Source organism: Cupriavidus sp. D39 (genome assembly GCF_026627925.1).
In the GTDB taxonomy this organism is placed as follows: domain Bacteria; phylum Pseudomonadota; class Gammaproteobacteria; order Burkholderiales; family Burkholderiaceae; genus Cupriavidus; species Cupriavidus ulmosensis.
Genome location: NZ_JAPNLE010000009.1, coordinates 4,401,690 through 4,457,481 on the forward strand (window position 1 = coordinate 4,401,690; position 55,792 = coordinate 4,457,481).

50 protein-coding genes and 5 pseudogenes (2 of these 55 only partly in view) are annotated in these 55,792 nt (G+C 66.3%); 31 read left to right on the plus strand and 24 right to left on the minus strand.

Annotated elements, in window-relative coordinates:
* Together OMK73_RS32560 and OMK73_RS32565 are read right to left on the minus strand one after the other, a co-directional pair.
* A pseudogene (locus tag OMK73_RS32560) lies at positions 1–765 on the minus strand (MdtB/MuxB family multidrug efflux RND transporter permease subunit) (it extends 2,375 nt beyond the left edge of the window).
* Between the two features lie 9 nt (positions 766–774).
* Entirely contained in the window at positions 775–2,238 is a 1,464-nt protein-coding gene (locus OMK73_RS32565) for an MdtA/MuxA family multidrug efflux RND transporter periplasmic adaptor subunit (protein ID WP_267605629.1), read from the minus strand.
* A 331-nt stretch (positions 2,239–2,569) separates the two neighbouring features.
* Between OMK73_RS32565 and OMK73_RS32570 the strand changes: the two are divergent.
* The 3 genes and pseudogenes from OMK73_RS32570 to OMK73_RS32580 all read left to right on the plus strand — a co-directional run bounded on the left by OMK73_RS32570 (position 2,570) and on the right by OMK73_RS32580 (position 5,076).
* Positions 2,570–3,300, plus strand: a pseudogene (locus OMK73_RS32570) (response regulator).
* Positions 3,297–4,574, plus strand: coding sequence for an ATP-binding protein (locus OMK73_RS32575; protein WP_267605630.1), 1,278 nt, complete (start codon positions 3,297–3,299; stop codon positions 4,572–4,574). The pseudogene OMK73_RS32570 and the gene OMK73_RS32575 overlap by 4 nt, the downstream one beginning before the upstream one ends.
* A gap of 208 nt (positions 4,575–4,782) precedes the next feature.
* Complete coding sequence (locus tag OMK73_RS32580) at positions 4,783–5,076, plus strand: GYD domain-containing protein (protein ID WP_267605631.1); 294 nt, start codon at positions 4,783–4,785, stop codon at positions 5,074–5,076.
* A gap of 70 nt (positions 5,077–5,146) precedes the next feature.
* Here OMK73_RS32580 and plsY read toward each other — a convergent pair whose 3' ends face one another.
* The 5 genes and pseudogenes from plsY to OMK73_RS32605 form a co-directional block, all read right to left on the minus strand.
* Positions 5,147–5,764, minus strand: coding sequence for a glycerol-3-phosphate 1-O-acyltransferase PlsY (gene plsY / locus OMK73_RS32585; protein ID WP_267605632.1), 618 nt, complete (start codon positions 5,762–5,764; stop codon positions 5,147–5,149).
* Positions 5,765–6,016: 252 nt separating this feature from the next.
* Positions 6,017–7,267, minus strand: coding sequence for an IS256 family transposase (locus tag OMK73_RS32590; protein WP_267605603.1), 1,251 nt, complete (start codon positions 7,265–7,267; stop codon positions 6,017–6,019).
* Between the two features lie 852 nt (positions 7,268–8,119).
* Positions 8,120–8,610: pseudogene (locus OMK73_RS32595) on the minus strand (aminoacyl-tRNA deacylase).
* 39 nt (positions 8,611–8,649) lie between these two features.
* Positions 8,650–9,675: a site-specific tyrosine recombinase XerD gene (gene xerD, locus OMK73_RS32600; RefSeq protein ID WP_267605633.1), complete on the minus strand. Its 1,026-nt coding sequence runs from the start codon at positions 9,673–9,675 to the stop codon at positions 8,650–8,652.
* On the minus strand, positions 9,672–10,151 hold the full coding sequence (locus tag OMK73_RS32605; protein ID WP_267605634.1) for a methylated-DNA--[protein]-cysteine S-methyltransferase: 480 nt from the start codon (positions 10,149–10,151) through the stop codon (positions 9,672–9,674). Before OMK73_RS32605 ends, xerD begins: the two co-directional genes overlap by 4 nt.
* A gap of 238 nt (positions 10,152–10,389) precedes the next feature.
* Between OMK73_RS32605 and OMK73_RS32610 the strand changes: the two genes are divergently transcribed.
* The 7 genes from OMK73_RS32610 to OMK73_RS32640 all read left to right on the plus strand — a co-directional run bounded on the left by OMK73_RS32610 (position 10,390) and on the right by OMK73_RS32640 (position 19,699).
* Positions 10,390–11,649: an ROK family transcriptional regulator gene (locus OMK73_RS32610; protein WP_267605635.1), complete on the plus strand. Its 1,260-nt coding sequence runs from the start codon at positions 10,390–10,392 to the stop codon at positions 11,647–11,649.
* Complete coding sequence (locus OMK73_RS32615; protein ID WP_267605636.1) at positions 11,636–13,303, plus strand: sugar ABC transporter ATP-binding protein; 1,668 nt, start codon at positions 11,636–11,638, stop codon at positions 13,301–13,303. Before OMK73_RS32610 ends, OMK73_RS32615 begins: the two co-directional genes overlap by 14 nt.
* A 91-nt stretch (positions 13,304–13,394) precedes the next feature.
* On the plus strand, positions 13,395–14,417 hold the full coding sequence (locus tag OMK73_RS32620) for an ABC transporter permease subunit (RefSeq protein WP_267605637.1): 1,023 nt from the start codon (positions 13,395–13,397) through the stop codon (positions 14,415–14,417).
* 78 nt (positions 14,418–14,495) lie between these two features.
* On the plus strand, positions 14,496–15,440 hold the full coding sequence (locus OMK73_RS32625; protein WP_267606598.1) for an ABC transporter substrate-binding protein: 945 nt from the start codon (positions 14,496–14,498) through the stop codon (positions 15,438–15,440).
* Between the two features lie 68 nt (positions 15,441–15,508).
* Positions 15,509–16,999: a glucose-6-phosphate dehydrogenase gene (gene zwf / locus OMK73_RS32630; RefSeq protein WP_267605638.1), complete on the plus strand. Its 1,491-nt coding sequence runs from the start codon at positions 15,509–15,511 to the stop codon at positions 16,997–16,999.
* 67 nt (positions 17,000–17,066) lie between these two features.
* Positions 17,067–18,716, plus strand: a complete 1,650-nt coding sequence (gene pgi, locus OMK73_RS32635) for a glucose-6-phosphate isomerase (protein ID WP_267605639.1) — start codon at positions 17,067–17,069, stop codon at positions 18,714–18,716.
* A gap of 44 nt (positions 18,717–18,760) precedes the next feature.
* A complete protein-coding gene (locus OMK73_RS32640; RefSeq protein ID WP_267605640.1) occupies positions 18,761–19,699 on the plus strand; it encodes a carbohydrate kinase family protein in 939 nt (312 codons plus the stop codon).
* 672 nt (positions 19,700–20,371) lie between these two features.
* Here OMK73_RS32640 and OMK73_RS32645 read toward each other — a convergent pair.
* Together OMK73_RS32645 and OMK73_RS32650 are read right to left on the minus strand one after the other, a co-directional pair.
* A complete protein-coding gene (locus OMK73_RS32645; RefSeq protein WP_267605641.1) occupies positions 20,372–21,340 on the minus strand; it encodes a tripartite tricarboxylate transporter substrate binding protein BugE in 969 nt (322 codons plus the stop codon).
* Between the two features lie 137 nt (positions 21,341–21,477).
* The gene (locus OMK73_RS32650; RefSeq protein WP_267606599.1) at positions 21,478–22,011 is read right to left on the minus strand and encodes a chalcone isomerase family protein; all 534 of its coding nucleotides are present in this window, start codon (positions 22,009–22,011) and stop codon (positions 21,478–21,480) included.
* Positions 22,012–22,228: 217 nt separating this feature from the next.
* On the opposite strand from OMK73_RS32650, the gene OMK73_RS32655 reads away from it, so the two are divergent.
* On the plus strand, positions 22,229–23,122 hold the full coding sequence (locus OMK73_RS32655; protein ID WP_267605642.1) for an AEC family transporter: 894 nt from the start codon (positions 22,229–22,231) through the stop codon (positions 23,120–23,122).
* Here the strand turns inward: OMK73_RS32655 and queG are convergent.
* Positions 23,115–24,341: a tRNA epoxyqueuosine(34) reductase QueG gene (gene queG / locus OMK73_RS32660; RefSeq protein WP_267605643.1), complete on the minus strand. Its 1,227-nt coding sequence runs from the start codon at positions 24,339–24,341 to the stop codon at positions 23,115–23,117. The two genes, OMK73_RS32655 and queG, sit on opposite strands and share 8 nt — an antisense overlap.
* Before the next feature lie 16 nt (positions 24,342–24,357).
* Between queG and tsaE the strand changes: the two genes are divergently transcribed.
* On the plus strand, positions 24,358–24,870 hold the full coding sequence (gene tsaE / locus OMK73_RS32665; RefSeq protein WP_267605644.1) for a tRNA (adenosine(37)-N6)-threonylcarbamoyltransferase complex ATPase subunit type 1 TsaE: 513 nt from the start codon (positions 24,358–24,360) through the stop codon (positions 24,868–24,870).
* Complete coding sequence (locus OMK73_RS32670; protein WP_267605645.1) at positions 24,864–26,363, plus strand: N-acetylmuramoyl-L-alanine amidase; 1,500 nt, start codon at positions 24,864–24,866, stop codon at positions 26,361–26,363. Before tsaE ends, OMK73_RS32670 begins: the two co-directional genes overlap by 7 nt.
* Before the next feature lie 168 nt (positions 26,364–26,531).
* On the opposite strand, the gene OMK73_RS32675 is transcribed toward OMK73_RS32670, so the two are convergent.
* Positions 26,532–27,554: a bile acid:sodium symporter family protein gene (locus OMK73_RS32675; RefSeq protein WP_267605646.1), complete on the minus strand. Its 1,023-nt coding sequence runs from the start codon at positions 27,552–27,554 to the stop codon at positions 26,532–26,534.
* Positions 27,555–27,650: 96 nt separating this feature from the next.
* On the opposite strand from OMK73_RS32675, the gene OMK73_RS32680 reads away from it, so the two are divergent.
* Positions 27,651–28,559, plus strand: coding sequence for a LysR family transcriptional regulator (locus OMK73_RS32680; RefSeq protein WP_267605647.1), 909 nt, complete (start codon positions 27,651–27,653; stop codon positions 28,557–28,559).
* 21 nt (positions 28,560–28,580) lie between these two features.
* Here the strand turns inward: OMK73_RS32680 and OMK73_RS32685 are convergent, their stop codons facing one another.
* Positions 28,581–29,339: a class I SAM-dependent methyltransferase gene (locus tag OMK73_RS32685; protein ID WP_267605648.1), complete on the minus strand. Its 759-nt coding sequence runs from the start codon at positions 29,337–29,339 to the stop codon at positions 28,581–28,583.
* Between the two features lie 190 nt (positions 29,340–29,529).
* On the opposite strand from OMK73_RS32685, the gene OMK73_RS32690 reads away from it, so the two are divergent.
* Positions 29,530–30,339 (plus strand): helix-turn-helix transcriptional regulator, encoded by an 810-nt coding sequence (locus tag OMK73_RS32690; protein ID WP_267605649.1) that lies wholly within the window; start codon positions 29,530–29,532, stop codon positions 30,337–30,339.
* 20 nt (positions 30,340–30,359) lie between these two features.
* On the opposite strand, the gene OMK73_RS38520 is transcribed toward OMK73_RS32690, so the two are convergent.
* Together OMK73_RS38520 and OMK73_RS32695 are read right to left on the minus strand one after the other, a co-directional pair.
* Positions 30,360–30,683 (minus strand): porin, encoded by a 324-nt coding sequence (locus tag OMK73_RS38520; RefSeq protein WP_420715620.1) that lies wholly within the window; start codon positions 30,681–30,683, stop codon positions 30,360–30,362.
* Positions 30,650–31,474 (minus strand): porin, encoded by an 825-nt coding sequence (locus tag OMK73_RS32695; protein ID WP_324291790.1) that lies wholly within the window; start codon positions 31,472–31,474, stop codon positions 30,650–30,652. The genes OMK73_RS38520 and OMK73_RS32695 overlap by 34 nt, the downstream gene beginning before the upstream one ends.
* A gap of 607 nt (positions 31,475–32,081) precedes the next feature.
* Here OMK73_RS32695 and OMK73_RS32700 point away from each other — a divergent pair.
* The 11 genes and pseudogenes from OMK73_RS32700 (at position 32,082) to OMK73_RS32750 (ending at position 40,877) form a co-directional block, all read left to right on the plus strand.
* The gene (locus OMK73_RS32700) at positions 32,082–33,110 is read left to right on the plus strand and encodes an ABC transporter substrate-binding protein (protein WP_267605650.1); all 1,029 of its coding nucleotides are present in this window, start codon (positions 32,082–32,084) and stop codon (positions 33,108–33,110) included.
* A gap of 3 nt (positions 33,111–33,113) precedes the next feature.
* The gene (locus OMK73_RS32705) at positions 33,114–33,287 is read left to right on the plus strand and encodes a hypothetical protein (RefSeq protein WP_267605651.1); all 174 of its coding nucleotides are present in this window, start codon (positions 33,114–33,116) and stop codon (positions 33,285–33,287) included.
* 38 nt (positions 33,288–33,325) lie between these two features.
* Positions 33,326–33,940 (plus strand): ABC transporter ATP-binding protein, encoded by a 615-nt coding sequence (locus OMK73_RS32710; RefSeq protein WP_324291835.1) that lies wholly within the window; start codon positions 33,326–33,328, stop codon positions 33,938–33,940.
* Complete coding sequence (locus tag OMK73_RS32715) at positions 33,940–34,779, plus strand: ABC transporter permease (RefSeq protein ID WP_267605653.1); 840 nt, start codon at positions 33,940–33,942, stop codon at positions 34,777–34,779. Before OMK73_RS32710 ends, OMK73_RS32715 begins: the two co-directional genes overlap by 1 nt.
* A gap of 34 nt (positions 34,780–34,813) precedes the next feature.
* Entirely contained in the window at positions 34,814–36,199 is a 1,386-nt protein-coding gene (locus OMK73_RS32720; RefSeq protein ID WP_267605654.1) for an FAD-dependent oxidoreductase, read from the plus strand.
* An 18-nt stretch (positions 36,200–36,217) separates the two neighbouring features.
* Positions 36,218–37,390 carry a CoA transferase gene (locus OMK73_RS32725; protein ID WP_267605655.1) on the plus strand — a complete coding sequence of 391 codons (1,173 nt, stop codon included), beginning with the start codon at positions 36,218–36,220 and terminating at the stop codon, positions 37,388–37,390.
* Between the two features lie 59 nt (positions 37,391–37,449).
* Positions 37,450–38,159: pseudogene (locus OMK73_RS32730) on the plus strand (enoyl-CoA hydratase-related protein).
* Complete coding sequence (gene fdxA, locus OMK73_RS32735; RefSeq protein WP_267605656.1) at positions 38,159–38,494, plus strand: ferredoxin; 336 nt, start codon at positions 38,159–38,161, stop codon at positions 38,492–38,494. Before OMK73_RS32730 ends, fdxA begins: the two are co-directional and overlap by 1 nt.
* A 23-nt stretch (positions 38,495–38,517) precedes the next feature.
* The gene (locus tag OMK73_RS32740; protein ID WP_267605657.1) at positions 38,518–38,982 is read left to right on the plus strand and encodes a LysR family transcriptional regulator; all 465 of its coding nucleotides are present in this window, start codon (positions 38,518–38,520) and stop codon (positions 38,980–38,982) included.
* The gene (locus tag OMK73_RS32745) at positions 38,967–39,431 is read left to right on the plus strand and encodes a LysR family transcriptional regulator substrate-binding protein (protein WP_267606600.1); all 465 of its coding nucleotides are present in this window, start codon (positions 38,967–38,969) and stop codon (positions 39,429–39,431) included. The genes OMK73_RS32740 and OMK73_RS32745 overlap by 16 nt, the downstream gene beginning before the upstream one ends.
* A 15-nt stretch (positions 39,432–39,446) precedes the next feature.
* Positions 39,447–40,877 carry an aldehyde dehydrogenase family protein gene (locus OMK73_RS32750; protein ID WP_267606601.1) on the plus strand — a complete coding sequence of 477 codons (1,431 nt, stop codon included), beginning with the start codon at positions 39,447–39,449 and terminating at the stop codon, positions 40,875–40,877.
* A gap of 37 nt (positions 40,878–40,914) precedes the next feature.
* Here the strand turns inward: OMK73_RS32750 and OMK73_RS32755 are convergent, their stop codons facing one another.
* The 7 genes from OMK73_RS32755 to OMK73_RS32785 form a co-directional block, all read right to left on the minus strand.
* Positions 40,915–41,673: a 3-hydroxyacyl-CoA dehydrogenase gene (locus OMK73_RS32755; protein ID WP_267605658.1), complete on the minus strand. Its 759-nt coding sequence runs from the start codon at positions 41,671–41,673 to the stop codon at positions 40,915–40,917.
* Positions 41,674–41,829: 156 nt separating this feature from the next.
* Positions 41,830–42,495 (minus strand): adenylate kinase, encoded by a 666-nt coding sequence (gene adk, locus OMK73_RS32760; protein ID WP_267605659.1) that lies wholly within the window; start codon positions 42,493–42,495, stop codon positions 41,830–41,832.
* A gap of 368 nt (positions 42,496–42,863) precedes the next feature.
* Positions 42,864–43,673, minus strand: a complete 810-nt coding sequence (gene kdsB / locus OMK73_RS32765) for a 3-deoxy-manno-octulosonate cytidylyltransferase (protein WP_267605660.1) — start codon at positions 43,671–43,673, stop codon at positions 42,864–42,866.
* A 15-nt stretch (positions 43,674–43,688) separates the two neighbouring features.
* Positions 43,689–43,877: a Trm112 family protein gene (locus OMK73_RS32770; protein WP_006157935.1), complete on the minus strand. Its 189-nt coding sequence runs from the start codon at positions 43,875–43,877 to the stop codon at positions 43,689–43,691.
* Entirely contained in the window at positions 43,858–44,967 is a 1,110-nt protein-coding gene (lpxK, locus tag OMK73_RS32775; protein WP_267605661.1) for a tetraacyldisaccharide 4'-kinase, read from the minus strand. The genes OMK73_RS32770 and lpxK overlap by 20 nt, the downstream gene beginning before the upstream one ends.
* A gap of 208 nt (positions 44,968–45,175) precedes the next feature.
* The gene (locus tag OMK73_RS32780; protein ID WP_267605662.1) at positions 45,176–45,604 is read right to left on the minus strand and encodes an ExbD/TolR family protein; all 429 of its coding nucleotides are present in this window, start codon (positions 45,602–45,604) and stop codon (positions 45,176–45,178) included.
* Positions 45,605–45,610: 6 nt separating this feature from the next.
* Positions 45,611–46,231, minus strand: coding sequence for a MotA/TolQ/ExbB proton channel family protein (locus tag OMK73_RS32785; RefSeq protein WP_006157938.1), 621 nt, complete (start codon positions 46,229–46,231; stop codon positions 45,611–45,613).
* A gap of 1,064 nt (positions 46,232–47,295) precedes the next feature.
* On the opposite strand from OMK73_RS32785, the gene xseA reads away from it, so the two are divergent.
* Together xseA and sodB are read left to right on the plus strand one after the other, a co-directional pair.
* A complete protein-coding gene (xseA, locus tag OMK73_RS32790) occupies positions 47,296–48,681 on the plus strand; it encodes an exodeoxyribonuclease VII large subunit (protein ID WP_267605663.1) in 1,386 nt (461 codons plus the stop codon).
* Between the two features lie 92 nt (positions 48,682–48,773).
* Positions 48,774–49,415 carry a superoxide dismutase [Fe] gene (gene sodB / locus OMK73_RS32795; protein WP_267605664.1) on the plus strand — a complete coding sequence of 214 codons (642 nt, stop codon included), beginning with the start codon at positions 48,774–48,776 and terminating at the stop codon, positions 49,413–49,415.
* Between the two features lie 292 nt (positions 49,416–49,707).
* Here the strand turns inward: sodB and OMK73_RS32800 are convergent, their stop codons facing one another.
* Positions 49,708–50,499 carry a LysR substrate-binding domain-containing protein gene (locus OMK73_RS32800; RefSeq protein WP_267605665.1) on the minus strand — a complete coding sequence of 264 codons (792 nt, stop codon included), beginning with the start codon at positions 50,497–50,499 and terminating at the stop codon, positions 49,708–49,710.
* Positions 50,421–50,636 carry a helix-turn-helix domain-containing protein gene (locus OMK73_RS32805; RefSeq protein ID WP_267605666.1) on the minus strand — a complete coding sequence of 72 codons (216 nt, stop codon included), beginning with the start codon at positions 50,634–50,636 and terminating at the stop codon, positions 50,421–50,423. The genes OMK73_RS32800 and OMK73_RS32805 overlap by 79 nt, the downstream gene beginning before the upstream one ends.
* A gap of 166 nt (positions 50,637–50,802) precedes the next feature.
* Between OMK73_RS32805 and OMK73_RS32810 the strand changes: the two genes are divergently transcribed.
* Genes OMK73_RS32810 through OMK73_RS32820 form a run of 3 tightly spaced genes read left to right on the plus strand, consistent with a single transcriptional unit; the run spans position 50,803 to position 53,867 of the window.
* Positions 50,803–51,774 carry an alpha/beta fold hydrolase gene (locus OMK73_RS32810; RefSeq protein WP_267605667.1) on the plus strand — a complete coding sequence of 324 codons (972 nt, stop codon included), beginning with the start codon at positions 50,803–50,805 and terminating at the stop codon, positions 51,772–51,774.
* 36 nt (positions 51,775–51,810) lie between these two features.
* Positions 51,811–52,794 (plus strand): glutathione S-transferase family protein, encoded by a 984-nt coding sequence (locus tag OMK73_RS32815; protein ID WP_267605668.1) that lies wholly within the window; start codon positions 51,811–51,813, stop codon positions 52,792–52,794.
* A gap of 38 nt (positions 52,795–52,832) precedes the next feature.
* A complete protein-coding gene (locus OMK73_RS32820) occupies positions 52,833–53,867 on the plus strand; it encodes an alpha/beta fold hydrolase (protein WP_267605669.1) in 1,035 nt (344 codons plus the stop codon).
* 128 nt (positions 53,868–53,995) lie between these two features.
* Here OMK73_RS32820 and ligD read toward each other — a convergent pair.
* Positions 53,996–55,792 (minus strand): annotated as a pseudogene (gene ligD / locus OMK73_RS32825) (DNA ligase D); it runs 796 nt beyond the window's last position.

Consider the following 55,792-nt stretch of genomic DNA (forward strand, 5'->3'; position numbering starts at 1 on the left):
GCGGATCGGCGCGCCGTTCTGGTAGCCGACGATGATCTGGCGGTACTCGTCGGCGGACTTGAGCTGGTCGTTGGCGTCGATGGTGGAGGCGCGCGCGGGGCCGTCGAAGCTGCCCTTGGCGCCGTTGACGTTGGCGCTGCCGATCGCCGTGCGCAGGTCGTCGATCGACATGCCGAGCGCGGCCAGCGCGGTCGGGTTGGCCTGGATGCGCACCGCCGGGCGTTGCCCGCCGCTGATGCTCACCAGCCCCACGCCCTGCAGCTGCGAGATCTTCTGCGCCACGCGCGTGTCCACCATATCCTGCAGCTTGGGCAGCGGCATGGTGTCGGACGTCATGGCCAGCGTCATGATCGGCGCGTCGGCCGGGTTGACCTTGCTGTACACCGGCGGCATCGGCAAGTCCGCCGGCAGCAGGTTGCCGCCGGCGTTGATGGCGGCCTGCACCTCTTGCTCGGCCACGTCCAGCGACAGCGTCAGCTCGAACTGCAGCGTGATCACCGAGGCGCCGCCCGAGGACGACGACGACATCTGCTTCAAGCCCGGCATCTGGCCGAACTGGCGCTCCAGTGGCGCCGTGATGGACGAGGTCATCACATCCGGGCTGGCGCCCGGGTACAGCGTGGTGACCTGGATGGTCGGGTAGTCGACCTCCGGCAGCGCCGACAGCGGCAGCAGCCTGAAGGCCACCAGGCCCGACAGCAGGATGGCGACCATCAGCAGCGCGGTGGCGACCGGCCGCTCGATGAACAGGCGTGAGGGATTCATGCTGGGTCCTTACTGTGGCCGCTGGGGCGCCGCGCCCGCCGGGGCACCAGCGCCGCCACCGCCATCCGTTGCTGCCGCGCTCGCGCCGTCGCGGTGACGCCGGCCTTCGCCGAGCACGCCGGAGGCAGCCGAGGCGCCCGGCACGCCGGAGGCGCCGGCCGCGCCGCTGGCGCCACCGTCGCGACGCCGTCCGCGCCCGCGCGGTGCGCTGGCCGGCACCAGCGCGGCAGCGCGCGCTGCCGGGTCCACGGCTTCCACCGTCATGCCTTCCTTGAGCCGGTCGGCGCCGTCGATCACCACGCGCTGGCCGGGCTGCAGGCCCTTGCTCACCACGGTGCGCTCGCCGTCGCTCGGGCCGAGCGCGACAACCTGGACCTTGACCTTGCTGCTGTCGTCCACCACATAGACAAAGGTGCCTTGCTGGCCGCGCTGGATGGCCGCCACGGGTACCACGGTAGCGTTCTCGATCGTGTCCACGCGCGTGCGCAGGTTGACGAACTGGTTCGGGAACAGCAGGCCGTCCTGATTCTGGAAGATCGCCTTGAGCTTGACCGTGCCGGTGGTGGTGTCGATCTGGTTGTCGGTGGTCAGCAGCGTGCCCTCGGCCAGGCGGTTGCGCGCCTGGCGGTCCCAGGCCTGGACCGGGATGGTCTCGCCGGCGTGCAGGCGCTTGAGCACCGACGGCAGGTTGTCTTCAGGAATGGTATAGAGCACCGCGATCGGCTGGATCTGGGTGATCAGCGCGATGCCGTTGGTGTCGCTGGTGCTGACGATATTGCCCGGGTCGACCTGGCGCAGGCCGATGCGACCGGAGGCCGGCGCCAGGATGCGGGTGTAGCCCAGTTGCAGGCGGGCGCTGTCCACGTTGGCCTGGTCGGTCTTGACCACGCCTTCGTACTGGCGCACCAGGGCGTCCTGGGTGTCGACCTGCTGGCTGGAGATGGAGTCCTGGCCGAGCAGGGTGCGGTAGCGCTTCTGGTCCAGGCGGGCATTTTCCAGCAAGGCGCGGTCTCGCGCCAGCGTGCCCACGGCCTGGTCCAGCGTGGCCTGGAACGGGCGGGGGTCGATCTCGGCAAGCACGTCGCCGGCCTTGACCATCTGGCCCTCCTTGAACAGGACCTTGAGCAGAGGCCCCGACACCTGGACCCTCACGGTCACATTGGCCACGGGCGTGACATTGCCCAGGCCGTTGAGGATGACATCCATATTACGCTGGGCCACGGTGCTGACCACCACGGGCGAGCGTTGGCCGCCGGGGCCGCCGGGGCCACCACGGCCGCCATTGGGGCCGCCGGGAGCACCAGCGCCGGGCGCGCCCGGGGCGGCGGCGGCGGGAGTACGATGCTTGTACCAATACCAGCCGCCGCCGGCCAGCAGGAGGATCAGCGCGGTGGCGATCAGTTTGCGGCGGCGCGAGGCAGCCTTGGGCGGTGGTGGCAGCTTAGCCGGTTGATGTTCTTCGGGGTTGGCCATGACCGGATCCTGGGAGCAACGCGTCAGCAATAACGCGCGTGAACGATTTTCGGGGTATGAGGGGCAGAAGTATGCCGCATCGCCGTCGGCACGTGCCGCTGGCAGCACGCGGTGTCAGACGCAGTTTTGCGTCAGCCGGGCGGCGTCGGGCGGGGCCGTCTTCGTCCGGCGACCGCCGGCAACGGCAACATAAGCGAAGCATAATGCGCCTTGTCTGCGCCTATGTTTCAGCGCGGGCAGCCATTCTTACAGATCATTACCAGCAGGCTGGGTGTAATGCCTTGAAACAATTCGCCCGGATTGCCGCGCCCAGCCTAGCTATCATCTGCCTATGCGAGCCAATCAGCCTACCCAGATCCTCGTCGTCGACGACGATCCCGAACTCCGCGACCTGCTGCGCGAATACCTCACCCAGCAGGGCTTTGCCGTGTCGGTGCTGCACGATGGCGAAGGCTTGCAGGCACGCCTGGAGCGCGAGCGCCCCGCCCTGATCGTGCTCGACCTGATGATGCCCAAGGTGGATGGCCTGACCGCGCTGCGCAACCTGCGGGCCAAGAACGACGACATTCCCGTGATCCTGCTGACCGCGCGCAGCGACGAGATCGATCGCATCGTCGGGCTGGAGATCGGCGCTGACGATTATCTCGGCAAGCCGTTCTCGCCGCGCGAGCTGCTGGCCCGGATCAACGCCGTGCTGCGCCGCAAGCTGGCCCGCCCGGCGGCCGCGCCGGAAGACCGCGAGGGCATGGCCTTCGGGGCATTCCGGGTCAACTTCCGCCAGCGCTCGCTGGTGCGGGGCGGCGACCCGGTGGCGATCAGCGATACCGAGTTCGCGCTGCTCAAGCTGCTGTTGATGCACCCGCTTGAGGTGCTGTCGCGCGAGCGCATCGTGGAGCTGATGTACGGCACCGCGAGTGGCATCAGCGACCGCGGCATCGACGTCCAGATCTGGCGCCTGCGCCGCCTGCTCGACGAAGACGCCCAGCGTCCCCGCTACATCCAGACGGTGCGGGGCGCGGTTACACCTTCGTGCCCGACGAAGCCGAAGACATTCCCCAATGAAACTGCGCATCGATACGTTGTTCGGACGCATCGCGCTGCTTATCGCGGCGGTGCTGGTGCTGAGCCATTTCTCCTGGCTCGCCATTTTGCGCATGGATCGCCGCCAGCAACAGGTGGATTACTCCGTCGATCAGATGATGTTCCAGTTCGAGAGCATCCAGCGCGCGCTCGCCGCGCAGCCACCCGTCAAACTGCCAAGCCTGGTGGAGGTGGCCAGCGAGGCCAGCGCGGCCGAGCACACCGTGGCTGCCAAGGGGCGGGCGCGCCGGCTGGTCGAGCAGTTCTCGCAGCGCATGCCGCCGGGTACCCAGGTGCGGCTCGAGGAAGAACAGACTACGCGCATCTGGGTCAAGCTGCCGCACCGGCAGGACTGGATCGCGATGCCGGCGCTGTGGGTGGTCAACCCGCCGCCCGACAACCGCCTGCTGCCTGGCGTGATCCTGGTGGTCGGCGTGGCCATGGCGGTGGCCTTGCTGATTGCCTGGCAGATCCAGCGTCCGGTGCGCGACATGGCCGCGGCGGCCGAGCAGTTGTCGCGCCAGCACACCGTCAAGCCGCTGCGCGAGCGCGGCCCGCACGAGCTGCGGCAGCTGATCGTGCGCTTCAACCGCATGATGGCCGACCTGACCCGCATCGACCAGGAGCGCAATACGATGCTTGCCGGCATCGCCCACGATCTGAAGACGCCGCTGGCGCGGCTGCGGCTGCGCGCCGAGATGCTGGCCGACCCCAAGGCGGCGGCCGGCGTCACGCGCGATGTCGAGTCGATGTCCGCCATCGTCGAGCAGTTCCTGACCTTTGCCCAGAGCGGCGAACCCGCAGCGCGGCCGGTGCCGGTCGATCGCCGCATCGGCGAGCTGGCCGCCTCGCTGGCTGAGCAGGACAAGTCGGTGGAGATCTCGCTGATGGCGGGCGAGGGCTTCCGCATGATCGCCACCCAGCTCGACCGCATCGTTGGCAACCTGGTCGACAACGCCTATGCCTATGGGGCAGCGCCAGTGCTGCTGAGCACCGCGCGCCAGGCCGATGGCTGGCACATGGTGGTCGAAGACCATGGCGAAGGCATTCCGCCGGAGGCCATGGAAAAGGTCACCCTGCCGTTCGTGCGGCTGGACCCGGCGCGCGGCGGCAACGCGCATTCGGGCCTGGGCCTGGCCATCGTCGACCGGCTGGTGCGCCAGGCGGGCGGCCGGCTCGTGCTGGAGAACCGTGCCGAGGGCGGACTGCGGGTGGAAATGATATTTCCGTTCACGGCGCTGGCGCAGGCGGCCTGAAAGACGGCCCGATGCTGCCGGGCAGTCCCAAAAAGCGTATCAATCCTGGAACACTTTCCGGCGGATTGCCTCGTCACGGGGGGCTGCGCATGACGTGATGGCCACGCGAGCCAGACGGCGGCTCACGTGGTACGTAGATTGCTGCAAGTAGTTGCTCTGTGCGCGTAGGCAACGCGTAGTGCCATTCCAGTTGATCAGGAGACGCATTATGGCAACTTTTGTCGCCCTCTTAAACTTCACCGACCAGGGAATCCGTACCGTAAAGGACACAACCAAACGCGCCGCGGCCGTTCGAGAAATGGCTAAGAAAAGCGGCATTGAGATGAAAGATATCTACTGGACGCTCGGGCAATACGATCTCGTCGTGACCTTCACCGCGCCCGACGAGGCCACCATGACTGCATTTGGCCTCTCCCTGGGCATGGCAGGCAACGTCCGTACCCAGACGCTGCGAGCCTTCTCCATGGATGAGATGAATGGCATCCTCAGCAAGATGCCGTAACCGCGCACTGGCACGCCATAAAGAAAGCCCGCATCGCGGGCTTTCTTTATGGCAGGGATGCGTCCTGCGTTCAGGCGCCGGGCACCTTCTTCTTTTCCCCGATGCGGCTTTCCTTGCCCGCCAGCAGCTTGCCGATATTCTGGCGATGGCGAACCACCAGCAGCACGCTGATCACGAAGACCGCGCCGGCGATCACGTCCACGCCCGACATCAGCACATAGAAGAAGGGCGCGAAGATGGCCGACACCAGCGCCGCCAGCGACGAGTAGCGGAAGAAGAAGGCGACGATCAGCCAGGTCGCCAGCGTGCCCGCGCCCAGCAGCGGGTCGATGGCAAACAGGATGCCGGCCGCGGTGGCCACGCCCTTGCCGCCCGCAAAGCGGAAGAACACCGGGAACAGGTGCCCCAGGAACACCGCCACCGCCACCAGCGCGATGCCCGTGTCGTCGACGCCGTAGGCCGGGCCGAAGCGCTGCGCCAGCCAGACCGCCAGCCAGCCCTTCAGTGCATCGCCGATCAGCGTGAGGATGGCGGCTTTCTTGTTGCCGCTGCGCAGCACGTTGGTCGCGCCGGGATTGCCGGATCCATAGGTATGCGGATCGGGCAGGCGCATGGCCTTGCTGACCACGACGGCAAAGGAAATGGAGCCGATCAGGTAAGCGGCTAGGGCAGAAATCAGATTGGCCATGTGGGAACCGGGGATTTGAGGCTGGCGGGATTGTAGCGTGGAAGGGGGTGATTTCTTTGGGGACTTCCCGGAGAGGGGATGGGGGGCGCTGTTTCTTGGAGCCGCGGTGGCGTTTGCGCCCAACAGCCGTACGACGTCGCTTTGCGGGGTTGGTCGCTGTTTATTTCGTGGGGGGTGTCAGGATTTTTGTGTGCAAGGCTAAAAACCTGCCTGCCGGGCAGGCTGCCCGGCAGGCAGGCCTTTGATCCTATCTCAGCGATGGGGTTGTGTGAAGCGATCCTCGTAGAGGATCGCGAACTGGTTCATGGCGGCTTTCCAGTCGTGCGTGGCGCTGCCCCACTTGCCGGTGATGTTGCGCAAGGCTAGCCACAGCAGTTTGGTGGCCGCTTCATCGCTCGGGAAGTGCCCGCGGGTCTTGATAATCTTACGCAGTTGCGCGTTGATGCTATCGATGGCATTCGTGGTGTAGATGATCTTGCGGATGGCCGGCGGGAACGCAAAGAATGGAATCACCCGGTCCCAGGCGCGATGCCAGGAGGCTGCAATCGGTGGGTAGCGCTTGCCCCAGTCGCTTTGCTCGAAGGCCAACAGCGCCGCCTCGGCGGCCTCAACCGTGGCAGCCGTGTAGACAGGCTTGAGCGCGGCCGCCACCACACGGCGGTCCTTCCAGCTCGCGTAGTCCAGGCTGCCGCGTATCAGATGCACGACACAAGTCTGCAGTGTCGTGCTCGGGAACACCGCGTTCAGGGCCTGCTCCATGCCCTTCAAGCCGTCGGTCACCGCGATCAGGATGTCTTGGGTGCCTCGCGTCTTCAGGTCGTTGAACACCTTCATCCAGAACTTTGCCCCTTCGGTGGTCTCGATCCACAGGCCCAGGATGTCACGCGTGCCATCGGGCAGCACGCCCAGCGCCAGATAGACCGCCTTGCTGCGCACGACGCCATCCTCGCGCATCTTGACCCGCAGCGCGTCGAAGAACACGACCGGGTACATGACCTCCAATGGACGGGCCTGCCAGGCGGTGACTTCCTCCATGACCGCATCCGTTACCGAGCTGATGAACGCGGGCGACACCTCAGTGCCATACTGCTCGACCAGGAACGCCTGGATCTCGCGTACCGTCATGCCGCGCGCATACATGGCGATGATCTTGTCGTCAAAGCCAGTAAAACGCCGGTCGTGCTTGGGAATCAGGATGGGCGCGAAGCTGCCGTCGCGGTCGCGCGGGATCGCCAGCCGCAAGGGTCCCGTGTCCGTAAGCACGGTCTTGGCGCTGGAGCCATTGCGCTGGTTGGTTGCATCCTCGGGGCGCTCGGCACCCGCCGGGTAGCCCAGGTGATGGCCCAGCTCCGCGCCCATCGCCCGCTCGATCAGGGCCTTCTTGAACGCCATGGCGGCGTCTTGCACCGCCTCAGCAGTCATCGGACCTTTAACGAACTGATCGATCAGCTCCTTAGGGATGGTCGGAAGGTCCCTGGGTATGGCCTTTGGTTTGCGTGGCATTACATGCTCCTTGTCGACATGTTATGCCCTGCACACAAAATCCCGTACAGGCCCTTCGTGGGCGATGGCAGTTGAACCCAACAGCCATACGACATCCCCCTGCGGGGGCTGCCGGTCACTCTTCTTTGCGTCGGCAAACAAGACTAACGAGAAGAAAGCCGACCCTGCCGGGCGCAGAGCAATCGCGAGTGCGCAGGACGCTGGTTTCGTCGTACGGCCACAGTACTGCTGACATCTGCCGTTACCGGCTCGTAGGGCATCGCAATGGCATGACCCATGGTTTTCGTCGTGGGGCTCCCGGTAGCGGAATCCTTGCCCATTCGCCAATCTGCCGTTACCGGCGCGAAGCACCACGACACATCCCTCGTCAATGGTTTCGTGGTGGGGCGGGCGCGGTGGTCAAGGTCTCGGGCTTATCAATCCAGTGCCACCGCGCCCACGACGGAACCGGTGCGCCTGCAACTTCGTGGCCGGCCACTCCGCGAGCGACAGACGGCTTGAAGCAAGTGATGTCTGCTACCGGGGGCCCCACCGTGAATCCGGGAGGCTGGCAGGTTCGTGGCCGGTCAAGCCAGTACCGGCAGATGCCAGCCGGCACTCTGGGCCGTACGACGAAACCACCGAGATTCGAGAGCCTTATTGCTCTGCTCCCGGCAGGGCGGCTTTCTTCTCGTTAGTCTTCTTTGCCGCGCAAAGAAGAGTGACCGGCAGCCCCCGCAGGGGGATGTCGTATGGCTTTTGGGTTCAACAGCCATCGCCGACGAAATAAACAGCGACCAACCCCGCAGGGCGATATCTACGGCTTTTGGGTCCAAGGGCCAACGCCGCTCAAACACCGCCCCAGAGCCCTTCCTAGTCCCTCAACGCACACTCCACCACCTCCGCCCCCACCAACGTCTTCAATACCTGCGGATCAATACTGACCAGATACCCCCTGCGCCCCCCATTGATGTAAATCCGCTCCAGCGCCAACACACCAGCCTCAACAAAAACCGGCATCCGCTTGCGCGTCCCAAACGGCGACGTCCCCCCACCAGATACCCGCTATGCCGCTGCGCCACCTCCGGCTTGCACGGCTGCACGCTCTTGCGCCCGGTCTGGCGCGCCAGGTTCTTGGTCGACACCGAGCAGTCCCCATGCATCAGCACAATCAGCGGCTGCGCCTTCTCGTCTTCCATGACCAGGGTCTTGATCACCGCGTGCTCCTCCACGCCGAGCTGGCGCGCGGATTCGCCGGTGCCGCCATGCTCGACGTAGTCATAGGCATGCTCGCCAAAGGCAACGCCATGCTGCTTGAGGAACTGGGTGGCGGGGGTTTCTGAAACGTGCTTCGATTTACTCATGGGATGGATCGCATAGACCGCGCAAAAAACTAGCCGCGCCTAGCCGCGCGGATGGTGATGCTGGTGCAGATCGCGCAGGCGCTCGCGCGCCACGTGCGTATAAATCTGCGTGGTGGAAATATCGGCGTGCCCCAGCAGCAACTGCACCACGCGCAGGTCGGCGCCGTGGTTGAGCAGGTGGGTGGCAAAGGCGTGCCGCAAGGTATGCGGGGACAGCGGCGCGTAGATCTCGGCATCGCGCGCGTGGCGCTTGATCAGGTGCCAGAAGGCCTGACGCGTCATGCCCTCGCCGCGCTGGGTGACGAACAGCGCTTCGCAGGCGCGCTCTCCCAGCAGCGCGGGGCGGCCTTCGGCCAGGTAGCGGCGCAGCCAGTCGCCGGCCTCCGTGCCAAACGGCACCAGGCGTTCCTTGTTGCCCTTGCCGCCCACCACGCGGGCCACGCCCTCGTTCAGGCCAATCTCGATGGTCTTCATCTGCGTGAGCTCGGACACGCGCAGGCCGCTGGCATACATCAGCTCCAGCATGGTGCGGTCGCGCAGGCCGAGCGGCGTGGCGGTGTCCGGTGTTTCCAGCAGCGCCTCGACCTGCGCCTCGGTCAGCGTCTTGGGAAAGCGCGGGGGCTGCTTGGCCGGGCGCAACAGCAGGCAGGGATCGGCCGTAATCATGTGTTCACGCAGCGCCCACTGGAAAAAGCGCTTGAACACTGTCAGCCGCCGGTTGGCCGACGAGGCGCGGGTCTCCAGGTGGCGCGAGGCGAAGTAGCCGTTGAGGGCGGTGTCGTCCACCGCCAGCAGCGCGCAGGTGTCCGACGCATGCAGCCAGCGCGACAGCAGCGCCAGGTCGCGCCGGTAGGCGTCGATGGTGTTGCGCGCCAGGCCGTCCTCCAGCCACAGCGCGTCGCAGAACCGGTCGACGAGGGCCAGGTCGGCGACGAGGGCGGGGCTGTCCTCGGCTTCGGCGCCGAGGGTGTCGTTGTCGTTGTCGGCTTCGATGTCGTCGAGATCGTCGTGATCGTCGCGACCGTTGTTATCGTCGCCCTCGTCAATCCGCGCGATGTCGTTCATGCGAGCATCACCCCTTCATGGCGCAGCAACCAGCGTTTGATGTCAAGGTAGAAGCCATCGCCGTCATGGTTGGCAAAGCCGCCGATGCCGCTGGCGTCAACCACGCGATGGCAGGGAATCACCAGCGGGAAGAAATTCGCACCGCACGCCTGCCCGACCGCGCGCGGCGCGCTGGCGATCTGCCGCGCCACCGCGCCATAGGTGGTGACCTTGCCGCGCGGCACGCTCGATATCGCTTGCCAGACCCGGCGCTGGAACGCGCTGCCGACCGGCGCCAGCGGGATGTCGAAGCGCGCATCCGGATCGGCGTAGTAGGCCTCGAGCTGTCGCGCCAGGCGTTGCGTGACCGCGTTGGCGGGTTCGACGAGCCGCATGCTCTCGGGCAGGTAGACGATCTCGCGGACGAATTCGCCGTCGGTGCGCACGCCGATCTTGCCGAAAGGGGCTTGGAGGATGGCGTCGAAGATGGAGTCCATGGCAGGGGTGGGAAGCGCGAGCCTGGATTTTAGAGCATGGCGGCGCCCCTTGGGATGCCCGGTGGCGTGCAGGGCGCTTCCATGGGGCAATGCAACCGCTTGACTGGGGTTTCCCCTTCCTTGAGTTCTGCCTCGCCTTAATATTTAATTCAACATGAATTAATTAATGCAGCAACGGCGCCGCAACACACCGCTCCAGGTGATGCAACCGGCGCCCAGAACAACATCCGGAGACGATATGAACAGTGCCAAGGGCGGCCGCGGCGTGAATTCCGCCAGTTTGCGGCTGTACAACGAGCGCGCGCTCCTGCTGGCGCTGCGGCATGCCGGAGAAGCGTCCAAGGCGGATCTCGCCCGCATCGCGCAGCTCACCAACACCGCGGTGGGCAGCATCGTGCAGACGCTCACCGAGGATGGCCTGATCCATGTGGCTGGCCGCCGCCAGGACGGGCAGCGCGGCCAGCCGGCCAGCCTGATCCGCCTGCAGCCCAAGGGCGCGTTCGGCATCGGGGTCCGGCTGGATCGCGGCAGCATCGAATGCGTGATGGTGGATTTTGGTGGTGAGATCCTCGCCAGCCGCGCCCACCAGATGGTCCTGCCGCATCCGGAACAAGCGCTGGCGCTGGTGCGCGACGACGTGGCCGCGCTGCGCGCGCTGCTCACGCCGGCCGAGCGCAAGCGCCTGCTCGGCATCGGCGTGGCCCAGCCCTACAACCTCGGCGCCTGGCTGCGCGAGCTGGACCTGCAGGATGAGGCATCGCAGGCCACCTTCCGTGCCTGGGATGCGGTGGACTTCGCCGCCGAGCTGTCGGATGCCACGGGGCTGCCGGTATTTGGCGAGAACGACGGCACCGCCGCCGCCGTGGCCGAGCTGTTCTATGGCAGCCACCACGCGCAGAGTTTCCTCTATGTCTTCGTTGGCCCGGCGATTGGCGGCGGCGTGGCGCTCAACGGCGACTGCGTGCGCGGCGTGTCGGGCAATGCCGGCGATATCGGCATGATGCCGGTGCAGCCGAGCCTGCTTGCCTCGGCGCCGCGCACCGGCAAGCGGCGCGACATCCTGCTGGCGCGCGCCTCGCTCAACGCGCTGACGCGCCACCTGCGCCACCACGGCGTGGCCATCGACAGCCATGCCGACCTGGAGGCGCAGGTGCGCGGCCAGCATCCGGCGGTGGCGGAGTGGCTCGACGACTGCATCGACGCGCTGGCGCCCGCGATGCAATCCGCGCTGGCGGTGCTCGACGTGCCGCTGATCATCCTCGATGCCGATATCGACGGCGGCCTGGTGCAGGCGCTGATCGAGCGCCTGCAGGGCGAACTGGACGACGGCGCGCCCGAGGCACGGCGCCCGCCACGCGTGGTGCGCGGCTGCTTTGGCGCCAACGCCGGCGCGGTCGGCGCCGCGTCGCTGCCGATGTTCATGAATTTCTCGCCGCGGGCCGACATGCTCAAAGGCGCATCCGCCATGATTCCGGAGGCCAACCATGCCATCGTCTGATTCGTCTGATTTGTCCGTACCGCTTGTTCCGGCTGTTTCACCCGATACGTCCACCAAGGCGCCGCTGCTGGCGCTGCGCAATATCTGCAAGACCTTCCCCGGCGTGCGCGCGCTGCGCAATGTCGAGCTCACGGCCTACGCCGGCGAGGTCCACGCCCTGATGGGCGAGAACGGCGCGGGCAAGTCGACGCTGATGAAGATCCTGTCCGGCGCCTACACGGCGGACCCCGGCGGCGAATGCGATATCGACGGGCAACGGGTGCAGATCGACGGCCCGCAATCCGCGCGCGACCTCGGCGTCGCGGTGATCTACCAGGAGCTGAGCCTGGCGCCCAACCTGAGCGTGGCCGAGAACATCTACCTGGGCCGCGCCCTGCAGCGCCGCGGGCTAGTGGCGCGTGGCGACATGGCGCGCGCCTGCGCGCCCACGCTGGCCAGGCTCGGCGCGGATTTCTCGCCCGTGGCGAGCGTGGCGAGCCTGTCGATCGCGCAGCGCCAGCTGGTGGAAATCGCGCGGGCCGTGCACTTCGAGGCACGCATCCTGGTGATGGACGAGCCCACCACGCCGCTGTCCACGCACGAGACGGATCGCCTGTTCGCGCTGATCCGCCAGCTGCGGGGCGAAGGCATGGCGATCCTCTATATCAGCCACCGCATGGCCGAGATCGACGAGCTGGCCGATCGCGTGACCGTGCTGCGCGACGGCTGCTTCGTCGGCACGCTGGACCGCGCGCACCTGTCGCAGGCAGCGCTGGTCAAGATGATGGTGGGGCGGGACCTGTCGGGCTTCTATACCAAGACGCACGGCCAGGCGCTGGAGCGCGACGTGATGCTGTCCGTGCGCGATGTGGCCGACGGCCGCCGCGTCAAGGGCTGCAGCTTCGACCTGCGCGCCGGCGAGGTGCTCGGGCTGGCAGGCCTGGTCGGCGCGGGCCGCACGGAGCTGGCGCGGCTGGTGTTTGGCGCAGAAGTGCGCACGCGCGGCGAGGTGCTTATTGCCAACCCGGCGAGCCCCGGCGGGCTGGTCACGCTGCCGGCCGGTGGCCCGCGCCAGGCCATCGATGCCGGCATTGCCTACCTGACCGAGGACCGCAAGCTGCAAGGCCTGTTCCTGGACCAGAGCGTGCACGAGAACATCAACCTGATCGTGGCCGCGCGCGACGCGCTCGGCCTCGGCCGCCTGAACCGGCCCGCCGCGCGCCGCCGCACGACAGAGGCCATCGACACCCTGGGCATCCGCGTGGCGCATGCGCAGGTCAACGTGGGCGCGTTGTCGGGCGGCAACCAGCAGAAGGTGATGCTGTCGCGCTTGCTGGAAATCCAGCCGCGCGTGCTGATCCTGGATGAGCCCACGCGCGGCGTGGACATCGGGGCCAAGTCGGAGATTTACCGGCTGATCAACGCGCTGGCCGAGAGCGGCGTGGCGATCCTGATGATCTCCAGCGAGCTGCCCGAAGTGGTGGGCCTGTGCGACCGCGTGCTGGTCATGCGCGAAGGCGCGCTGGCCGGCGAAGTGCGCCCGGCCAAGAGCGCGGCCGAAACCCAGGAGCGCATCATCGCGCTGGCCACCGGCGCGGCGGCGCAGCCGGCGCCCGCATGGGCCGACGCTCCGCTGCCTGCCGCCGGCAACGCAACCAGCATCACGCTGCATTGAGACCGGGCACAACCTTCGCGCCACCCGCAAGAGACAAGGATATCGACGCCGGCCTGCAACTCCCCGAGAGCCGCCGGCGCAGGAGACAACCATGCATGAATCCATCACCCGTTCCACCGCGCCCGCCCCTACCGCTGGCGCGTCATTGCCGGTCGCCACCCTCGGCCGCCTCACCACCCAGGAGCGACTGCGCGCGCTCGGCATGCTGCCCGTGCTGGTGCTGCTGTGCATCGGCTTCACGGTGCTGACCGAAAACTTCGCCGGCTGGCAGAACCTGTCGATCATCGCGCAGCAAGCCTCCATCAACATGGTGCTGGCCGCGGGCATGACCTTCGTGATCCTGACCGGCGGCATCGATTTGTCGGTGGGCTCCATCCTGTCGATCTCGGCGGTGGTGGCGATGCTGGTGTCGCTGATGCCGCAGCTCGGCATGCTGAGCGTGCCGGCCGCGCTCCTGTGCGGCCTGCTGTTCGGCATCGTCAACGGCGCGTTGGTGGCTTTCATGAAACTGCCGCCGTTCATCGTCACACTGGGCACGCTGACGGCGGTGCGCGGGCTGGCGCGGCTGGTCGGCAACGACAGCACCATCTACAACCCGGATATCGGCTTTGCCTTTATCGGCAACGGCGAAGTGCTGGGCGTGCCCTGGCTGGTGATCATCGCCTTTGCCGTGGTGGCGGTGTCGTGGTTCGTGCTGCGCCGTACCGTGCTGGGTTTGCAGATCTACGCGGTGGGCGGCAATGCCGAGGCGGCGCGGCTGTCCGGCATCAAGGTGTGGGTCGTGCTGCTGTTCGTGTACGCGGTGTCCGGGCTGCTGGCGGGGCTGGGCGGCGTGATGTCTTCCGCGCGCTTGTACGCGGCCAACGGGCTGCAGCTGGGCCAGTCCTACGAACTCGATGCCATTGCCGCGGTCATCCTGGGCGGCACCAGCTTTGTGGGCGGCACCGGCTCCATCGTCGGCACGCTGGTCGGAGCACTGATCATCGCGGTGCTGTCCAACGGGCTGGTGCTGCTGGGCGTGTCCGATATCTGGCAGTACATCATCAAGGGCCTGGTGATCATTGGCGCGGTGGCGCTCGACAGCTATCGCCGCAAGGGCTCGGCGCGCACCTGAAGCGAGCGCGGCCCAATCATCGGCTACTGGAGAGACGACATGTCAAAGCTTTACCTCGCGGCATTGGCGCTGGCGGCAATGAGCGCAACGAGCGTGCTATGCACCGGCGCCGCCGCACAGGGCGCGCCGGAATCCGCATCGGCGCCCGCCGCGCAACGGCCGCTGAAGAAAGTCGGCGTTACGCTCGGCTCGCTCGGCAATCCGTACTTCGTTGCGCTGGCGCGCGGCGCTGAAGCCGCGGCCAGGAAGATCAACCCGGACGCCAAGGTCACGGTGCTGTCCGCCGACTATGACCTCAACAAGCAGTTCTCGCATATCGACAGCTTTATCGTGTCGAAGGTGGACCTGATCCTGATCAACGCGGCCGACGCGCGCGCCATCGAGCCCGCGGTGAAGAAGGCCCGCAAGGCCGGCATCGTGGTGGTGGCGGTGGACGTGGCGGCAGCGGGCGCCGACGCCACGGTGCAGACCGACAACACGCAGGCCGGCGAGCTGGCCTGCGCCTTCCTCGCCGAGCGGCTGGGCGGGCGCGGCAACCTGATCATCCAGAATGGCCCGCCGGTGTCCGCCGTGCTGGATCGCGTGAAGGGCTGCAAGACGGTGTTGGGCAAGCACCCCGGCATCCACGTGCTCTCCGACGACCAGGACGGCAAGGGCTCGCGCGAGGGCGGGCTCAACGTCATGCAGCTTTACCTGACCCGCTTCCCGAAGGTCGACGCGGTCTTCACCATCAACGACCCGCAGGCGGTCGGCGCCGACCTGGCCGCGCGCCAGCTGAACCGGCGCGGCATCCTGATTGCCTCGGTCGACGGCGCGCCCGATATCGAGGCAGCGCTCAAGGCCAACACCCTGGTGCAGGCCTCGGCCAGCCAGGACCCGTGGGCCATTGCGCGCACCGCGGTGGAGATCGGCGTGGGGCTGATGAATGGCAAGGCGCCCGCAAGCCGCACCGTGCTGCTGCCGCCTACACTGGTTACGCGAGCCAATGTGAACGAGTACAAGGGCTGGGCCGCGCCGCGCTAGCCGGGCAGCGGTCCGCGCTCAACTGACAACCGAATCACCCGACAACCGACCAACCGACTGGTGAAACCATGCCAAACAATGCTGTAGGCGCAGTCCCCGAATTCGACTTCGTGCTGTTCGGCGGCACCGGCGACCTCGCCACGCGCAAGCTGCTGCCGGCGCTGTTCGATGCGCACTGCGTGGGCTCGCTGCACCCGCGCGGGCGCATCCTCGCGCTCGGCAGCCAGCCGCTCGGCCAGGACGCCTACCTGGCCATGCTGGAGTCCAAGGTGCGTCCCGCGCTGCCCGCTGCCGCCGCGGCCGAAGCCTGGCAGGCCTTTGTCGCGCGCATCCTCTACCTGCAGGTGGACGCCAACGCGCCGGAGGGCTTCGATTCCCTTGCCGAGCTGGTGCGCGCGCGCGCCGCGCCGGTGGTGGTCTTCTACCTGGCCACCGGCCCGCAGCTGTTCGTGCCGATCTGCGAGCAGCTGGCCCGCACTGGCCTGAACCACGCAGGCGTGCGCATCGTGCTGGAAAAGCCGCTGGGCCACGACCTGGCCTCGTCCGATGCCATCAACTCCGCGGTGGCGCGCCATTTTGCCGAGGACCAGATCTACCGCATCGATCATTACCTGGGCAAGGAGTCGGTGCAGAACCTGATGGCGATGCGCTTTGGCAATGTCCTGTTCGAACCGCTGTGGCGGCGCGAGTGGGTGCGCGATGTGCAGATCACCATCGCCGAGGAAATCGGCGTGGAAAAGCGCGGCGCATTCTACGACGGCATCGGCGCGCTGCGCGACATGGTGCAGAACCACCTGCTGCAGTTGCTGTGCATGGTGGCGATGGAGCCGCCGGCGAGCCTGTCGGAAGACGCGATCCGCGACGAAAAGCTGAAGATCCTCAAGGCGCTCAAGCCCATCGAGCTGAACGAGGTCGCCGAGAAAGTGGTGCGCGGGCAATACTGCCGCGGCGCGGCCGCTGGCGACGCGGTGCCGGGCTACGTGAACGAACCCGCCATCTCGCCCGACAGCCAGACCGAGACCTTCGTCGCCATCAAGGCGGAGATCGCCAACTGGCGCTGGGCCGGCGTGCCGTTCTACCTGCGCACCGGCAAGCGCATGCAGTCGCGCGTGGCCGAGATCGTGATCCAGTTCCGCGACGTGCCGTACTCGCTGTTCCCGCGTCCGCTGGACCATGAGCCCGGCAACCGGCTGGTGATCACGCTGCAGCCGGAGGAAAGCATCCGCCTGCATTTCCTGGTCAAGCATCCCGGCGACACGCAGGCGCTGCAGCCCGCCACGCTGGACCTGCAACGCATGCTGCCGCGCGGGCAGGGCAATCGCAACGAGCGCAAGACCGGCGCTTACGAGCGGCTGCTGCTCGACGTGATCCGCGGGCGGCTCGGGCTGTTCGTGCGGCGCGACGAGCAGGCGCAGGCCTGGCGCTGGGTCGCGCCGATCCAGCAGGCCTGGGCGCAGAGCAATCTCGCACCCAAGCTCTACACCGCGGGCACCTGGGGGCCCGCGGCCTCGAGCGCGCTGCCGTCGCGCGATGGCGCGGTCTGGCACGAAGAGCTGTGAAGCACGTTTGAAGCATACCGGCGCACTGGCGATTGCCTGTACGCCGGCGAGTACAGGAGTTGTATCGATGTCCGCTATGCCCCAAGTGTCCCACCATCTACCCGCCTGGCAGCGGCTGCAAGCGCACGCGCAAACCATCCGCCATGCCCACCTGCGCGATTGGTTCGACGGCCAGCAGGGCGAAGCCCGCGGCGCCGGCTTCGTGGCCGAGGCCGCCGGCCTGACGCTGGACTACGCCAAGAACCGCGTCACCAACACCACCATGGCGCTGTTGTTCGCGCTGGCCGGAGAGGCCGGCGTGACCACACGGCGCGATGCCATGTACCGCGGCGAAGCGGTCAACACCACCGAGCGCCGCGCCGCGCTGCATATGGCGCTGCGCGCGTGGCCGCAGGACGGCTTCCACGCGCAGGGCGTGGCGGTGGGCGGCGACGTGGCCGCGGTGCTCGCGCAGATGGAGCGCTTCGCCGACGCGGTGCGCGGCGGCGCGTGGCGCGGCTGGAATGGCCGCCAGATCACCGACGTGATCAATATCGGCATTGGCGGCTCGGACCTGGGGCCGCGCATGGTCTGCCGCGCGCTCGCGCACCTGGACACCGAAGGGCCGCGCATGCATTTTGTCGCCAACGTGGATGGCAGCGATCTTGCCGCCGTGCTTGCGCGGCTGGACGCCGCCAGCACGCTGGTGGTGGTTTGCTCCAAGACCTTTACCACGCTGGAGACCATGGCCAACGCGCACACCGCGCGCACCTGGTTCCTGCGCCACGGGGTGCCGCAGGCACAGTTGGCCAGCCACTTCGTCGCGGTCTCCACCAACCGGCAGGCGGTAGCCGAGTTCGGCATCGACCCAGCCAACATGTTCCCGTTCTGGGACTGGGTGGGCGGGCGCTTTTCGCTGTGGTCGGCGGTGGGGCTGTCGATTGCGCTGGCCGTTGGCTTTGCGCGTTTTCGCCAGTTGCTCGACGGCGCCCGCGCCATGGACCAGCATTTCGCCGAGGCCGAGCCGCCGCAAAACATGCCGATGATCCTCGGCCTGCTCGATGTCTGGTATCGCAGCTTCCTGGGTACCGGCAGCCGCTGCGTGGCGCCGTACTGCGAGCCGCTCGAGCTGCTGCCTGCCTTCCTGCAGCAGCTCGAGATGGAGAGCAACGGCAAGTCCGTGCAGCTCGATGGCGCCGCCGCCGCGCAAGGCACCGCGCCGGTGGTGTGGGGCACTACCGGCACCAACGGCCAGCATGCCTACTTCCAGATGGTGCATCAGGGCTCGCACTGGATGCCGGTGGATTTCATCGCCGCGCTGGAGCCGGTGCACCCGATGCCGGGCCACCATGGCAAGCTGCTCGCCAACTGCTTTGCGCAAGGCGAGGCGCTGCTGCGCGGGCGCACCGCGCAAGAGGTCCGGGCGCTCGGCGTACAGGACGAAGCGCTGGTGCCGCACATGGTGTTCGAGGGCAACCGTCCCAGCAACACGCTGCTGCTGCAGCGGCTCGATCCGTATCACCTGGGCGCATTGGTCGCGCTCTCGGAGCACCGCACCTTCGTGCAGGGCGTGCTGTGGAACATCAATTCGTTCGACCAGTGGGGCGTGGAGCTTGGCAAGCAGCTCGCCGCGCCGATCGCCAGCGAGCTCGATGGCGGCCCGGCCCGCCCGCACGATGCTTCCACCGCCGGCCTGATCCGGCGCGCGCTCGCCGCGGCATCGGCCTGGCAAGCCTGACGCGCGGCAGCGCGCGCAGACGGAAATACGAGAAAGAGGATGCAATGACAACGACATCATGGCCAGCCTACGTCGTCTTCGGCGAGGCATTGACCGACATGGTTCATCAAGGCGGGCAGGCGTGGCTCGGCCTGCCCGGCGGCTCGTGCTGGAACGTGGCCCGCGTGGGCGCGCGGCTGGGCCTGCCCACCGCCTTCGCCGGCGCGATCAGCTGCGACACGCTGGGCGACCAGCTGGCCGAGGCCAGTGCCGAGGCCGGGCTGGACCTGCGCTTCCTGCAGCGGGTTGAGCGCTCGCCGTTGCTGGCGTTTGTCGGCGCGCAGCACCCGCCGCAGTATTTCTTCGTCGGCGACGACAGCGCCGATCTCTACTTCGAACCCCAGCGCCTGCCGCCGGGGTGGCGCCAGGCCGCGCGCACCGTGCACTTCGGCTCGCTCAGCCTCGCGCGCCAGCCGCTCGCCGCGCGCCTGTGCGAAGAAGCCACGCAGGCCAGGGCCGCAGGCAAGCGCATCGCCTTCGATCCCAACTTCCGCACGCCCATGCGCGCGCCGGAGTACCAGGCCGTCTTTGCGCATATGGCCGGCCTGGCGGACTACATCAAGGTGTCGGACGAGGACTTGCGCGGCCTGTACCCTACGCTGGACGAGCACGCCGCGCTGGCGGCGCTCAGGGCGCAGGCCCCGCAGGCGCGCGTGCTGCTGACGCGCGGCGCGCACGGCATGACGCTGCTGCATGGGTATGACGCGGTAGAGCAGCCTGTGTTTGCCGTCGACGTGGTCGACACCGTCGGCTGCGGCGATGCCGCCATGGGCGGCTGGATGGCGGGCTTGCTGCTGGACCCGGAGGCAACGCTGGCGCAGCAGGCGCGATGGGCTGCCGCTACCGCGGCGGTGGCGGCCACGCGCGCGGGGGCCTATTCGCCGAGTGTGGGGGAGGTGAGGGTGCTGCTGGGCGAGGGGGTGGCTTTGGCCTCTTTGGCCTGATAGCGCCGGATCGGCGTTGGGGTGCTCCCCTTTCCCGCGCGCGGGAGAGCAACCGTGTCAAGTGGGGTCGGGGAGAGGGCGGACGTTGGATGTGGCGTTGGCCTGCTTGACGTCAAAAGGTCAAAAGGTCAAAAGCTCAACGGCTTAAAGTCAAAGGCGGTTTCACCTCCCCTGCGGGGAGGCGACCTACTTTCTTGTCTCGCCAAGAAAGTAGGCAAAGAAGGCGACCCGGATGCGGCGAAGGACCCCTCGTCGGCAAGCCAAAAGAGCAGCCGGGACCCAAACTCACATCGCCTTAGGGCGATGCTCAGACATGGGTCCCTCTTTTCCGCTCTTTTGGCTTGCCGACGAGGCGCCGCATAACGGGAGATGCAAACCTTGACGGCTCGCTTCGCATCGCGCTTGGGTGATTTCCGCCTGGGGGCGGAAATCACGGCTAGACCGAGTGATGTTTGACTCTACAGCTGGTTTGCTCCCCTCTCCCACTTGTGGGAGAGGGGCCGGGGAGAGGGCGGGCGCTCGATATGCCTGCGTGCTGGACAACACCGCGGGCTTCGCTTCAAGTTGCTCCGAGCCACCCCCTCTCCGCTCAGGGAGAGACAGCCGTCGTCATGGCGCGCGGCTTTGGCGCACTCGCCGGCTTCGGCTAGTGCTGCAGGTTTGCCACCTGAATCACTGCTCCAGCTTGATGTTCTGCACCTTCACCAGCGTCTTCATCTTCTCGAACTCCTTCTTGATCTCGGCCGCGTGCTGCGCCGGGGTGTTGCCCGAGGGTTCCGCGCCGGCGGTGCGCAGGCGCTGCTGGAAGTCCTTGTCCTGCAATGCCTTGACGGCCGCTTCATTAAGTTTCTTGATCACGTCGTCGGGCGTGCCGGCAGGTGCCACCAGGCCATACCAGGCCGGGTCGTTCGGCTCCTTCAGGCCCATTTCGCCGAAGGTCGGCACGTTCGGCAGCGAGTCGATGCGCTTGTTCCAGGCCACCACGATCGGGCGCAGCTTGCCGGCCTTGATGTAGGGCATGGAGGAGGGCAGGTTGTCGACCATGATCGGCACCTGGCCGGCCAGCACGTCGTTCAGCGCCAGGCCCGCGCCGCGGTAGGGGATATGGACCATGAAGGTCTTGGTGGAGACCTTGAACTGCTCGCCCAGCATGTGGCCGAAGGCGCAGGTGCCGGAGGTCGCGTACGAATACTTGCCCGGATTCGCCTTCAGCACGGCCAGGAATTCCTTGTAGTCCTTGGCCGGGAAGTTCGGGTTGACCGCGATCACGTTGGCCACGTTGGCCAGGTTGGTGATGGGCTTGAAGTCCTTGATCGGGTCGTACGACAGCTTGGGGTTGCACGCCGGGTTGACCGCCATGGTGGAGACGGTGGAGATGCCGATCGTGTAGCCGTCGGGCGCGGCCTTGGCGATGGCGTCGGCGCCGATCGAGCCGCCGCCGCCGGCGCGGTTTTCCACCACCACGGGCTGGCCCAGGATGCGGCTCATCTGGTCGGCCGCGCCGCGGCCCACGATGTCCGTCGTGCCGCCGGGCGCGAACGGGATGATCAGCCGGATCGGCTTGGTCGGGAAGCTTTGCGCCTGCGCCACGGAGGCCGCTGCTGCCAGGCCAAGGGCCAGGGCGATTTTGCTGGTTTGCATGAGATCGTGTCTCCCGTCAAAGGACCGGGCGGGGATATCCGCCCAAGGTGAAGAACGCCGGCGACGCATCCGCTGTGGCGGGGCTTTGGAGCCGGCGGCGTGAGTTCTGGCGGGCGGGCCTGGTGGCCGCCCGGGGGCTAACCGCCCAGGAGCCCGCGCTTGAGTTCCCGGTCGACCGGATGGTCGCCAAGGAAGATGCGCAGCACGGCCTGGTAGAAATCTTCGCCCGGGATCGGCTTGCCGCGCGGCGTGCCGTTGATGGCGACCACGGTGCCGCCATCGGGCGAAAAATCAAAATTGATCACATCGCCCTTGCGGGCGGTACCCATCTGCTCCATGGTCTCGCGCAGCTGGAGCAGGCGGTCGGACAGCCTCTGGAACTGGACCTCGCTGTGGTTTTCGCGGATCCCTTCGTTCAGGGCCTTGATAAAGGCATCGGATGGCACCTCGCGCAGCGGCCGGATCTGCAGGCGCTTGGGGCCGTGGGCGCCCAGCACCACGGTGGCATTGCGCGCCTTCTCCGGCAGGTAAAGGGCGGCCACATAGCCCTTGATGATGAACATCGAGCGCAGGCCGGTGCCGTTCAGTTGTAGCTCCTTGCCGCCGACGCGCGTGGCGTCGTCGATCCGCATGCCCTCGATTTCGTTGGCGCGCGCGGTCTCCGACGGCATGGCCAAGGCCGCGCCCACGCAGAGGGTGAGCGCCAGCAGGCTGGCGCGGCGGGCGAGCGGTTCGTGCGCGAACGGGGTACGGCGGGGAAACATGGAGAGGCTGGACGGTACGACGGAACGTGCCATATTCCGCGATTTCTGAAACAATACCAATTGGTATCTGCCCTAGGCTGCACTTGGCGTGCGCGGCGGCCATCACAATAACTAAAACCAATCGATGTCTTCTGCTCTCCTGTTGGTGCCGGATTTCAGCCTGATCCTGATCGGCTGGCTGCTGGTGCGCTATTCCCCGTTCGACCGCGCGTTCTGGGCCGGCGTGGAGCGCCTGGTGTATTTCGTGCTCTTTCCCGCGCTGCTGCTGCAGTCCACCAACAGCGCCAAGTTCGATTTCTCCTCGACCTCGGCCATGCTCGGCCTGGCGCTGCTGACCACTGCCTTTGGCATGGTGGGCGGCTACGCCGTCAAATGGGCGATGCGGCTGGCGCCGCTCGATTTTGCTTCCGGCTTGCAGACCGCATTCCGCTTCAATTCCTATATCGGGCTGGCGCTGGCCGCACGCCTGGGCGGCAGCGAGGGGCTGGCCATGATGGCGGTGATCGTCGGCTGCACGGTGCCGCTGTGCAACGTGGCCGCGGTTTGGGCACTGGCCCGTCACGGCGAAACCCGCCTGTGGCGCGAGCTGGCGCGCAACCCGCTGATCCTGGCCACCGCCGGGGGCTTGCTGACCAACCTGCTTGGCCTGCATCCGCCCGAGGTGGTGGGCATGACGCTGGCCCGGCTGGGTTCCGCGTCCACGGCGCTGGGGCTGATGACGGTCGGCGCGGGCCTGCAGATGAGCGGGGTGACGGGGGCGATCGGGCCGGTGGCGTGGTGGAGCGGCGTCAAGCTGGTGGCCATGCCGTGCTTTGCCTGGGCGGTGGGGCGCTTGCTGCCGCTGACCGAGTTGCAGTCGCAGATCGTGGTGCTGTTCGCCTCGCTGCCGACCGCGTCGAGCGCCTACATCCTGGCCGTGCGCATGGGCGGCAACGGGCCGATGGTGGCGGCGACGATCTCGGTCATGACCGTGGCGGCCATCGTCACCACGCCGTTCTGGCTGTCCCTGGTCAGTTAGCGGGTGCTTCGGTGTGCGCTGGCGCTTGCGCCAGCGCCCAGTCGATATGCTCGCGCACCAGCGGGCTGGCGTCGGCCTGGCGCGCGCCGAGCGCCGCGCGGATGCGCGCGGCCAGCGCCGTGTCGCCACTGGCGAGCGCCGCGCGCAGGCTGTTGCCCAGTCCCACCGCCAGGTTGCGCAGCCAGCGTTCATGGCCGATGCGGCGGATCGGGCTGCCCTCCAGCCGCTGGTTGAACTCCGCCTCGGTCCAGCCGAACAGCTCGGCCATGTCGGGTGCGTCGAAGCCGTTGCGCACGTCGAAGTCCGGCAGCGTGGCGCGATGGGCGAACTTGTTCCACGGGCAGGCCAGCTGGCAGTCGTCGCAGCCATACACGCGGTTGCCCATCGGCGCGCGCAACTCCTCTGGGATGGCGCCCTTGTGCTCGATGGTCAGGTAGGAGATGCAGCGGCGCGCGTCGATGCGGTAGGGCTCCAGGATGGCCTGGGTCGGGCAGATATCGATGCAGCGGCGGCAATGGCCGCAGTGGTCGGATTCCGGCGCGTCGGCAGGGAAGGGCACATCGACCAGGATCTCGCCGAGGAAGAACATCGAGCCGCCATCGCGGTCGAGCAGCAGCGTGTGCTTGCCGCGCCAGCCAAGGCCGCCCTGCGCGGCCAGCGCCACCTCCATCACCGGCGCGGAATCCGTGAAGACGCGATAGCCGAACGCGCCGATGGCGGCCTCGATGCGGCTGGCGAGCTGCTGCAGGCGGTTGCGCAGCACCTTGTGATAATCGCGGCCCCGCGCGTAAAGCGAGATCACGGCGGTGGCGGGGTCGTCGAGCCGGGCAAGTTCATGGCTGCGCCAGTCGTCCGGGCCCGCGGCGGGCAGATAGGGCATGCGGGCCACGATGGCGCGTACCGTGCCGGGCACCAGTTCGGCGGGACGCGCGCGCCGCAAGCCGTGGTTCGCCATATAATCCATGTCGCCGTGGTAGCCCTGTGCCAGCCACGCCAACAATCCTGCTTCGGCCCGGCTGAGATCCACGTCGGCAATGCTGACCGCATCGAAGCCGAGTTCCGCGCCCCAGGCCCGGATCGAGCCCACCAGCGCTTCCAGCCCGGCGGCGTCCGTGCCCGCATGGGCAATGGACGGCGCAAGGCCAGGCGCTGTCCCGGGGACGGCGCTGCTGGCAGGAGGGGGCGAGGCGGTTGGCGCCTGGGCTGCTCGGTCGATCATTCCCCAATTGTACGCAATGCCCCTGCTCCAAGAACGCACACTCAACCTGCCCGACGAAGCGGCCACCGCCCGGCTGGGCGCGGCGCTGGCCGAGGCCGTTCGCAACCTGCCGCCCCAGACCGTGCACCTGCAGCTCTCGGGCGACCTTGGCGCCGGCAAGACCACGTTGTCGCGTGCCATCCTTCGCGCGCTCGGCCACACGGGCAAGGTGCGCAGCCCCACCTACACGCTGTGCGAGCCGTATTCGGTCACGCGCACCGATGGCTCACCCCTGACCGCCTACCACTTCGACCTGTACCGCTTCGCCGATCCGGAGGAGTGGGCCGATGCCGGTTTTCGTGATTGTTTTGCCGAACCTGCCGTTAACCTGGTGGAGTGGCCGGAGAATGCCGGGCACTTGCTTGGGGAACCGGACCTTCACTTGTTGCTCCAATCGGACACAAGCGACGCCGACGACGCGGCCGAACGCCGTATCGTCACGCTTCGTGCCTATACTCAGACTGGACTTATCCTGCTTTGCGCATGCTGATCAAGCGACTCGCCACCGACCGACCCGACGATATCCAGCTGGCCCGCCGCAAATGGCTGGCGCAGTGCCTCAAGGCCAGCGCCGGCAGCGTGGTGCTGACACTGGCCGGGCCGCAGATCGCCTTTGGCGCCGGCATCGTCGCGGTGCGGGTCTGGCCCGCCGAGGAATACACCCGCGTCACCATCGAATCCGACGAGCCGCTGGCCGCCGTCCACCAGATGGTCCACGGCCCCGACCGGCTGGTGGTGGACATCGATGGCCTCGATCTCTCACCCACCTTGCGCGAGCTGGTGGCCAAGATCACCTCCAACGATCCTTACATCCAGACCGTGCGCGTGGGCCAGAACCGGCCGCGCGTGGTGCGGCTGGTGTTCGACCTGAAGGAAAACGTCTCGCCGCAGGTGTTCACGCTGGCGCCGATCGGCAGCTACCGCAACCGCCTGGTGTTTGACCTCTACCCTGTCAACCCGCCCGATCCGCTGTGGACGCTGGTGCGCGACACCGAGGACAAGCAGCGCAGGTTTGCCGCCACGCAGCCGCCGGCAGGCGCGGATGGCGTGTCCGGCGCGCCTGCCACCGGCGAGGAAGACGCCATTGGCGCGCTGGTGCGCAAGTTCGACGACAAGGGCGCCAACCCGGTGCCGGCCCTGCCGCCGATGGCAGCCGTCAAGCCCAGGCCACCGGTCCCCTCGACGGCACCATCGGCACCGCCGCTGGCCCAGAACAATCCGCCTGCGGCCTTGCCCGCCAACAACCCGCCGGCGGACCGCTCCTTCAAGATGCGCCGCCTGCTGACGGTGGCGATCGATCCAGGCCACGGCGGCGAGGATCCTGGCGCCACCGGCGCCTCCGGCTCGCGCGAGAAGGACGTGGTGCTGCAGATCGCGCAACGGCTGCGCGCCAAGATCGATGCCCAGCCCAATATGCGCGCCATGATGACGCGCGACGCGGACTTCTTCGTGCCGCTCAATGTGCGCGTGCAGAAGGCGCGCCGGGTGCAGGCCGACCTGTTCGTGTCCATCCATGCCGATGCCTTCCTCTCGCCGGAAGCCAAGGGCGCCTCGGTGTTCGCGCTGTCCGAGCGCGGCGCCTCGAGCAGCGCGGCGCGCTGGATGGCCAACAAGGAAAACGCCTCCGACCTGATCGGCGGCGCCAACATGGGCAACAAGGATGCGCAGGTGGCGCGGGTGCTGCTGGACTTGTCCACCACCGCGCAGATCAACGACAGCCTGCAGGTGGGCAAGGCCGTGCTGTCGGAGATCGGCGGCGTCAACCGGCTGCACAAGGGCAGCGTGGAGCAGGCGGGCTTTGCCGTGCTGAAGGCGCCGGATATCCCTTCGATCCTGGTCGAGACCGCCTTCATCAGCAATCCCGAGGAAGAGCGCAAGCTCAACGACGAGAACCACCAGGAGCAACTGGCCAACGCCATCCTGCGTGGCATCAAGAACTACTTCGCGCGCAATCCGCCACTGTCGAAGAATCCGTCGGTGTAAGCGAGGATGGGCCAAAACCGTTCGCAATGACGACGCCTGTCGCTCCCTCTCCCCTCATGGGGAGAGGGGAGCAAACCGGCAGGGGTTCAACTCCTATGGAAGGCCGATGCGTCAAAAAAACGGCCGGCAATCAACTTGCCGGCCGTTTGTCATGTTGCGCGGTAATACTCAGGCGCGGGCAGTGGCGCCTTCGGGTAGCGCGTCGCGGCTGGCATAGCGCGAGGCGATCACCGAGCACACGATCAGCTGCAACTGGTGGTAGACCATCAGCGGCAGCACCAAGAGGCCCAGCGCCGGGTGGCCGGCAAACAGGATCTTGGCCATCGGGATGCCGTTGGCCAGGCTCTTCTTGGAGCCGCAGAACACCGCGGTGATCTCGTCTTCCACGGAGAAGCCGAGGCGGCGCGCGGTGAAGGTGGTGGTGGCCAGGATCACGAGCAGCAGCACGGCGGCGAGCGCCATCACGGCGCCGATGGTTTCCCAGTTGTACTTGTGCCACAGGCCGGCGGCGGTGGCGTCGCAGAACGACGAATACACGATGAGCACGATCACGCCGCGGTCGATCTTGTTGGTGATCTGCTTCTTCTTGGCCAGCCAGCTGCCGATCAGCGGACGGGCCAGCTGGCCGAGCGCGAACGGCAGCAGCAGTTGCAGCGCAACGCCGGTCAGCGCCTTGCCCAGCGGCATCGAGGCGCCGCTGGCGCTGATCACCAGGCCCATCAGCAGCGGTGTGACGGCCATGCCGATCAGGCCCGAGATGGTGGCGTTGAAGATGGCGCCCGGCACGTTGCCGCGCGCCATCGAGGTCATCGCCACCGACGACGACACGGTGGAGGGCAGCGCGCACAGGTAGAACACGCCCAGCAGCAGCTCGGCGGGCAGCGTGTTGCGCAGGCCGAACATCAGCGCCAGCCCGACCACCGGGAAGACGATGTAGGTGAAGCTCTGCACGAAGGCGTGCAGGCGCCAGTGGCGCGCGCCGGCCACCAGCTTGTCGCGCGAGAGCGCCGCGCCGTGCAGGAAGAACACCAGGGCGACGCCCAGGTTGGTGACCATGCCCAGGTGCAGCGGGCCGTCGCCGGCGCCAATTTGCGGGGCCAGCAGCGCGATGCCGATGGCGGTGAGCATGATCAGTACGAACCCGTCGATCAGGTCGTAGATTTTCTTGAAGGGTGAGAGGATGGCGGACATTGACGGCTAAGTTGGATTAGGGTTTCGCCTAGTATTGGACGTTACCGAAGCCTAGAATGCAAATTCATTTATCGCATCCATTCATCTCATAGACGCATGAATTACACATTGCGCCAGTTGCGCGTCTTCCTCGCCGTGGTCGGGCATGGCAGTTTCAGCCGTGCTGCAGATGCCGTCGGCCTGACGCAGCCGGCCGTCAGCCGGGGCGTGGCCGAGCTCGAAGAGGCACTTGGCGTGCGCTTGCTCGACCGCACCACGCGCGAGGTGGTGGTGACCGACGCGGGCCAGGCGCTGGCCCCCGCCATCGAGCGCCTGCTTGGCCAGCTGGACGATACGCTGGAAGAAACGCGGCAGCTTGGCGAGCGCTATCGGGGGCGTGTTGTGATTGCCAGCGCACCCACGATTTCGGCGCGGCTGATGCCGCTGTATGTGGCGACCTGCGCGCGCCAGTACCCGGATATTCGCCTCAGCGTGCGCGACAACGTGCAGGCGGACGGCCTCGAGCAGATCCGTGCGGGGGCGGTGGACTTTGGCGTATTGATCGATCCTTTGGCGCATGAAGGCTTGACCATCGCGCCACTGGCGACCGATCCATTTTGCTTTGTGTGCCGGCGCGATCACCCGCTGGCCAATGCCGACTCGGTGCCGTGGTCCGCGCTGGACCGGATGCCGCTGGTGTTGCTGGATTTCGCCTCGGGCAGCCGGCCCCTGATCGACCGCATCTTCGCCAGCCATGGCGTGGCGCCCAGCGTGGTGCAGGAGCTGGGGCATTCGGCCAGCGTGTTCGGCATGGTCGAGGCCGGCATCGGCGCTTCGGTCCTGCCCTCGTTCTCGCTGCCGCTGCCGGCGGCATCGCCGCTGGTCTGGCGGCCGCTCACGCCGCGCGAGGAGCGGCGCATCGTCATGGTCTGCAGGGAAGACCGCTCCTTGTCGCCCTCGGCCGCCGCCGTGTGGCAGATGGTGCAGAGCCTGCCGTTGCCGGCCGAGCCGGCCATGCCGCAATGACTGGCACCCTGGCTTAGCGGCTTAGCTGCGCGTTGCCGTGACCATCACTGCTTCCAGCGCAAAGCTGCCGTCGGCCTTGACCAGGTAGTGCTCGCGTACTTCCGCCGGCGCCAGTTGCCACAGGTGCAAGATGGCGGCCACCGCCACGGGCGGCGTGCGCATGCGCTGCACCCAGGTGGCAAACTCCAGCTCGATGCGCCAGACCGGCGAGACACCGGCCTGGAAGCCCGCCGTCTCCAGCATCCCTTGCCATTCGTTGCCGGTGTAGTCGCGGATATGCGACGGGTCGCGCAACAACTCCACCGATTGCAGCCAGGTGTCGAGCAGCGGGTCGTCCGAGCCCGCGATGTCGATCAGCACGGCCTTGCCGCCCGGCTTGAGCACCCGGTGCATCTCCGCCAGCGCCGCCGGCACGTTGCGCCAGTGGTGCGCGCTCATGCGCGAGATCACCGCGTCGAAGCTGGCATCGTAGAAGGGCAGCGATTCCGTGGCGCCCTGGCAGGTGCGGATATTGGCCAGCCCCTTGTCGCGCGCCGCGCCTTCCACCACCGCCAGCATCTCTGCCGACAGATCGTAAGCCATCACTTCCGCTGCGACCCCCGCCGCGGCAAAGCTGGCATGGCCCGCGCCGCAACCCAGGTCGAGCACCTGCGCCGCCGGCACCGCCGCCAGTTCCTGTGCAAGCTGCTGCAGGTCTGCACCCTGCGCGTGGACCGCGCTGGTGAGGTAGGCGCTGGCGGTGGCGCCGAACTGGGCGGCAACGAGTTCTTGTTGTTGCATGGGGCTCTCCTGGCGGCAATGGCCGCTGGTGGATTCTGGTGACCGGGGGCTGCAAAAGCGGGGACCGGGGGACTTGCCCGCGTAACGGGTTCGACGTACTGTAGCAGCCTGTTTTCCCGGTACAAGTTTTATCCTGGTATAAAACGCACCAGCTTCCAGTCTACTGCCTCGTTTTCCCGCTCAGCCCTCCATGACAGATTACGCGCTTCCCGATCCCGCCAAGCCAAGCGAACTCACGCGCGAAGCCGTGCTGGGCCGCTTCCTGCGGGCCCACCGCGAGCGCCTGGCCCCGGCCGAGGTTGGCCTGGCGCCCGGCCGGCGGCGGCGCACCCCGGGCTTGCGCCGCGAGGAACTGGCGCAGCTCGCTGGCCTGAGCGCCACCTGGGTAACGTGGCTGGAGCAGGGCCGGCCGGTGGCGCTGTCGGCCCGCGCGCTTGCCAGCCTGGCCGGCGCACTGCGGCTGTCGCGTGCGGAGCGGGCCTACCTGTTCGAGCTGGCCGGCCGGCGCGACCCCATGCAAGCCCAGGACGAACACGCACCCGCCACGGTCCTCGCCAGCGTGGAGGCCATCAACGGCCCGGCCTACCTGCTGGACCGGCAATGGAACGCGCTGGCCTGGAATGCCGCCGCCGCCGATTTGTTCGTGGGCTGGCTTGACCCCACCAGTGAGGATCGCAACCTGCTGCGCAGCATGTTCCTGTCGCCGGGCTTGCAGGCACTAGTGGAAGACTGGCCGCACCGCGCGGCACGGCTGGTGGCGGAATTCCGCGCGCACAGCATCCGCCATGCCGAAGACCCGCCGACGCGGGCGCTCGTGGACGAACTGATCTCGCAGAGCCCGGCGTTCCGCGCCGACTGGCTGTCGCAGGACGTGGAAGAGCGCCAGGGCGGCCGCCGCGGCTTTTGCCATCCGCAGCGCGGGCTGCTGCATTTCGAGCAGCTCACGCTGGTGCCGGCGGCCGCGCCGGGTCTGACGCTGGTGATGCTGATGCGTGCCTGAGGGCCAAGTGCCCTGGCGTCTTAGAACTTATGCCGGATCCCCGCCACTGCCGATACCTGGGTCTTGGTCGAGGACGGCGAGAGCGTGTAGATCTGGGCATATGTGGCGTCGCCCGCAGCGTGCTGGTATATGCCGACCAGGAACAGGTCGGTGCGCTTGCTGAGGAAATAGTCGGCGCCGAGGTTGACCTGATGCCATTTCGGGCTGTTGTCCATAGGGCGGTAATCGCCCCACGTATAGATATAGGCTGCGCCCACCATCAGGTTTGGCGTGATGTAGTCGGTAACAGAAATCTCGCCGTTGTTGACCGTCAGCCTCGTGTTGTCGAGGTAGTTGAAGCGCACATTGGTGTACAGGACCGAGACGCCCACCGGACCGAACTGATAGGCGCCCCCGCGCCCCAGATCCGCTGCCGATCCACTTTGGCCCCGGTAGCCAGGCTGGTGAGGAAGGGAGACGTGAAGCCGTAGTCGCCGACTACTGCGCCCGACTGGTTAGTCGGGCTGTTCGGCGTATTCAGCTCCTCATACGCCACGCCCAGCGAAAGATCGTTGCGTTTGTACGATATGCCGAGGCTATACGCATTGTTCGAGTGGAAGTCGCCAGGCTTTTCCCCGAGGCTGAACATGCCGGCAAACTGCAGGCCACCGTATGAAGGGCTCTTGTAGGCGATCGTATTGTTGACGCGGAACGTGTTGAACACATTGTCGCTGTCGCCGATGTGCGTGCCATAGGCGGCGAACTGTGTTGCCGATTCGAATGACCACAGCGTCGCCGCAGAGAGATCGTACTGCCGGCCTAATGTAACGGTGCCCAGATCCTGGGACGACATGCCGACGAAGGCCTGCCGGCCGAACATCCGTCCACCCTGCGAAGCCGTGCCATTGATGACGGAAAAGCCACTCTCCAGCGTAAAGATGGCCTTGTTGCCGCCACCCAGATCCTCCTCGCCCCTTAATCCCCAGCGAGGCGTTTGCATCGGCCCGTTGGCCATCTGGAAGCTGGAATGGCTGTTCTGATTGTTGGCATAAACAATGCCGGTCGAGATCAGCCCGTACAAATTCACCCCGCTTTGCGCGTAGGATGCCGAACACGCTAGCAATAACGTCGTGGCGACGATGGCACTTCGCTTCATAGTGACCTTCCTGTCATTAGAAAAAAGTAAAAAAGCGGTCCTCCCGCACGCACCGGGGTGCGCAGGGATCCGGAAGAAAGAAGAGCTGGACGGGAAGAGGTGCGGGCGACGTCGTCGCTAGGAAACGACCCAAGCCGTGTCCGCAGGTAGCGGGAAGCTGGCTGGGATGGCTAGCCGGCCAAGGTGCTTGCCGGAACCGGCGTGGCGTGCAAATGCACGCGAGCCAGCACCGGCGAGAAGTAAGCCAATCGAATCGACTGCGTAACGGCGATGCATGCCTGCTCCCTCATTGATCTCTTTATCGGTGAGATTTGAGTGGATTGTCGGCGCAGGAAAACCGCCGCGGGAAGCACAGATTTTGGCTACCGCCGAGCGAATTTTTCGCTCGACCCATTAAGGGGCGCCCTTTTTTTGCACCGCAATAAAGCATCGCCGGCACCTGCGTAGGGCATGCTGCACTGGCATTGTGCGCCCTAATTTAGGCATCGCCCTTGCTCGAAAAACGGTTCTTGTTCGAGCACTCCCTCGTCATCAAAATACAGCAGTCACGAGATTTGACCGCTTGCAGACAGATCCGAAAACGAGGCAGGGAACCATGGAAATCAAGATGTCATCATTGGAAAATCCGAACCGCAGGCGCGTGCTGCAGGCTTCCCTCGCGGCAGCCGGGCTGGCCACCGGCGCGCTGCTGTCGGTCAAGTCCTTTGCCGCCGATCGCGCGGCGGTCAATATGCAGTTGGGCTGGATACCTGGCGGTAACCAGGTCGGCGAGGTTGTTGCGAAACGGCTCGGCTACTACGAGCAGGAAGGAATCGATTTCAAGATCCAGCCCGGCGGCCCCAATGTCGATGGCGTGGCCATCGTGGCCTCGGGGCGCGGCGAGGCCGGGCAAATCTCATCCAGCCCATCCGTCATGCTGGCCGTATCGGAAGGGCTGCCGGTCAAGTGCTTTGCCGTAGGCCTGCAGCAGCACCCCTACGCCTTCTTCTCGCTCAAGAAAACGCCGATCCGCACGCCGCAGGAAATGATCGGCAAGCGTATCGGCATCCAGGCCACCGGACTCGTGCTGCTCAAGGCGCTGCTGGCGAGGCACAAGATCGCGGAGAGCCAGGTCAGCGTCGTGCCGATCGGCGCCGACATGATGCCTCTGCTTAGCGGACGGGTGGATGCCGTAGCGGGTTGGCAGACCAACTTGTCCGCACTGAAGGCCCTGGGCGCGGACCGTGTCGACCTGAGCCTCTGGGATTCCGGCGTCCGCCTCTACGCGCTGCCCTACTACGCGCACGTCGACACGCTGCGTAATCACCCGGAAGTGCTGCAGCGCTTTCTGCGCGCGACTGCACGCGGCTGGCTTTACGCCAATAAGAACCGGGATCAGGCAGTCGATCTACTGCTCAAGGAATTCCCGAGCCTGAACCTCGCGGACGAGCGCGGGTCGATCGACGTCTTGATGGGCTACGCCTTCAATAGAGCGAGCGGCACGCAGGGTTGGGGAACGATGGACCCTGCCGTATGGCAGGAGCAGATCTCCCTGTATGCGCAGCTCGGCCAGTTCCGCGCGCGCGCTCCCAAGGTGGAGGATGTCATGACGCTGGACATCCTGCAGGCCACCAAATCGTCACGACTGGTGGTGTAAGCCATGCAAGCCACGCTATTCAATCCACGCCCTGCCGCACGCGCCGGCGTTCCAGCTTCCACCGGCACCGGACTTTCAATCAGTTGCCGCGATATCAATGTCCGCTTCTTCACCGACCGTCGCAGCACCACAGCCATCGAGGGCCTGAGCCTCGATGTGGCCACGGGGAATTCCTGACGCTGCTCGGACCCTCCGGCTGTGGCAAGTCCACGTTCCTGCGCGTGGTGGCGGACCTGGTCAAGCCCAGCCGCGGCGACATCCGCGTGCTCAACGAACCGCCGGCGGTCGCTCGGGCCCGCCGCGACATCGGCTTCGTGTTCCAGGATGCGGCGCTGCTGCCCTGGCGCACGGCGTTGCAGAACGTCGAGCTGCCGCTTGAGGTCGCCAACGGCAAGGCGCGCGCGGGCAAGGCAACGCCACGCGAGCTGCTGGAACTGGTTGGCTTGAAGGGGCGCGAGGATGCGCTGCCTCATGAAATGTCCGGCGGCATGCGCCAGCGCGTCGCGATCGCCCGCGCGCTGGTCAGCGATCCGAAGGTGCTGCTGATGGACGAGCCCTTCGGTGCGCTGGATGAAATCACGCGCGACCGGCTGAACGAGGAATTGCGGCGGGTCTGGAAGGAAATGGGACTGACGATCCTGTTCGTCACGCACAGCATCCATGAAGCGGCATTCCTGGGCCAGCGCGTGCTCCTGCTGGCGGCCAACCCCGGCCGGGTCAAGGAAATCGTCCCGGTGGCGCTGCCTGAAGACCGCACCCTGGATGTGCGTGAAACCCCCGAGTTCGTAACACTATCCGCGCATCTGCGCCGCGTGCTGGAGACTTGCTGATGAGCACATCGGAAATGAAGTTGAACCTGCCCGTTGCCGGCGCGGATGCGGAGGCCCACGCCTATTTCGCCAGCCGTCGGCGGCGCGTCTGGCGCGCCCGCGTCTTGCCCGCGCTCGGTATCGCGGGGCTGCTGTTCGCCTGGTGGGCCGTGGTGGCGGGCTTCGATATCAAGCCCTTCATCGCGCCGTCTCCCGGGCTGGTGCTGCAGACATTCTTCGACAAGCGCGACGTTCTGCTGCAGAACTTGATTCCCACCGTCATCGAAGCGGCCGGCGGCTTCCTGCTGGGCAACCTGCTCGCCATCCTGCTGGCGACCGTGTTCGTCCATAACAAGACGCTGCAGGAGATCTTCTACCCGGTGGCGGTCATGATCAACTCGATCCCGGTGGTGGCCAAGGCGCCGATCCTGGTGCTGATCATGGGCAACGGGATCGAGCCGAAGATCACCATCGCCGCCATCGTGTGCTTTTTCCCCACACTGGTGAACATGGTGCGCGGGCTGGAAGCCGTCAATCCGCAGTCGCTGGAGCTGATGCGGGTCCTGTCGGCCAGCAAGCGCGAGATCTTCTTCAAGCTGCGCCTGCTCAATTCGCTGCCGTATCTCTTCTCCGCGCTGCGCATCGCCGCGTCGATGTCGGTGATCGGTGCGGTCGTCGGCGAATGGATCGGGGCCACGGTGGGCATCGGCGCCATGATCATCCAGGCCACTTACGCCTTTGACTCCGCCTTGCTATACGCGGCAATCATCATGTGCGCGGCGATGTCCGGCACCTTCTTCCTGGTGATCGCACTGGTCGAACGCTGGCTTATCACGTGGCAGCCTGAGCAATCGCACTGAGCGCTGCACGACAACAACAATCCCGAGGATACAAATGAACAAGATCAATGACTGGATCCGCCAGCCGGCACACGATGTGCGCGTCGCGGCCGCAGCAAATGTCGTGGTGGTGGGCGGTGGGCCGGCTGGCCTGTCGGCCGCGCTTGCGGCGGCGAGGAACGGCGCCGAAACGATTCTGCTCGAACGCTACAACCATCTGGGCGGCCTTGCTTCCGGCGGCATGGTGCTGGTGCTGGACGATATGTGGGACAGCCACCTGCAGGAGATCTCGGTGCGCGGCAACTGCATGACCATGATCGAAAACATGGCAGCGCTGGGCCTGGCCAAGTTTCCCCGCGCGAACGAATGGGGCGAAGACCCGGCCGCCTATCGGCGCTGGGGCCGCTGGGGAACGTTCGATTTCCACAGCCAGAAGACGCCGCATCCGGTGTGCTTCGCCGCGGCCTTCGACCCTGACGCCTACAAGCGCGTCGCGCTCGACATGGTGCAGCAAGCCGGCGTCAAGCTGCGGCTGCATTCGTGGTTCTCGCAGACTTTGGTGGAGGACGGCCAGGTCAAGGGCGTGATCTGCGAAACGAAGAGCGGGCGTGAAGCCATCCTCGCCGACGTGGTGATCGACGCCACCGGCGACCTCGATGTCGCGGCCTCCGCAGGTGCGCCGCATGCCGGCGGCAGCTACATCACCACCACGGTGTTCCGCCTTGGCGGCGTGGATACGGACGCCGCCGAGCGCTTCGAGCACGAAGAGCCAGAGGCCTACGCGCAGCTCGACCGCCAGATCAAGCGCATCCTCGGCGGCTCGTGGGGACTGTGGTGGCTCAAGACGCCGCTGCCTGGCGTGGTGTGGTGCAACTGCCCGCACATGGCGGGCATCGACGGCCTCAAGGCGGAAGACCTAACGCGCGCCGAGATCCAGGGACGCCAGCATATCCACGCCGTGGTCGAGTTCGTGCGCGAGAAGCTGCCCGGCTTCGAGCAATGCTACGTGATCGACGTCGCACCGCAGACGGGCGTGCGGCAGACCCGCCTGCTCGAAGGCGAGTACGTGATGTCCAAGGAAGACGTGGCGCAGCGGTTGCGCTTTGACGACAGCATCGCGCGCGGCCGTGACTACTACATGCCGTACCGCGCGCTGTTGCCAAAGCAGGTGGACAACCTGCTGGTGGCCGGCCGCCACTACTCGGCCACCTCGCAGGCACAGAAGATCTCGCGCGAGATCCCGCCCTGCATGGCGATGGGCGAAGCCGCCGGCGTCGCCGCAGCGCTGGCGCTCAACGCCAATGTTTCAGTGCGCGACGTCGACGTGCGGGCCGTGCAGAAGACCTTGCGCGCACAGGGCGCGGATCCCGGCGACCAGACTGGCCGCAACGCCGATATTCCCGCACTGGCGGCCTATGTGCGGCAGGCGGAGGCAGCATAAGACATGGAGGACAACAACATGGCGCAAGACCTGCCCCTGAGCGGCATCCGGGTCATCGATTTCACCCAGGTGATGATGGGCCCGGTGTGCACGCAGACGCTGGCCGACTACGGCGCCGACGTTATCAAGGTGGAGCGCAAGGGCTCCGGCGATCTCAGCCGCTCCACCTTCGAGCCGGTTGCCGGCGCGGACAACCCCATCTTTTGCAGCCTGAACCGCAACAAACGCAGCATTGCGCTTGACCTGCGGGATCCGGAACAGATGGCGCACGTGAAGACCCTGATCGCCGGCGCCGATGTCGTGGTCAATAATTTCCGCGCGGGGGTGATGGAGCGCATGGGCCTCGGCTACGAGGCATGCCGCGCGTTGAATCCGCGCATCATCTACGCGGTCGGCACCGGCTTCGGCGAATCCGGGCCGTATGCGCACAAGGGCGGCCAGGACGTGCTGGCACAGGCCATTACCGGCGTGATGGCGCGCCGGGCCGACGATTCGGTGCCGGTCTCGGTCTACCCGACCGCGCTGGCCGACTATTCCGCCGGCATGCACATGGTGCAGGGCGTGCTGCTGGCCTTGCTGGACCGCGCCCGCACTGGCGAGGGACAGAAGATCAGCGTGTCGCTGTACAACTCCATGCTCGCCATGCAGATGCAGGAAGCGGCCATGATCATGATGGACGATTCCGAGGTCAACTGGGCGGCCATGCCGTTGTCCGGCGTGTTCGATACGCAGACGGGACCCCTGGTGATGGTGGGCGCATTCAAGCAGAACCCGTTGCGCGACATCTGCGCGGCGCTTGAGATCGAGGACATGTCGGCAGATCCGCGCTACTGCGACCTGAGCCAGCAGTTCCGCAACAAGGCCGGGCTGCAGGCAGTGCTGCGCGAGCGCTTTGCCGCCAATACGCGCGACCACTGGCTCTCCCGCCTGGAAGCGCAGGACATACTCTGCGCGCCGGTGCGAGACCTGCGCGAAGCGCTGGTGGATCCGCAGACTTTGCACAACCAGCTGCTGCTGGAAGGCGCGGGCGAGGGCCGGCAAGTCAAGTTCGTCGGCAGTCCCATCAGCATGTCGCGCGCTCGCGTCAGCCTGCGCCGCCCGCCGCCGCGGCTCGGTCAGCATAACGATGACGTGCTGCGCGAACTAGAGGGGATGCCGGCAACGATGGCCGTGCAAGGAGTGGCGGAATGAGCGTCCATCTGCAAGTCGAGAATTTTGTCGCCACGGTGACGTTGTCGCGGCCCGAGGTCATGAACGCAGTCGATCTCGCCACCGAGGCCGAGTTGCAAGGCATCTGGGCAGAGCTGGAGCGGCGCGACGATGTTCGCGTCATCGTGCTGACGGGGAGGGTGACCGCGCCTTCTGCGTGGGCGCCGATTTGAAGAACCCGTCCACCACCGGCCTGGAATACTGGGGTGCTGCGCGGCCGGGCGGATTCGGCGGCATCGCGTTGCGCGAGTCGCTGAATATACCCGTCATCGCTCGCGTCAACGGCTTCGCGCTCGGCGGCGGCTTCGAGATGGTGCTGGGCTGCGACATCGTGGTCGCTTGCGAGGAGGCCAGCTTTGGCTTGCCCGAAGCGCTGGTGGGACGCATGCCGCTCGACGGCGGCATGACCCTGCTGCAGCGTCAGATCCCGTTCCGCAAGGCCATGGCCATGCTGCTGACCGGGCGCCGCATGCCGGCACGCGAAGCCGCCGAGATCGGCCTGATCAACGAGGTGGTGCCACGCGCGCAACTGGATGCGGCGGTGCAAGTCTGGATCGATGCGCTGCTGGCGTGCGCGCCGCTGTCGCAGCAGGCGATCAAGCAGGTTGTGCGCCGCACGTCGACCTTGTCGCCGGCCGATGCCCAGGCACTGCGGCTGCCCGCCCTGGTCGACGCGCTGCAGTCCGAGGACGCGCACGAAGGCGTGCTGGCCTTCCAGCAAAAGCGCAAGCCGCAATGGAGCGGGCGCTGATGGCCTACGTCATTGCCTCTGGTTGTATCGATGTCAAGGACGGCGCCTGCGTGAAATGCTGCCCCGTCGATTGCATCTACGAGGGCGTGCGCACGCTCTATATCCACCCCGATGAATGCATCAGCTGCGGCATCTGCGTGTCCGTGTGCCCGACCGAAGCCATCCACGACGAAGCGGAGCTGCCGCCGGCGCAGGCCGTGTTCGCCGCCGTGAACAGGGAGTTTTTTGCCAGGCACGTGAGCGGCGTCGGCTCGCCGGGCGGCGCCGACTACGTCGGGCCGCAGGCCTGTGACCACCCCGTGGTCGAGGCGTATCCTGTGCGCAGCGAGCCGTAGTCCATGAATCGATCGAGGAGAGCATGCACGCCAGCATCCTGAAGTACTTCGTTGAAGTCGCGCGATGCGGGTCGATCCGCAAGGCGGCGCAGAACCTTTATGTCGCATCCAGCGCCGTCAACCGGCAGATTCTCAAGCTCGAGGCCGAGATGGGAACCGAGCTGTTCGACCGCTTGCCCAACGGTATCCGGCTGAATGCTTCAGGCGAGCGGATGCTGCAGCATATCCGCGCGACGCTCAACGATTTTCACCTGATGCGAAGCGAACTCGATGAACTCAAGGACGAACGCAGGGGCCACATATCGGTCGTGGCGATGGACTCACTGTTCGTCGATTTCCTCCCCGCGGCGGTGGAGGACTATTCGGAACTGTATCCGGCAGTGACGTACTCCATCGCCGCCGTCACCCCTGGGATGTCGCGCCAAAAGTCCTGGGTGGCGAGTTCGATGTCGGCGTCACCTTTATCGCCAAGCTGCCGGCGGGGCTGAACGTCGTGGCCCAGGTCGCGCTGCCGCCAGGCGTAGTAATGGCCTCTTCCCATCCGCTTGCGAAGAAGGAGCGGATCAGCTTTGCCGACTGCCGCAGCCACGCGTTCCTGCGCCTGGAAGGACGCTCGCCGATCCAGGGCGTGGTGTCTCCCAGGTTCATGGAATTCTGGGATCTGATGACCCCCAGCGTTACCTGCAATTCCACCCTTCTGCTCAAGCGCCTGGTCGCCTCGGGGCGGGGCATTTCCTTCTTCTCCAAGCTCGCTTTCATTGATGAGATCGCCAGCGGCGAAGTGGTCTGGCGCCCGTTCGACGAACCCAATATCAACGCGCTGACGGTTGGCATCATCACGCCATGCCAGCGCGTGCTGTCCAATGTCACGCTGGAATTCGTCAAGGGCATCGTGCACCGCCTCAAGCAGGTAGAACTCTCATTGCTAGACACGTAGAAACCTGACATGACCATGTATAAGAACTATATCGACGGCCAATGGCTCGACGGCGCATCCGCTCACGCCAACGTCAATCCGTCCGACACGACCGACATCATCGGCCACTACGCGCTGGCCGATGCCGCACAGGCCGGCCAGGCCAGCGCTGCCGCCCATGCCGCCGCGCCGCGGTGGGCCGCCAGCACGCCACAACAACGCGCCGATGCGCTCGACAAGATCGGTACCGAGCTCTTGGCGCGGCGCGAGGAACTCGGCCTGCTGTTGTCGCGCGAAGAAGGCAAGATCCTGCCGGAAGGCATCGGCGAGGTCACCCGTGCGGGGAATATCTTCAAGTTCTTCGCCGGGGAGGCCTTGCGCCAGCGCGGCGACAAGCTGGCCTCGGTACGGCCTGGCGTGGAAATCGAAGTCACGCGCGAGCCGGTCGGGGTGGTAGGCATCATCGCGCCATGGAACTTCCCGATGGCGATTCCCGCCTGGAAGATCGCACCAGCCCTGGCGTACGGCAACACGGTCGTGTTCAAGCCCGCGGAGCTCGTGCCGGGCTGCGCCTGGGCGCTGGCGGAGATCATCAGCCGCGCGGGATTGCCGGCGGGAGCATTCAACCTGGCGATGGGGCGCGGTTCGCAAGTGGGCCAGGCCATGCTTGATGACAGGCGTATCGCCGGGATTTCCTTCACCGGTTCGGTGGCTACGGGCGGGCGCGTGGCCCAGGCGGCCGCCCAACGGCTGGCCAAGGTCCAGCTTGAAATGGGCGGCAAGAACCCGATGGTGGTGCTCAATGATGCCGATCTCGAGGTGGCGGTGGAGTGCGCCGTGCAAAGCGCATTCTTTTCCACCGGGCAGCGCTGCACCGCATCGAGCCGGCTGATCGTGGAAGAGGGCATCTATGCCCGTTTCGTCGAACGGATGCAGGAGCGCACGGCCGCGCTCAGGATCGGCCACGCCCTCGACACCGGCACCGACATCGGTCCGGTGGCAAGCGGCGACCAGCTTGAGCAGGACTTGCGCTACCTCGCCATCGGGCGCGAGGAGGGCGCCAGGTTGGTGTGCGGCGGCGAACACGTGACACGCGCCACGCCGGGCTTCTACCTGACGCCGGCGATCTTCGCCGATTGCAGCAACGACATGCGGATCTGCCGCGAAGAGATCTTCGGGCCGGTTGCCGCCATCATCCCGGCCAGGAACTATGAGCATGCACTGGAACTGGCCAACGACACCGAGTTCGGCCTCGCCAGCGGTATCTGCTCGACGTCGCTAAAGCACGTACAGCACTTCAAACGGCACGCTCAAGCTGGCATGGTCATGGTCAATGTGCCCACGGCAGGTGTCGATTATCACGTCCCGTTCGGCGGCCGCAAGGGCTCCAGCCTGGGGCCGCGCGAGCAGGGCACCTTCGCGGCCGAGTTCTATACGACGGTGAAGACGGCTTACGTGGCGGGTTGAGAGGATGGCGCTGGTGGCGGACTGGCCGCCGCCGGCCTTACTTCGGCTGCATGCGGATGGCGCCGTCGAGCCGGATCACTTCGCCGTTGAGCATGGTGTTGGCGATGATGGATCCCACCAGCTTCGCGTACTCGGCCGGGCGGCCCAGGCGCGGCGGGAACGGCACCATCTTGCCGAGCGCGTCCTGTACATCCTGCGGCATGCCCAGCAGCATCGGCGTCTCGAACAGCCCCGGGGCGATCGTCATGCAGCGCACGCCGTCGCGCGACAGGTCGCGCGCGATGGCCAGCGTCATGGCGACCACGCCGCCCTTGGAGGCCGCGTAGGCGGCCTGCCCGATCTGGCCGTCGAACGCTGCCACCGATGCCGTATTGATGATCACGCCACGCTCGCCTTCCGCGTCGGGCGTGTTCTGCACCATCGCCGCGGCAGCCAGCCGGATCATGTTGAAGGTGCCGATCAGGTTGACGCGGATGGTCTTGTCGAAGGCGTCGAGCGGGTGCGGGCCGTTCTTGCCCACCGTCTTGTTGGCGGTGGCGATGCCGGCGCAGTTGACCAACCCGGCCAGGCGGCCCAGCGCGGTGGCTGCCGCCACGGCAGCCTGTCCGTCGGCCTCGCTGCTGACGTCGCAGCGCACGAACTTCCCGCCCAGCTCGGCCGCCAGCGCGGTGCCGGCGGCTTCGTTGAGGTCGGCGATCACTACCTTGCCGCCGGCGGCGGCCAGCATGCGGGCGCTGCCCTCGCCGAGCCCGGAGGCGCCGCCGGTGACAATAAATACGTTGTCGCGGATTTCCATCGTTGTCTTCCTCGCTTGGATAAGTGGTTTCTTGATTTTCTGGCGCTGCAGATATGGCATGTTGGCATAACGTTTACGTAAACGTCAATTCGCCGGCGGCAATAAAAAGGCGACCCGGGGGTCGCCTTTCTTTCTGCAGCGCTGGATGCGCCTGGCTTACTTCAGTGCGTCGAACACACGCGCGGTGATGTCTTCCACGCTGCCAACGCCCGCGATCTTGCGATACTGCGGCGGTGCAACCTTGGCGGCGGGGTCGCCATTGGCGGCCCACTTGGAGTAGTAGTCCACCAGCGGACGTGTCTGCTGGGAGTAGACGTCGAGGCGCTTCTTGACGGTCTCTTCCTTGTCGTCGTCGCGCTGGATCAGCGGTTCGCCGGTGACGTCGTCCACGCCTTCCACCTTGGGCGGGTTGTACTTGACGTGGTAGGTGCGGCCCGATGCCACGTGCGCGCGGCGCCCGCTCATGCGCTCGATGATGGCATCGAACGGCACGTCGATTTCCAGTACGTAGTCGATCGCCACGCCCGCTTCCTTCATGGCCTCGGCCTGCGGAATGGTGCGCGGGAAGCCATCGAACAGATAGCCGTCCTTGCAATCGGCCGCCTGCAGGCGGTCCTTGACCAGGCCGATGATGATGTCGTCCGACACCAGGCCACCTGCGTCCATCACCTTCTTGGCGGCCACGCCTAGCGGCGTGCCAGCCTTCACCGCGGCGCGCAGCATGTCGCCGGTGGAGATTTGGGGGATGCCGAACTTCTCGCAGATGAACTGGGCTTGCGTGCCTTTGCCGGCGCCAGGTGCGCCCAACAGGATCAAACGCATTACGGGTCCTCAGAGTTTTGAATCTTGTATGGCAGGGGGAATGGAAGGAGGGTAACGCCGAAACTTGACGCGAGGCTTACCAACGCCGTCAGGACGGCGCACCTCGGGTCGGAGTCTGGTCTGTTGACGGTCGGCACGCTAAAGCGCTAAAGCCTCTGCCGCTGGCGGCGGGCGGGTACCGAACGGGCTCACTTTTCATCTCCCCACCGAGCCTTGGCCGGACGCCCGGGCGCCCGACGGCTCTGTATCGGCAAGCATTATGCCATGAGGCGGCGCGAAATCGGCTCGCCGCTGCGGTGACATCTGCCATGACTTATGTCGCAGGTCATGGGATGACTGCCGCAGCCGGCGGCCATCGCCAAGTGCGCTCAGGGGCCTTCCTGTGCCATGGCCTGCGCCCAAAGCACACGCACCCGGTCCAGGTCGGCTTGCGTATCGACGCCCGGCGCGGGCACTGCCGCTGTTTCCAGCACGCCGATACGCTCGCCATGCCACATCGCGCGCAGCTGCTCCAGGGCTTCCGTCTGCTCCACCGGCGACAGCGCCAGCGTGGGGAAGCGCCGCAGGAATCCGGCGCGGTAGGCGTACAGGCCAATGTGGCGCAATACCGGCATGGCCGGCAACGCCACCTGGGCGGCGGCTGCCGCCGCGGCCGGCACGCCGGCCCAGGCGTCGCGCGCCCAGGGGATCGGGGCGCGGGAGAAATACAGCGCGCGGCCGGCGGCATCGCACACCACTTTCACCACATTGGGGTTGAACACCTCGGCAATCTCGCCGATCGGATGTGCAGCGGTGGCGATGGCGCAATCGGCATGGTGCGCCAGATGCAGCGCCACCTCGTCGATCAGGCCGGGCTCGATGAGCGGCTCGTCGCCCTGCACATTGACCACGATGGCATCGTCCGGCAGGCCCAGCAGCGTGGCCACTTCGGCCAGGCGGTCGGTGCCCGAGGGATGGTCGGCACGCGTGATCACGGCTTCGATGCCATGCGCCGCGCAGGCTGCCGCCACTTCGGGCGCGTCGGTGGCCACCACCGTGCGCTGCGCCGACGAGGCATGGGCGCGCTCAGCCACGCGCACGATCATGGGCTTGCCGCCGATATCGGCCAGCGGCTTGTTGGGCAGCCGGGTGGAGGCCAGGCGCGCCGGGATGACGACGGTAAAAGCGGGCAGCGACATGGTGCGAGCCGCCGCTTATTCCGGCGAGACCAGCCGGCCCGGCACGGTCTGGCGTGCTTCATCGGCCAGCATGATGGGAATGCCGTCGCGGATCGGATAGGCCAGTTTGTCCACGTGGCAGATCAGTTCCTGGGCGGCACGGTCATGTTCCAGCTTGCTCTTGCACAGCGGGCAGACCAGGATTTCAAGCAGCCGGTTGTCCATCTTGCGTTTCCTTGGTGTGGCCGGCGGCGGTCGCGGCGCCCGGCGCTGCGGGAGCGGCCTGGGCATGCGCGGCGACAGCGCGGCGAATTTTTTCGATCAGGCCCGCATCGATCACGGGCGTGGTGGGGACGACCCAGATCCGCGGGTCCAGCGGGTCACTGAGGCGCTCGCATTTTACGGCATCCTTCTCGGTGATCAGGATCGCATCGGCCGCTTGCGCGACAGGATCGCCGGCAAAGGGGTCTTCGGCGAAGTCGTAGTGGTCCGGCAGCGGCATGGTGTCGGGCGCGAGGCCTGCCGCGCGCAGGCTGGCGAAGAAGCGCTCGGGGTTGCCGATGCCGGCGGCGGCCAGCACACGCTGCCCGGCAAACGCGGACAGCGGCCTGGCCATGGTAGGGTCGGCCAGTTGCCAGGCATCGTCCAGCACCAGGCGCATGCCGTAGACATCCGGCTTGTCCTGGCTGGGGCGGAAGTCCGGGTCGTTGATGAGGGTGGCGTCGCGCCGGCGCGAGAGCGATTCTCGCAGCGGGCCCGCGGGCAGCAGCAAGCCGTTGCCGCCCATGCGCGAATCGAACATCACGATCTCGAAGTCGCGTTGCAGCTTGTAGTGCTGCAGGCCATCGTCGAGCAGCAGCACGTTGACGCCGGGATGCGAGACCAGCATGGTCTGCGCGCATAGCGCGCGGTCGGGGAAGACCCAGACCGGCACGTCGGTGGCGCGCGCGATCAAGAGTGGCTCGTCGCCCACGTCCTTGGCCTGCGAGGTGGGCTTGACCCGGCGCGGATGCTTGAGCTTGACGCCGTAGCCGCGCGAGACCACGCCCGGGCGCAGGCCGGACTCGGCCAGCGCATGGGCCAGCGCGATCACCGCGGGGGTCTTGCCGGTGCCGCCCACGGTCACGTTGCCGACCACCACCACCGGCATGGGCAGGCGCGTCGAGCGGTACCAGCCGCGCCGGTATGCCAGGCGCCGCCAGCCGCTGACCAGGCCGAACACCCACGACAGCGGCAGCATCAGCCAGGCGAACCAGCCGCGGCGTTGCCACTGGGCGGTCACGAAGTCGGCAAGGGCGTTGCGGGGAGCTGGCATGGGCGTGGTAGGCAGGGCTGGGCGGTAATGTTGCGTTGAATAGGGCAGGGGCGGGGCCGGGGACGGTAGCGCGGCGCGCCGGCATGATGGTGCCATCGCGCCTTGGCTGGGCAGCGCAAGCTAGCTACCCAGCCATTATGGGCACCTTGCGGCGCCCGCCGCAAGGTGCGGCTCGCTGCGGGTGATCTGCATCCGCGCGCCGGGCCGTTCAGCGCGCCTGCGAGCTCTGTGTGGCGAAGGTCAGGCGGGGCAGCCCGGCCAGGCGGGCGGCTTCCATGACATTGATCACGGACTGATGCGTGGCCTGTGCGTCCGCGTTGACGATCAGCACCGGCGGCTGGCCGTCGGCCGGGCCGGCGACCTCGCGCAGGCGCTGGGCCAGGCTGGTGACGTCCTGCTGGTCCATGACCTGCTTGTTGATCGAGTAGATGCCCTTGGCCGATACGGATACCACGATCTCGCCGGGGCGCTGCTGCGCCTTTTCGGCGTCGGCGGTTGGCAACTGGATCTGCAGTTCGGTATAGCGCGAGTAAGTGGTCGTGATCATCAGGAAGATCAGGATCACGAGCAGGACGTCGATCAACGGGATGAGGTTGATCTCCGGTTCTTCACGCCGCTGGCGGGATCGGAAGTGCATGGCGTATCAGGCGCGGCGCTGCGGCAGGATGGCGTCCAGGAAGGCGGTGGCGCGGAATTCCAGCTCGGCCACGTAGTCGTCCACGCGCCGGCGGAAGTAGCGCCAGAAGATCAGTGCCGGAATCGCGATGATCAGCCCGAAGGCGGTGTTATAGAGCGCCACCGAGATCCCGTGGGCCAGCTGCTCGGGGCTGGCGCCGGCGCCGCCCTGGCTGCCGAAGATCTCGATCATGCCGATCACGGTGCCTAGCAGGCCCATCAGCGGCGCCACCGAGGCGATCGTGCCCAGCGCGTTGAGGTAGCGCTCCAGCTCGTGCGCCACGGCACGCCCGGCTTCCTCGACCACTTCCTTGGCGGCATCGCGGGAGGTGTGGGGCTGCAGCACCACATGGCGCAGGCCGGCGGCCAGCACGCGGCCCAGCGGGGAGTTCTGCTCCAGCGTGTTGACCACCTCCGGCGTGGCGCGGCGCTGGTGCGCCACCGACAGGGCTTCGTCGTAAAGCTTGGGCGGCAGCACCTTGCTGCGCTTCAGGCTGAGGAAACGCTCGACGATCAGCGCCAGGGCGATGACCGAGGCGAGCAACAAGGGCCAGATCGGCCAGCCGGCAGCTTGAATGATGGAAAACACGTGGAACCCCGAGTCAACGGCTTGTGTGCTCATGCCAGGCGCCGCAGCCGTGCGCGCGCTGGCTATGTTCGAAAATGTTCGAAAAAATCAGGCGCCACTCTAACCCGCAGCACCGGGCGCGGCAAGACGCAGCATCGCGGTGTGTCTGCCGCGCATCGTGCTCGCGGGGGCGTGCAAGGCGGCGACTGTCGGGATGTCCACACGGAACAGGGACAGTGCTGTGGATGAATTGTGGACAGAGGGCTGACAAGGCAGTCAAGTCGCTGATTGATAAGGAAAAATTGTGGGTCGCTTAAAAAACGGGCAAGCGGCGAGTGACGAAGACATCCTCCGGGAACGCGCGGACCGTCCAAAACCAGACTCCGGTCTATCCACATTAATGCAGGACAGTGCTGTGGACCGTTTGTGGACAGACGCCTGAAAAGAACGCTAAGTCATTGATTGGAAAGGCAGGTATACGCGCTGCCTAAAAAATGTGCAGAACACGCCAGATGGGCGCCGCGGGGGCGCCGACGGCCCGTAAACGGAAAAATCCCGCCATGTCTCTCCCTTTCCACATTCCGCCGGGACAGTCTTGTGGACGGGTTGTGGAAAACTATCTGAGAAGCCACTTAAGTCATTGATTGAAAAGCACTTCATACCTGCTGATTAAAAAATAGGCAATAGCCATTTGCGCGGTATTATCCAGTCCCCGCGCTCATGGTCAGCACATGGCCGCGCAATGTCACGGTAAGGCGGTCTTGCGATCTCTTTTCGCCCCTGGATGGGCATTTCCGGCGGGTCGCAGAAAGTTTTCCACAGCCGGGGCGTTCTATCCGAGGTTGTCCAGAGTTCCTGTGGATAACTTTGTGAACAAGCCGGGGGCGCAGCCGGTAAGTGTTTGACGCATAAGGGGTTTGCTTACATTGCCTAAAAAATAAGACAGCCGAAAGCGCATAAGAATCAAAGGCTTGTGTCAAGTCATGCCGCTTTGCGGGGTTATTGCCTCGCCCACCCCAAGAGACTTGACAGACCAGTTATGCTGTGGACATGTCAATTCCACGCCGCTTGCCCGGCCGTGCCCCATGTCAGAACCGCTGAACTTTTCGCGTGAAACCCAGCCTATGGCCCCTCCAGGGGCACGTGAGGCGATTCCCGTCGGGGAACTGAACCACGCGATCGCCCAGGTACTGGAACGTAGTTTTCCGCTGACCTGGGTCCGGGGCGAAATCTCGAATTTCACACGCGCCGCCAGCGGCCACTGGTATTTCTCGCTCAAGGACGCACGCGCCCAGATCCGCTGCGTGATGTTCCGCGGGCGCAACCAGCATGTCGACTTCACGCCGCGCGAGGGCGAGGCGGTCGAGGTGCGAGCGCTGGTGTCGATGTACGAGGCGCGTGGCGAGTTGCAGCTGGGTGTGGAGGGCATGCGCCGCGCCGGCCTTGGCAATCTCTACGAGGCATTCTTGCGCCTGAAGGAAAAGCTCTCGCAGGCCGGGCTGTTCGCGCCCGAGCGCAAGCGGCCACTGCCGGCCCACGCCCGCACCATTGGCGTGATCACCTCGCTGCAGGCCGCCGCCTTGCGCGACGTGATCAGCACCCTGCGCCGGCGCGCGCCGCATGTGCCCGTCGTGGTTTACCCGGTGCCGGTGCAGGGCGCCGGCGCGGCGGCCAGGATCGCCGCCATGATCGACAGCGCCAGCGAGCGCAACGAATGCGATGTGCTGATCCTGTGCCGTGGCGGCGGCAGCATCGAAGACCTGTGGTCGTTCAATGAAGAGAGCGTGGCGCAGGCCATCGCGCGCTGCGCCGTGCCGGTGGTCTCCGGCGTGGGCCACGAAACCGATTTCACCATCGCCGACTTCGTCGCCGACGTGCGCGCGCCCACGCCTACCGGCGCAGCCGAGCTGGTCAGCCCGGACCGCAGCCATATGCTGCTGCAAGCCAGCCGCGCGCGCGACGCGCTGGCCCAATGCATGCAGCGCCAGCTTGACCGGCGCGCCCAGAACCTGGACTGGCTGGCCCGCCGCCTGCGCAGCCCGCAAGCGCAGGTGCAGGAGCGCCGCCTGCAGGTCGACAACCTCATGCGTCACCTGCGCTCCGCGCTGCGCGATACCGTTGCCGCCCAACGGCACCGCCAGCAGGTGCTGGCCATGCGCTGGGCGGCCGGCCGTCCCGACCTGGCCCAGGCCCAGTCCGAGCTGCGCCGCACCGCGCTGCGCCTGCGCGACGCCACGCAGCGCCAGGTTGAGCGCGCCGGCCAGCGCTGGCAGCGCGCCGCCGGCTCGCTCGAGCTGCTGGCGCCGCAGCGCACCCTGGAGCGCGGCTACGCCGTGCTGCTGGACCAGCGCGGACGCGCCTTGCGCTCGCCGTCGGAGCTGCGCGCGGGCGCCGTGATCGAAGTCCACCTGGCCGAAGGCGTGGCCGATGCCAGCATCGCCAGCGTGCAGCCGCGCCTGGCGGAACTCTAAGCCCGGCGCGCGTCGGCGGTCCGCCGACAGCGCTTGCATATCGATCAAACTAATATGATCGAAGGGGCTTTGTTTGCCGCGTTTGCGTGGGTATGGCAAGTCCCCTACAATCGACAATTCCTGATCTTCAACCCCACAGAAAGAGACAGAACAATGGAACATACTCTCCCCCGCTGCCCTACGCTCATGATGCGCTCGCTCCGCACATCTCCAAGGAGACCCTGGAGTTCCACCACGACAAGCATCACCAGACCTACGTCACCAACCTGAACAACCTGATCAAGGGCACCGAGTTCGAAAACTCGACGCTCGAAGACATCGTCAAGAAGTCCTCTGGCGGCATCTTCAACAACGCCGCCCAGGTGTGGAACCACACCTTCTACTGGGACTCGCTCAAGCCCAACGGCGGCGGCCAACCGACCGGCGCGCTGGCTGATGCCATCAACGCCAAGTTCGGCTCCTTCGACAAGTTCAAGGAAGAATTCACCAAGACCGCGGTCGGCACCTTCGGTTCGGGCTGGGCCTGGCTGGTGAAGAAGGCCGACGGTTCGCTGGACCTGGTCTCGACCTCCAACGCCGCCACCCCGCTGACCACCGACGCCAAGCCGCTGCTGACCTGCGACGTGTGGGAACACGCTTACTACATCGACTACCGCAATGCCCGCCCGAAGTATGTCGAGGCATTCTGGAACGTCGTGAACTGGGACTTCGCCAGCAAGAACTTCGCTGGTTGATCTAGCGGTTGCTTCTGCACCAGAAGTTGAAAAGAGCCCCTTACTTGTTAAGGGGTTTTTTTGCCTGACGGTTGGTGTTTTGTGGAATAGAAGTTGAAACGAGGGGGCAAGACCAGGGGAGTCAATCAAGGGCGATGCTGCACGGCCTCTTGCGTAGCCAGACGATAGCAGCCTGCATGCAAGCGCTGATCGGCATTGCGCACATGAGCACCAGTATGAAATGGCCCGTGGCCCTCTGGCGGCGCTCCAGCCAACGCGGAGAGATTGCCGCTCCAGCACCCGCCACACCATGTCATGCCACGGGCTCACGCAAACAGATCCATGCCCTGCACCAGGCGCTTCGCCAGCCGCGGCTGGCGAAACTGGTCCAGCCACCATTCCAGCGCGCGGCCCTCATGGTCGCCGCGCCACGCCACATACAGCGTATTGGGCTCGCGCGGATCGGCCGTGTGCTTCTCCACCAGTTCCCCCGCTTGAGCAGCGAGGCCACACGGTGCCGGGGCAGCCAGCCCACGCCCAGCCCCTCGCGCTGCGCCAGGATCTTGGCCCGCATGGACGGCACCGCCAGCGACGCTTGCCCGCCGACCAGCCCGTAGGCCCGCCCGGCGGTCCCGCGCGACGAATCGGCCACCGCCACGCCCCGGTGCGATGAGATGCGCTGGCGCGTGAGCGGCTCGGCCACGCCGGCAAGAGGGTGGCGCGGCGCCACGGCGAAGACCCATTCCACCACGCCGAGCTCGAACCAGCGCAGGCCGGGAATGGCGGGCGGCTCGTTGGTCGCGCCGACGATCACATCGGCGCGGCCGTCGCGCAGCGCTTCCCAGGTGCCGCTGAGGACTTCGTGGGTCAGGCGCAGCGCCACGCCGGATTTGAGCGCGTCGAAGCTGCGGATCACCGGCATCAGCAATTCGAACTCCAGTACTTCGTCCGTGACGATCCACAGGCGGTCTTCCCAGCCGCTCGCAACCTGCCGCACGCGCTGGGTCATGCGCGCTACGTCCTGCATCAGCCGCGCGGCCTCGTCGGCCAGCAGATGGCCTGCAGGTGTGAGTTGCAGGCGGTAGCGGCGGCGGTCGAACAGCAAGGCGTCAAAGCGGCCTTCCAGTTGCCGGGCGGCGTGGAGACCGTCGATGGCGCCTTGCCAAGCCGCGCCGCCGCACGCGAGAGGCTGCCGCTGTCACGGATGGCTTCCAGCAAGGCCAGTTCGTCTTCTGACAACATGTTCAACTCCGTCGAACGAGTTCATCGGGAAAATCGTACGGCAAAACACGTGTGCCGGCGCAATATTCGTCACAGTGCTTCACCCGATTCCCGAAACCCCTTTGTTTGCCCGCGCCGTCGGCCAGGAGCGTTCGTCCTGCCATGGCACAGTCACCGGAGAAAAGTCATGGCCCTCATCCACCGAATGGCACGGTACGCCGGCGCCGCATTGCTTATGTCTGGCTTGGTCGGCGCGCTCGCGCCGCTCGCCCATGCCGCAGAACCTGTCGGCGCCGCAGCAGTCCAGCAGCACACGATCAACGCCAACGGCATCGACCTGCACTATCTGCAGTCCGGGCGCGGCAGCGGCACGCCGGTCGTGCTGTTGCACGGCTACGCGGAATCCAGCCATATGTGGCTGCCGCTCATGGCGCGGCTTGGCGACCAGCGCGTCGTCATCGCGCCGGACCTGCGCGGCGCGGGCGGGTCGGCGATTACGCAGTCGGGCTACGACAAGAAGACCATGGCGCAGGACATTCACGCCCTGGTCCAGGCACTCGGCTACCGCAAGATCAATATCGTCGGCCACGATATCGGCCTGATGGTGGCCTACGCCTACGCCGCGCAATACCCGGACGAAGTGGAAAGCGTCACGCTGATGGACGCGTTCCTGCCCGGCGTGGGCGACTGGCAAAAGGTCTGGCTGCTGCGCGACAAGTGGCACTTCAACTTCTATGGCGACACGCCCGAAAAGCTGGTGCGGGGCCGCGAGCGTACCTACTTTGAGCACTTCTGGAACGACTTCGCCGCCGACCCCAGGCATTCGGTGCCGCAAGCCGCCCGCCAGCTTTATGCAGCCAACTACGCCAGGCCGGGCCGGATGCGTGCGGGATTCGAGTTCTTCCGTGCGTTCCCGCAGGATGCCGAAGACTTCGCGGCACTGGCAAAGCACCCGCTGCCGATGCCCATGCTGGTGCTGGCGGGCGAGAAGGCCTCGGGCAATTTCCTGATCGACCAGGCGCGCCTCGTCGCCACCAATGTGCAAGGCGTGATCGTCAAGGGCTCGGGGCACTGGCTGATGGAAGAAGCGCCGGGGCAGACCATTCCGGCTATCGTGCATTTCATTAACGCGCCGTCGCAACCTGTTGGCGCCGACTAAGAGCGCGTACCTCACCGCATCAAAAGGAGTATCGACATGGGACTGCTCGTCAACGGAAAATGGCAAGACCGCTGGTACGACACGGCATCCACCGGCGGCCGCTTCGTTCGCAAGGACGCCGCCTTTCGCAACTGGGTGACGCCCGATGGCGCCGCCGGCCCGAGCGGCGCCGGTGGCTTCAAGGCGGAGGCCGGACGCTATCACCTATACGTGAGCCTGGCGTGCCCCTGGGCGCACCGCACGCTAATCATGCGCACGCTCAAGGGGCTGGAGGGGATGATCAGCGTCTCCACGGTGCACTGGCTGATGCTTGGCGAAGGCTGGACTTTCGCCGAAGGCCCGGGCGTGGTGCCGGACACGGTCAACGGCGCGCGACTCCTGCACCAGGTCTACACCGCAGCCGATCCCGACTACACCGGGCGCGTCACCGTGCCCGTGCTGTGGGACAAGCAGCGGGGAACCATCGTCAGCAACGAGTCGTCGGAGATCATCCGCATGTTCAATACCGCCTTCGATGGGATCGGCGCCAAGGCGGGCGACTACTATCCGGCCGCGCTGCGCGCGGAAATCGACGAGGTCAACGCGCGGGTGTACGACACGCTCAACAACGGTGTCTACAAAGCGGGCTTTGCCACCACGCAGGGCGCGTATGAAGAGGCGCTGACGCCGTTGTTCGATACGCTCGACTGGCTGGAGGCGCGGCTCGCCACGCGCCGCTTCCTGCTGGGCGACCAGCTCACCGAGGCCGACATCCGCCTGTTCACGACGCTGGTGCGCTTTGACGCGGTCTATGTGGGGCACTTCAAGTGCAACCTGCGGCGCATCGCCGATTATGCGAACCTGTCAGGCTTTACGCGCGACATCTACCAGTTGCCGGGGATCGCGGCGACGGTCGATATCGACCACATCAAGCGGCACTACTATGAAAGCCACCGCTCGATCAATCCGAGCGGCGTGGTGCCGGCGGGGCCGGTGCTAGACTTTGCCGCGCCGCCCGAGCGCGCGCGGCTGGCGGCGTGAGGCCGCCTTCTTTTTCTTTGCTAGCCGAGACCACTGTCATGAAGTTTCATCGCCAATTCCTGCTTGCCTTGCTCACAGTGGCAGCGGTTGCCACAGCGCCCGTCGCGCTGGCTGCCGCTGACGATGGCCCCGCGTATGGCCCCGAGCTGCAAGGCTTCGACTATCCGGCGCCGGTCCAGCAGTTCGCATTCACCTCGCAGGGCGAAGCGATGCACATGGCTTACATGGATATCAAGCCGGAGCGCGCCAACGGCCGCACCGCGGTCTTGCTGCATGGAAAGAACTTCTGCGCGGCGACCTGGGCGGACACGATCAAGGTGCTCAGCACGGCCGGGTATCGCGTCATTGCGCCGGACCAGATCGGCTTTTGCAAATCCAGCAAGCCGGTGCGCTACCAGTACAGCTTCCAGCAACTGGCGCGCAACACGCACGCGTTGCTGGCATCGATCGGCGTCAATGAGGCAACGGTGATCGGGCATTCGACGGGCGGCATGCTGGCGATGCGCTATGCGTTGATGTACCCGCAGCAAACCGCGCAGCTCGCGCTCGTCAACCCGATCGGCCTGGAGGACTGGAAGGCGTTGGGCGTGCCGTCCTTGTCGGTCGATCAATGGTATGCCCGTGAGCTCGCCACCAACGCCGACAAGATCCGCAGCTACGAACAGGCCACCTACTATGTCGGCACGTGGCGCCCCGAGTACGAGCCCTGGGTGCAGATGCTGGCGGGCATGAACCGCGGCCCGGGCAAGCAGCAGGTGGCCTGGAACTCCGCGCTGATCTACGACATGATCTTCACGCAGCCGGTCGTGTATGAGTTGGGCGCGCTCAAGACGCCGACCTTGCTGCTGATCGGCGACAAGGACACTACGGCCATCGCCAAGGACGCGGCACCGCCGGAGATCCGCGCGAAAGTCGGCAACTATCCGGTGCTGGCGCAGCGTACCTTGAAGGCGCTGCCCAACGCCAGGTTGGTGGAGTTTGCGGAGCTGGGCCACGCGCCGCAGATGCAGGATCCAAAGGCGTTCCACAACGCGCTGCTCGACGGGCTGGCCGCATTGCCCGCGAGCCGGTGACGCGCGCACCGTGCGGGCGCTGGCAGGCGTCAGAAGCCGTATCGCCATTCACCACGCCAAACGAGATCGGGCCTTGCCTGAGGAAGCGGGACAGGTTGCCTCCCTGTTCAACGTGGCTAACGTGGCGCTCAGGGCATCAACACCTTGATCGGCTCCGTGAGCGTTTGCCGGGTGGTGGCGTAGTCCGCCCAGGGATCCGCCGTCTGCTTGCCGATCCGTTCGTGGAGGCTGGTGACGGTCCACTGGGCGCCGGATGTGATGGCGTCCAGTTCCGCCCACGCCAACGGTACGGAAACCCCCAGCCCGGGCCGCGCCCGCGCAGAGAACGCGGCCACCGTGGTGGCGCCGAAGCCATTGCGCAGATAGTCGACATACGTCTTGCCGACGCGGTTGCGCGGCCCGCTCTTGGCCACGAAGCGCGTGGGAACGGTCTTGGCCATATGCGTCACCAGCTGTTTGGCGAATGCCTTGACGACCTCCCAGTCGTGACGCGGCGAGATCGGCACCACCACGTGCAAGCCCTTGCCGCCGCTGGTTTTCAGGAAGCTGCGCAGGTCCAGTTCGTCGAGCACGGCCTTCATCATCGCGGCGCCTTCGCGCACGTGATCCCATGGCACGCCTTCGCCGGGGTCGAGGTCGAACACCACCCGGTCCGGTTTGGCAAGCCTGCGCTTGTTGGCATTCCAGGTATGGAACTCGATTACGTTGAACTGGGCCGCCGCGACGATGCCCGCTTGCGTGGCGATCTCGAGCAAAAGGGGATGCTCAGGCCAGAGCGCCGGATCGAGCGTATTGATGCCGGGCATGCGCAGGGCGTCTGCGTGTTTCTGGAAGAACAGCTCGCCGCCGATGCCGCTGGGCCCGCGCACCAGCGCCACGGGCCGTCCGCGCAAATGCGGCAGCAGCAGCGCCGCGATGGCCTCGTAGTATGCAACCAGGTCGCCCTTGGTCAGTCCGGTCGAGTCATCGATGACGCGTTCGGCATGGCTGATGCGCACGCCCGATGCGGCGGTTGTCCTTGGTTTCGATTTTGCTTCTTTGGCTTTGGTGTCCTTGACGGCTTTGGCCGTCGTGGCGGCGCGTGCTGCAGCCTTGCCCTGCGGCTCTAGCTGAACCGCGCGCTCCACCGAGATCGCCGCGGGCGCCTTGTCCGTGCGCAGGCCGTGGAATACCGCATGGCGCACGCGTCCTTCCTGCGTCCAGCCGCCGAACGAAACCTCGGCCACGAGCTTGGGCTTCACCCAGTGCGATTGCGTCTGGCCCGTCGGCTTGCCCGCGACGCCTGCCTGCAGCGGCGAGGCCTCTTGCCCCAGGGCATCGAGCTTGCGCTGCAGGGTCGATAGCGTGTCGGTGTCGAATCCTGTCCCGACCTTGCCGGCATAGCGCAGCTGCCCGCTCTCATCATGCACGCCGAGCAGCAACGCGCCGATGCCCTGGCGGGAACCCGCCGGATCGGTGTAGCCAACCACCACGAACTCCTGGCGCTGTGTGCATTTCAGCTTGATCCAGGAGTGCGCGCGCGTGGACACGTAGGGCGCATCGGCGCGCTTGCCGATGACGCCTTCAAGCCCGAGCTTGCATGCTGCCGACAAGAGCTCGGAGCCGCTGGCTTCGGAGCTCTCGCTAAAGTGCAGGGAATCGGATGGCTTGTCCGTCAGCACGCGCCGCAGTATGTCCCGGCGCGCCGACAGTGGCACCTTGCGCAGGTCGAAGCCGTTGCAGTACGGCAGGTCGAACAGGAAGTACCGGACCGCATCCACCTTCGCGCTTTCAAATGCATTCTGCAATGCCTGGAAATCTGTCCTGCCTTGTTTGTCGATCATCACGATCTCGCCATCGAGCCAGCCGGTGCGCAGGCCAAGTGCACCGACGGCCTTGGCCAACCCGCGCAGCCTGGCCGTCCAGTCGTGGCCGCTGCGCGCAGA

Bases quoted from the DNA above. Each gene is read 5' to 3' on its own strand.
- OMK73_RS32565 (WP_267605629.1), bottom strand. From the start codon at position 2,238: ATGGCCAACCCCGAAGAACATCAACCGGCTAAGCTGCCACCACCGCCC.
- OMK73_RS32575 (WP_267605630.1), top strand. From the start codon at position 3,297: ATGAAACTGCGCATCGATACGTTGTTCGGACGCATCGCGCTGCTTATC.
- OMK73_RS32580 (WP_267605631.1), top strand. From the start codon at position 4,783: ATGGCAACTTTTGTCGCCCTCTTAAACTTCACCGACCAGGGAATCCGT.
- plsY (WP_267605632.1), bottom strand. From the start codon at position 5,764: ATGGCCAATCTGATTTCTGCCCTAGCCGCTTACCTGATCGGCTCCATT.
- OMK73_RS32590 (WP_267605603.1), bottom strand. From the start codon at position 7,267: ATGCCACGCAAACCAAAGGCCATACCCAGGGACCTTCCGACCATCCCT.
- xerD (WP_267605633.1), bottom strand. From the start codon at position 9,675: ATGAACGACATCGCGCGGATTGACGAGGGCGACGATAACAACGGTCGC.
- OMK73_RS32605 (WP_267605634.1), bottom strand. From the start codon at position 10,151: ATGGACTCCATCTTCGACGCCATCCTCCAAGCCCCTTTCGGCAAGATC.
- OMK73_RS32610 (WP_267605635.1), top strand. From the start codon at position 10,390: ATGAACAGTGCCAAGGGCGGCCGCGGCGTGAATTCCGCCAGTTTGCGG.
- OMK73_RS32615 (WP_267605636.1), top strand. From the start codon at position 11,636: ATGCCATCGTCTGATTCGTCTGATTTGTCCGTACCGCTTGTTCCGGCT.
- OMK73_RS32620 (WP_267605637.1), top strand. From the start codon at position 13,395: ATGCATGAATCCATCACCCGTTCCACCGCGCCCGCCCCTACCGCTGGC.
- OMK73_RS32625 (WP_267606598.1), top strand. From the start codon at position 14,496: ATGAGCGCAACGAGCGTGCTATGCACCGGCGCCGCCGCACAGGGCGCG.
- zwf (WP_267605638.1), top strand. From the start codon at position 15,509: ATGCCAAACAATGCTGTAGGCGCAGTCCCCGAATTCGACTTCGTGCTG.
- pgi (WP_267605639.1), top strand. From the start codon at position 17,067: ATGTCCGCTATGCCCCAAGTGTCCCACCATCTACCCGCCTGGCAGCGG.
- OMK73_RS32640 (WP_267605640.1), top strand. From the start codon at position 18,761: ATGACAACGACATCATGGCCAGCCTACGTCGTCTTCGGCGAGGCATTG.
- OMK73_RS32645 (WP_267605641.1), bottom strand. From the start codon at position 21,340: ATGCAAACCAGCAAAATCGCCCTGGCCCTTGGCCTGGCAGCAGCGGCC.
- OMK73_RS32650 (WP_267606599.1), bottom strand. From the start codon at position 22,011: ATGCCGTCGGAGACCGCGCGCGCCAACGAAATCGAGGGCATGCGGATC.
- OMK73_RS32655 (WP_267605642.1), top strand. From the start codon at position 22,229: ATGTCTTCTGCTCTCCTGTTGGTGCCGGATTTCAGCCTGATCCTGATC.
- queG (WP_267605643.1), bottom strand. From the start codon at position 24,341: ATGATCGACCGAGCAGCCCAGGCGCCAACCGCCTCGCCCCCTCCTGCC.
- tsaE (WP_267605644.1), top strand. From the start codon at position 24,358: ATGCCCCTGCTCCAAGAACGCACACTCAACCTGCCCGACGAAGCGGCC.
- OMK73_RS32670 (WP_267605645.1), top strand. From the start codon at position 24,864: ATGCTGATCAAGCGACTCGCCACCGACCGACCCGACGATATCCAGCTG.
- OMK73_RS32675 (WP_267605646.1), bottom strand. From the start codon at position 27,554: ATGTCCGCCATCCTCTCACCCTTCAAGAAAATCTACGACCTGATCGAC.
- OMK73_RS32680 (WP_267605647.1), top strand. From the start codon at position 27,651: ATGAATTACACATTGCGCCAGTTGCGCGTCTTCCTCGCCGTGGTCGGG.
- OMK73_RS32685 (WP_267605648.1), bottom strand. From the start codon at position 29,339: ATGCAACAACAAGAACTCGTTGCCGCCCAGTTCGGCGCCACCGCCAGC.
- OMK73_RS32690 (WP_267605649.1), top strand. From the start codon at position 29,530: ATGACAGATTACGCGCTTCCCGATCCCGCCAAGCCAAGCGAACTCACG.
- OMK73_RS32695 (WP_324291790.1), bottom strand. From the start codon at position 31,474: ATGAAGCGAAGTGCCATCGTCGCCACGACGTTATTGCTAGCGTGTTCG.
- OMK73_RS32700 (WP_267605650.1), top strand. From the start codon at position 32,082: ATGTCATCATTGGAAAATCCGAACCGCAGGCGCGTGCTGCAGGCTTCC.
- OMK73_RS32705 (WP_267605651.1), top strand. From the start codon at position 33,114: ATGCAAGCCACGCTATTCAATCCACGCCCTGCCGCACGCGCCGGCGTT.
- OMK73_RS32715 (WP_267605653.1), top strand. From the start codon at position 33,940: ATGAGCACATCGGAAATGAAGTTGAACCTGCCCGTTGCCGGCGCGGAT.
- OMK73_RS32720 (WP_267605654.1), top strand. From the start codon at position 34,814: ATGAACAAGATCAATGACTGGATCCGCCAGCCGGCACACGATGTGCGC.
- OMK73_RS32725 (WP_267605655.1), top strand. From the start codon at position 36,218: ATGGCGCAAGACCTGCCCCTGAGCGGCATCCGGGTCATCGATTTCACC.
- fdxA (WP_267605656.1), top strand. From the start codon at position 38,159: ATGGCCTACGTCATTGCCTCTGGTTGTATCGATGTCAAGGACGGCGCC.
- OMK73_RS32740 (WP_267605657.1), top strand. From the start codon at position 38,518: ATGCACGCCAGCATCCTGAAGTACTTCGTTGAAGTCGCGCGATGCGGG.
- OMK73_RS32750 (WP_267606601.1), top strand. From the start codon at position 39,447: ATGTATAAGAACTATATCGACGGCCAATGGCTCGACGGCGCATCCGCT.
- OMK73_RS32755 (WP_267605658.1), bottom strand. From the start codon at position 41,673: ATGGAAATCCGCGACAACGTATTTATTGTCACCGGCGGCGCCTCCGGG.
- adk (WP_267605659.1), bottom strand. From the start codon at position 42,495: ATGCGTTTGATCCTGTTGGGCGCACCTGGCGCCGGCAAAGGCACGCAA.
- kdsB (WP_267605660.1), bottom strand. From the start codon at position 43,673: ATGTCGCTGCCCGCTTTTACCGTCGTCATCCCGGCGCGCCTGGCCTCC.
- OMK73_RS32770 (WP_006157935.1), bottom strand. From the start codon at position 43,877: ATGGACAACCGGCTGCTTGAAATCCTGGTCTGCCCGCTGTGCAAGAGC.
- lpxK (WP_267605661.1), bottom strand. From the start codon at position 44,967: ATGCCAGCTCCCCGCAACGCCCTTGCCGACTTCGTGACCGCCCAGTGG.
- OMK73_RS32780 (WP_267605662.1), bottom strand. From the start codon at position 45,604: ATGCACTTCCGATCCCGCCAGCGGCGTGAAGAACCGGAGATCAACCTC.
- xseA (WP_267605663.1), top strand. From the start codon at position 47,296: ATGTCAGAACCGCTGAACTTTTCGCGTGAAACCCAGCCTATGGCCCCT.
- sodB (WP_267605664.1), top strand. From the start codon at position 48,774: ATGGCAAGTCCCCTACAATCGACAATTCCTGATCTTCAACCCCACAGA.
- OMK73_RS32805 (WP_267605666.1), bottom strand. From the start codon at position 50,636: ATGTTGTCAGAAGACGAACTGGCCTTGCTGGAAGCCATCCGTGACAGC.
- OMK73_RS32810 (WP_267605667.1), top strand. From the start codon at position 50,803: ATGGCCCTCATCCACCGAATGGCACGGTACGCCGGCGCCGCATTGCTT.
- OMK73_RS32815 (WP_267605668.1), top strand. From the start codon at position 51,811: ATGGGACTGCTCGTCAACGGAAAATGGCAAGACCGCTGGTACGACACG.
- OMK73_RS32820 (WP_267605669.1), top strand. From the start codon at position 52,833: ATGAAGTTTCATCGCCAATTCCTGCTTGCCTTGCTCACAGTGGCAGCG.